This window comes from Stygiolobus sp. CP859M, assembly GCF_037389975.1.
In the GTDB taxonomy this organism is placed as follows: domain Archaea; phylum Thermoproteota; class Thermoprotei_A; order Sulfolobales; family Sulfolobaceae; genus Stygiolobus.
Genome location: NZ_JBBHKS010000022.1, coordinates 1 through 57,671 on the forward strand (window position 1 = coordinate 1; position 57,671 = coordinate 57,671).

The window sequence follows — 57,671 nt, forward strand, 5'->3', positions numbered from 1 at the left end:
AGTAGTCCTTCCACGCGTCTTCGAGTTCTCCCAACGCCTCCAGCAGGTTTGCGTAGTCCAACCCGAACGTCTCGGCAACATTCTTCACGCTGGCCCTACCACCTAGCAGGGTCATGAGGACCAGTGCTAACTCGACCTTCCTGCTCCTCCCGTTCCTCCTGATCACGCCCAGGACTTTGTTCACTGCCTTGACCAACTTCTCCTTAGCTAACTCGATTTGTCCTTTTCCGTTTGACATCTTTTCAGTATGAAGACGTCTAAAATTAAAAACTTCTCGCTAATACCGACTTCTTGGTATTACCTCCCTAAGATTCCCATAACTGCTGTAAGAAAGAAATATCTGTTTTCCTCGGTAAATTAAAGAGTTTTGCACTACCAAAAGACACGTTAGGAGTAGTCTGGCTTTTCACACTCGGTACTGTGGGCTGGCTGATAATTGTAGGAATGGCTGCTATGAATATGAGGACGTATCTTGTTTATCCCGATAACTCGGCAGGAATTGGCCCCACGTACTATTTATCTCTCACGTTACACGGATGGAGTGCAATGTTCGGTGTTGTTCCTGACGCTGCGTTTGCCGTAATAGCGTTTTCCATGTATAAAAGCGGGTTATCAACAGTAAATGCAAAAAGAATTGCGTACTTGTTCTGGGCATCTAACTTAGCTCTAGTCTTCGCGCTTTTAGGTGGTCCTGACATGAGCTGGTATATGTATCCACCTCTTGCAATAGAGGAGAACAGTGTCTTCAAAGCTTTCCTGATATATCAATCCCCAGTCCTAATAGGACTTGCCTACATTGCTTTAGCTATCAACTCCATAGGAGGTACTATAATACCGATTATCCTCCTCGCTGACGCATACGCTACTAAACCTAAGAACCAGAAGCTGAATATATTCGCTGCTTACGGTGTAGCTTTTGCAGCAATAATAGCCTTAACCATGCCAGCTCTAAGTGCTGCAGAGTTATGGTATGCACTGTATTTCTTAGCTGGGATCCCGGTTGACTCATTGCTTTGGCTAATCCTCTTCTGGTTCTACGGTCATCCGGTAGTATATTACGTCCCGTTCCCACTGTTTGGAGCCTTATATTACTATATACCCAAAGCTGCTGGAAGAGAGTTATACAGCGAAAAGTGGGCTAGGATGAACATATACCTACTCGCGATAGGTTCGATGTTGATATGGGTTCACCACCTGCAAACTTTCCCTCTACCAGTCGTCCTGAGGTTATGGGCTAACTTCGCTACCTTGATCCTTGCTGCTGGTTCAGGTTTAACCGTGCTTAATCTAGGTCTTACTGTCCTCCTTTCGAATGGATACAATTACAAAGACCCGATAAGTATGTCGTTCCTGATAGCATTCATAGGATTTATTCTGGGAGGTGTTCAAGCATTACCTCAACCGTTCGACATAGTTAATCCCATAATTCACAATTCATATTTTATAGTAGGACACTTCCATTTAATAATATGGACGCTGATAATTGTAGGTTTTACAGGGGTATTCCTAGATCTCCTGAAATCCAGTAATGTCAATTTTGACTACTCGAAGATAGCTTCTAGATTAATCACAACAGGTATTCTACTCTGGACGGTTCCTTTTATGACGATAGGGTACTTAATGTCTGTGGAAGGATACCTAGGAATGCTCAGGAGAGTTATCGCATATCCAGCAATTTTCGAACCGTTTAACTTAGCTATTTCCCTCTTAGCGGAAATAGGAATACCCGGATTAGTATTAGCTATTTCCTCTGCAATAGGTGATTATATAATGAGAAAAGTAACTGTCGGTACAGATGTTTCTGTTCAGACTTCAACCTCGATTTCAATGAATATAGGAAAAGAGGTGAAAGTGGATGGCTGAGAAGGAAAGAGGGTTAGTAGAGGACATTTTAGATAGGGTCGGTGTTAAAGAGGCTCCGTTTTTTAAGACCCCTGACTATATGTATAATCCTTCCTATTGGTTAGGGGCTATGGTTGCTGGCGCATTTATTTATACAGTTATTACTGGATTGCTCTTACTACTCTACTATCAGCCGTCTTACGCGTATCAGTCTACAATGAACATAATATACCACGTACCGTATGGGCCAGTACTTCTCTTCAGTCACCTTTACGGCTCTTATATAATGATAGTTCTAGCATACATTCACATGTTCAGGAACTTTTACGTAGGGGCTTACAAGAAGCCAAGAGAGTTACAATGGATTACTGGAGTCCTTTTGTTACTCCTAACACTAGGTGCATCATTTTTCGGGTACAGTCTAGTTAGCGATGTGCTCGGAGTAAATGCAGTAGACATAGGAAGTGAGTTGATGGTGGGTACTGGGTTCCCTGGTGCGACCGTAATTGTTAACTGGCTATTTGGACCAGGTGCGTTAGCATCGATTTCAAGTAGTCCCTTAACTAGAGCTGAACTATTCGATAGATTACTTGGTTGGCACATAGTATTAGTCTTCTTAATAGGAGCCTTATTCGGATTCCACTTCATGCTCTCTGAAAGATACGGTATGACTCCGTCTAAGAAAGAGAAGTCTAAGGTTCCCGCTTATTATACAAAGGAGGAATGGAGTAAGTTTAACGAGTGGTGGCCTAGAAACGTAGTGTATATGTTATCAATAGTCCTTACTACATGGGGAGTTATACTCTTCGTGCCTAATTTGTTGGCAAATATAAACGGCTTACCGATAGTTATTAACCCTTACCCTGCACCGCAAGCCGGTACTCCACAAGCATCTGGAGTGCAGCCTTATCCGCCTTGGTTCTTCCTATTCTTGTACAAGTTTGTTGACTTCGAATTACCAAATGGTCAACCCTTAACTCCGGCCATGGTAATTGCAGCCTTAGTGTTCATGTTACTCGTTGTAATGTTACTGCCGTTTTATGAAAACAGCCAGTGGATGTATCTAAGGAATAGGAAGTTCTGGGTCTGGGTAATGACTCTAGCGTGGATATATCTAATAGAACTCAGTATCTGGGGTTATTACCAACCTGGTGTCCCAGCTCCCTTCGATCAACAAGTAGAACTGTTAGGCCCCCCGGCGGTAATAGTAGGACTTGTAGTGTTATTCTGGGGAAGAAGGGATAAAAACGATGTAAGTAAAGGAACTTGGTTCAGCTCTATCAAGTCTCTTAAGATGTCGCCTTTCACCGTGTTAATGGGCTCTGTAGCCGGTTTAGCTTTTACGGGAACTTTAGTAAACTTCTTCGAACAACCAGTTCTAGTGAACCTTATTGCTTTGATCCCACTTGGTATATTCACTTTCATATGGGTCTACAAGCTCGGTAGGGCGATAATAAGGAACGAAAGCACAACAACCTCCATGGGAGGTGGGTATAAGAGGAAAGACATTGCGTTTGTTGGGGTAGTAGTTATTCTAATTGTAGTAGCTATTTTGGCCGGTCTTATGTGGACTCTACCTTCAGTAGGTCCTCAAGCAACATATGCCGGTATGGACTTAGGAGTGATATTAATGCTATTCGGAGGGGCCCTTCAATTATATCATTATATAATATATGTAAAATAAGCTGAGCAGTTGAAAATTGTAAGTTGAGTATTTTTTTCTTAAAATATTGAGAAACAAAGGAGAAATAGGATTGTCTCTTTCTTATCTCAAAAGTAGAATTCTAGATAATGCTCCTTTAAACCACTCTAACTTATCAGGATCTAGGTATTTTATCCTTTCATCATAAGGGAATACGAAAGCTTTTTTGAAAACTCCTTCCTCATATATCAATTCTAAAACTTGATCTTCTACAAGGGATATATTTTCTGATGGTATCATGTTAACAATTAAGACTCTGACACCGTCATTCCACTTCTTTGCATATTCTATAGTTTCGGAAAGTCCAGTCATGTCCGTCAGGAACACATTAACGTTTTCAGTCGTTATATTGTCTTGAAACTTTATTGAATCAGTCTGTGGGTCAATGTTTGTGAGCAAGTCTGAAATAAGTATATTCCAAATAGAGCTATTATATATAATTCGTAACTTATCCTCGTCTATTTCAAGAAAAGAATCAGAATATAGGTACTTGTTTATATTAAAATAGTCCACAATATCGAACTCATCGTCCACAAGAACTCTTACTGTCTGGAAGGGATCTAGCTCTTCTATCAAAAAAGGGATCTCTAATGACTTTAAATAATATGCAGTAAGAACTGTGAACGTTGACTTTCCTATCTTGCTTATGGAACTCAAGAATCGTAATCTCTTTTTCATACAATATGTCTTTATAACTTAATCAAAAATAAGTATTAACTTCAATATAACACAGATTCAGATGTCTTCATATACTTTTCCCTCTTTATCAAAAATTATTCTTTGCCAGAAAAGAAAAATCATAATTGCACTCTTTTTATTAAAATAAAATATTTCATGAAGCTAATTAAACTTTAAATAAAAGGCTAATCTTCTGGTCGTATTAACCCTCTGGACTATGTGTGTTTTAGGAAAAAGTTTTAGTAACTATGTTAAGAGATATCATTGATGGCTAAATCAAAGAAGAGTAAAAAGGAGAGTAAGCTCATATACATACCTTTCATCATATTCGTAGTAATACTAGCTTTTCTAATAATCTTACCTTCCATAAAGCCTCCTACAACCCAGGCAAGCGAATCAATTCCATTCCTACATTTTGTTAAGGTCTCAAATCAGGACTATGCGTCATCAGCGAATATTGTCGATGTTTATTTAGTCTCTTGGGAGGGATGTCCTTACGGAGCTACCCAGTCATGGCCATTGTATCTAGCCTTAAGCCACTACGGTAAAATTAACGTTACCCCAATATGGTCTGATCCAGAACCATTGCCCTCACCTACTGGAGGTGTATCAACACCAATGCAAGTACCGGGCTTATTATTTCAGACTTTTATACCTAATGGAAGTGTACATTTTCATTTCTTCTACATGATAGGAAGGATGTTTACTAACAATGATAGTATTAGCCTGACAAACGGTACTATAGTCCCCTACTCTGGTGATTCCATAGTAACTTTAGAACAACAAGAACTCCAAAAGGATGTACCTAATTGGGTCTATAACTTGATAGCTAAATATGAGCTGAACACGCCATTTGGGCAGTACCCTAATTTAGCTGATGCTGGAAATCCTCCCCATATACCTACAGCAATATTAATAACGGGACCCAACGGCACCTGGATGATAATTGGATATGACCAAACGTTGAACTCGGTAGCTCCTTATTACTTCGCTACTTCGGGTTATACTCCACAAGAACTTTATGGAAATATTTCGAAAGGAGTAATACCTAAGGTTAACGTCACCTCTAACCCTTATGCATATGCTCAGTTAGAAACAACGTCTTACATACAAGAAGAAGCGCAACAAATATTGAACGTAATAAAAGAAGCTATGTAAGGTTGTGTTTTTTAGACCCATTATTTTTACAGTTTTAAAAACAACTGTAGTTGACTAAAAATTCTACAGCAGGAATTCCCTGAACCACCCTTTCGTTATTTTATTCCATAGTTCCACCTTATCCTTTAGCTCACATTCAGTGCATAATAATGGGTCTTGCCCTTTACTTTTATAGTACCAGAAAGATATAGGGTCTACTATGCTTATTGATTCCTTGGTGACGTTCTTTACTAACTGGATGTCATATAATAAGTTCTCGAGTTCAAACACTTCCTTTACGTATTTTGCACCTATACCTTTGGATATCACACTGTTAACGAAGTTGCTCACCAGCTTGTCGAAGGCTGAGTATTCAATGCTAAAGTCCCTTTGGGCGGCTAAAAAAGACGAGAGTAGGTATGCGTTAATAGTAAACTTTCCTTGCTCATGGTAATCCAGTAAGTCGAAGCCTCCTAATCTTACGAATTGCTGGCCGTCGTGGACAAAGTAACCTACATACAGTCCATTCTTTTTATTCTTAGAGTAATCGAGAAATTCAAGGGGTATAGGTTTAAGCCCTCCTTTAGAATTGGAAGTGAAGAATTTACCGCTCCTTTTAGGGATTTTCTTACCCATGAACTCTCCCTCACCAATATCTCCTTGATCTACGAACATGGCTGTAAAGAATGTGAAATCGTCAAGCGACGACAATGGGTTCCCCTTTTGAAGGTCGAACTTAATCGTGCTTAAAACGTAATTTAACGTTTGTAAGTCTGGATTAATAGGCGTTATAGCATCTCCTTTAACGTGTGATAACGACTTCACTATCTTATCCAGTGCTGTAAGGCTTAGGTTTTGCATAACCAGTGAGATCAGTTTCCCGTCACGGCTTAGTAACGGTAAGATATCGAATTCCTCAGGAAGTGTCCTCATCTGCTCTATTAGAAACTTAATGTCCTCCTTCTTGGGTTTGGGTTTCTCACTCTTAACCTCCCTTTGTCTTGACGTCCTTTTCTCTATACAACCTGGGAATGACGCCGAATTTGCGATATTTAACTCGTCTATTTGAGTTTGTAAGTAATCGGAGAGTTGACTTAACAAGCCTAAAACGGCTCGATGTATCGTAGACTTGTCAAAAGTCTCTCTGAGTTTCTTCACGTCTTCATTCTTACAAACATAAGCTAATACCGAAAATTCATCTTCCTTATCTAACATTATGGGAATGTTATTTGGAGTTGTCACCACTACGATTGAACCTGGCTGTGTGTGCTCAAGTAGGTAAGCGAGTAGGTCATAGGCTTTCATTTTACCCTTCTATTCTATGGTGGAATAACAATTAATACGTTTTAGCCAAAGATATTGAGGTTTTGGAAACCCTTGAATATTATGTAACCTAGAACAAATGTCATGGCAATTACCATTACATAGCCCGTTACTGGTTCCTGAGATAAGGGATAAGGAGAAGGCGGAATATTGTAGAAGGGGTAGGATATTACCAAGATAACGGCTAGAGTTGTATCCCCTAACATCCACAAGACCAACAAAAGTAGCTTTTCGATTAACCTCATATTCTTAACACCCATACCGAGTAGTACTCCTCCAAAAAACATTGATAATTCGTCAAGGGCTCTAAACGGAATTTCTGCACCTCCTAAAACAAAGAGTTGAGGAAAATGCCAAAACACCACTAAGAGAGACCCGAGGTAGCCCAATAATGAAGTTCTAAACTTATTACCCCAGTAGTAATACCCGATAAGTGAACCTGCGAACACTAAGGCATAATGTGATGCCATAAATACAAATTCTTCATTAAACATCAAGTCTTCCACTGACGGGTTAATGAATGTCAAAGTTATCACAATAGAGGCTATTAAAGGTCTCTTATCGTTGATCTGTAATTTCTTCATAACTTTATTTTTTGAAACTGTAAATAAAAGGCTTTTTTACTCTGGTTAGAGTAGGATAAGTATGAAAGCTATAACGATAAAGCCTAATATTATAGGAGTAGAAGTGAGAGACGTCGTTGTAAAAGAGACTTTAGGTAGAGGTCAAGCGTTGATCAGAACAGTGATGACGGGGATATGCGGGACTGATAGGGGATTAGTAAGCGGAAAGATCTCATTTGCTTATCCACCTGAAGGTTTCTCGTTTTTAATCTTAGGGCATGAGGGTTTAGGTAGAGTTGAGGAGATAGGAGACGGTGTAACTACATTGAAAAAGGGGGACTATGTAGTACCGGTAGTTAGAAGAGGGTGTGGTCAATGCTTGAACTGTAAAATAGGAAGGCAGGATTTTTGCGAAACGGGAAAGTTTGTCGAGGCTGGAATAAGAGGAAAGCATGGATTCATGAGGGAGTTGTTTGTAGACGACGAGAAGTATCTGGTCAAAGTTCCAGAAGAGGTCAAAGATGTAGCTGTCCTCACGGAGCCCTTGTCTAACGTGGTGAAAGCCACGGAAGAGCTTCTCTTTGTCCAGAGAAGAATGATATGGACTTGCGAAGACTCCACTTTCGAGTGTAGAAACGCCTATATAGTAGGAACCGGTCCAATAGGGACGTTTTTCGCCATGACTTTGAGGACTCTAGGTTTTCAAGTCTATTTGCTTAACAAGAGGGAACCAAGCGAGACGGAAAGATACATCTCGGAGAAAATAGGGGCAGAGTTTTACGACACGAAATTAGGTATCGATAAATTACCCGATGCAGACCTCATAGTAGATACGAGCGGAGTTCCTGAAGCCTTCCTTCCGCTTATGAAAAAGATGAGACATAATTCAGCTCTAATCCTCTTCGGGACTATGGAAGGTGAAAAAGCGGAGATGATGTCAGACCTGGTGACCGAGATCGTGGAAAAGAACATACTGATAATTGGCAGTGTTAACGCCAGTAAAAAGGACTTTCAGGGTGCATTGAATTACCTTTCCATATGGAAGTACCGTTATGGAGATGTTCTGAACCGTATGATAACCAGTAAAGTTGAAGTGGAGGAAGCACCTGAAGTTTTATCTAAAAAAGTAAAGGGAGAAATAAAGACTGTGATTAAATGGTCTTAACGTAGTTTCTTAGAACTCCTATTCCAGTGACCTCTACCTCTATGACGTCTCCTTCTTGTAGGTATTTTTTACCTGAGAACTCAGCTACTCCAGCAGGAGTACCTGTAGTTATTACATCTCCAGGCTCTAGAGTTATTCCCTTGCTCAAGTAGGCTATCATATCCTCTACACTGAAGATCATGTCCCTAGTAGTGCCATCCTGAACTATAGTTCCATTTAACCTCGTTATTATTTTGAGTGAGTAAAAGTCTTTTATTTCGTCCTTTGTAACTATCCATGGTCCTACCGGTAAACCTGTATCGAGGCTTTTTCCCATAACCCAGTTCAGCCCATAAGGGTGTACTTCGGGAAACTGGTAATCCCTAAAACTTACGTCATTAACAACCGTAAAACCGAAAACATAATCCATGGCATCTTCTTTTCTTACGTTCTTAGCCCTCTTTCCTATTACAATACCTATCTCACCTTCATAGTCAGTCCTCTTTAACTCCTTAGGGATCAAAATATGATCCTCAGGACCGATTATAGCATTCGAAAATTTTGTAAAGAAATAAGGAAAGGGTGGAGGGTTCATGAGAGTCTCTGAGGAATGAGACTTAAAATTTACAGCCGGTAGAAACACTTTCTTAGGGGATATGGGTGGTAAGAGTTTTTTAACCTCAGTCTCTTTCAGCGGTAATCTCTCGACTATGTCGAAGGCTTTGATAACGTTATTAATGTTATTGAATACACACTCCATCCCTTCTTTTTCGAATTCGAAGAATTTACCTCCTTTATTGACTACAACTACTTTTCTTCCGTCTTCCAATTGAGCGAAGCCTAATTTCATGTTTATTATAAAGTCGTGATCAAATTAAATTTGTGCTCATCATCAATGACGAGATAGAAGTAAACAAGGATGAGAGAGTAATCCTTTTAGGTAAGAATGGTAGTGGGAAGACAACGCTTATAAAAAGGGCTCTGTGTCTTGGAGAACCAATTAAAGTAACTATTGACGGAGAAGACTTCTGTAAAAAGAGAGATTACTCTTTGCTCTCTGCAGTCTTTCAGGAGCCCTCTACACAGATTCTCGGACTCACTTGTGAAGATGAGTTAAAACTTCAGTCCTTGTTTCATGATGTCGACTTTTCAATCCCGCAGAGGATTATGGGTGAGTATTTTAACGTTAACTTCTATAAGTTGTCGGACGGGTATAAGAAGAGGTTCGTCATCTCTACAGTCCTAGCCTCAAGACCTAAGCACATAATGTTAGACGAGCCCTTTGCTAACCTCGATAAGTACGCAATTCCCTTAGTTAAGGAAGCTATCCCAAAAGGGAGCTTGATCACGGAGCATAGAGTAAAAGAGGTAAGGGACTGGGGTGACAGATTTTATTTACTCACTAAGAAAGGGGTTAAAGAGATAGATAGGGACAAACTCTACGACGAGAGGTTTCTGAAGGAGAACGGGTTGAGAGGCTTTAGCTTACAGACGATCCAAACACCTTTAGGCAAAGTGATATTCGAACAAGATTGGATCAAGGTGAGAGAAGGTGAGGTATTCTGCATAGTAGGTAGAAACGGGATAGGTAAGACTACGATGTTGAAGAGTCTTGTTGGGAAAATCTACTTAGTTTTTCAGAACCCCGACTTGCAGTTCTTTAACCCTACTGTGAGGGATGAAGTTAAAGACGAGAAAGCTCTGAAATTATTTAAATTGGACGAGATTGCGGATAAGAGCCCTTTCCCGTTGAGTTACGGTCAGAAAATGAGGGTCCTGATTGCTTCAGCTTTCGCTTCTCCCTATAAGGTGATCGGTCTTGATGAGCCCAGTGTAGGTATGGATGGCGATGCGCTTATGAGTTTTTATGATATGATCAAGACGTTGAAGGAACAGGGAAGGGGTATAATAATAGCAACTCACGACGAAGATCTTATATCGATATGTGATACGGTGGTAGATTTAGAGGAAAGGCGACGCTTAAAACAAACGTGATAACCCCTAGTAAGATAAAGAGTAAATCTAAGGAAGTTGGTCTTAGGTTTAATCTCCCCCTATATTCTCCGTAGAGTTTTATAGTATAGGCTATGTACAAGTCTTCAGCTACCTTTACCATTTGGACGACTAAGGGCAGAAGGAGCTTAGAAGGTTTGAGACCTATCTTTCTTGCTTTTGCATTAAACACTATCTGAGATACGATCTCGTTAAAGAGAGGAAAATAAGCTAAACCTACTACTAACGGGACCCCTTTCTCTTTCAGTATATTGAGGACTGTGCGGTAGTCTACATACTCCGACATTAGGAAGTACAAGTTTAAGTAAGTAAGTGCCCTTACGGTGAATATGTATAAGTTGAGTTTATGAAATTCCGAGAGAAGGAGAAAGGATAGAAGAGAGATCAAAACCTCGATCAAGACTACATTTCGCTTTCTAAAGAGCAAAGCCAGAGTTACTAATAACGGTAAAATGGAATTGGATAGAGAAGAGGAAAGGGCTACGGTTACCAAGAAGGTGAGTGAGTAAAAGAATGACGCTTTTGTGATCTTTACCAAGTTAGGTCACTCTTAAGGAGTGCGGCCGCCGGGATTTGAACCCGGGACCTCCTACGTCTCCTGCGAGCTCGTGGCAGGCAGGCGTCCTAATCCAGGCTAGACTACGGCCGCACTGTGAGTTATTACTTATACTATCACTTATTAAAAATTTTCTCGTTAGCAATTACATCTGAAGTATAAACTCTGCAGAAAACGTATTGCGTATTCATTATACGTACTTTTATACCACGAGCTAAGGTAAAAGTGTCGTTAGAGAATCGGTTTTCTTTTCATTCCATTGTGGCTGTGTCCTTCTCCCTTAAACCTCTCTTCTTCCCAGACGTTACCTCTTTCATGATATCCTCTTTCCTCCCAGAAGCCGTCCTGATATTCTGATGTAAAGTGAATAGCAGTTAACCATTTAGCACTTTTCCACGCGTAAAGGTGGGGTATAAAGGGACGTGCAGGAAATCCTGACTTTTTATCTAAAGGTTTTCCGTTCATCTTCAACGCTATTATTGTGTCCTCTGACAAAGCGTCCTCAATTGGAACTACAGAAGTGTATCCATCTAATGAGTAGAACATTACCCATTTTGCAGTGTCCTTCACCTTAGCTAAGGATGCTATCGTTTTCATCTTTATCCCTTCCCATTTTACACCAGCTACACTCCATCCAGTAACACAGTGGAAGTCCCTTATGTATTCTGTATCTATCATCTTCAGCAGTTCCTCATAAGTGAACTCCAATTTATTCTCCACTTCTCCTAATATCTTCAGTCTGTAACTCTGTATATCAACTTCTGGAACTCCTAATGCGGCGTAATATATGAATTTTTTAACGTATCTCTGACCAGGTGGAATCTGTTCTTGCACTAGAAAAAGTAAAGCGAGTGACTTAATAAAGTGGTGTTAAAATGATGCTAATACTCTGTATTTAGCCATTGTCTGGGCTTTGGAATAACAATTAAGAAGTTGGTTCACCGAAGTAGACCACCTGAAGTTCTCCTCCACCCTTCTTATACTATTCTCTCTGACCTTATCCCAAAAGTCAACACTTTCTGGTTTGTATATTAAGTTAGGGTTGTTAAGTATACTCGTATCTTTCTTCTCGGTAGCTATTGATAGTAGGAGAGACGTAGTGAGGGCTCTACCTAGCTCCCATATGTTTTCTGGCTCTACTAAAAACCCGGTTCCGTTTTCGCTGTCCCCCCTTATGTCTACTACGGTCTCTCTCAGCCCTCCTACAGCATATGCTACGACCGGTACTCCTAAAGCCATGGCTTCCACGGAGACTAAACCGAACGGCTCCCATCTGGACGGTATCGCGAAGACAGATGCTGCATAGAAGAACAGTTTATAAATATCATTAGGTAAGGACGTAGACACTATAATCCTAATATTTCCTCCTATTTCTGAAGCCTTATTGATTACGTCTTGAAGTAACCCATAATCTCCTGAAGGCAGCCCCAATATGATCAGTTTAGCATTGGGAATTACATTAAGTGTCTCCCTGAATGCTCTTATCAATAAATCTACTCCCTTCTGGTAAACCATCCTTCCCGCAAAGAGCACTAAAGGTCCGTCATCGACTCTGGCATAAGTCCAGTCGTCTTTGATCCCTATCCTGAAGCGATTATTCCAAAGCATATTCCCCGTTACATAATCCTCTGGTATAATCCTCAATCTCTCCAGTTCCTCATAAAGTCTCCTCCTTACGATATTCCTATCCGTGGTGTTGAACCTAGCTTTAGCGTATTCTATCGCCTCGTTTATGTTCCACTCAGTACCGTTGTATGTTACACAGCTCTTATTCTCTATCCAATTCCCTATGAAGTTATAAACGTCGTAAGTTAGGTAACTCTTACTTACGGTCGCTATCATATCCGCTTCATAGGCTCCAAACTTTTCTATGAAACCCGAGGACAGTTCGTCCCATACTTGTCTCGTAGTGTATAGTTCGTGTTTTATTACTTTCCATATGTAATGCGGGCAATTCATCAGACCTGCCCAGTCCTCCGATGCGTAATGCCAAGGAAATCCTACCTTGTTAATTAAATGAATTGTGTACACTAAAGGTACTATAATTCTCCTCGTTTCAAATACTTGTTTTGCCCCTACTCCTGCTAAAACTGAGTGCCAATCATGGACGTGAATAATTGACGGGACGTTTGAGGGTATAGAGAACTCCGAATATTTCATTACACCTCTTGCTAATAGAGCAGCCTTCTCGGTGATGTATGCATAAATGTTCCAATTGTCCATTAAGACCCCGGTATTGTAGTCTAGCCCCTTTACTAGGATCACGTTAAACCCGTCAAGTTTTCCTTCTTCAAATCCCAACTTATAGTGATATCTACTTCCGTCAAGTCCAACTCTGTCTCCTTCTGCGACTAAAGGTAACTCCCTGAGAGAAAGAAACTCCCTTAATTTAGGGTCTAAATGCCTCCCGTGACTGGGCATAATCACCGTTACTCTGTAACCCTTCTCTGCCAAGTTCTTGCTTAGATTATAAACTACTGGACCAAGACCTCCTAAACTAGCCACCTTTGTGAGTTCGGTAGAAATCATCCAAATGCTCTTGATTTCGTCGGACATCCAAAGTGATTCATATCTTCTCATTTAGACCACTCCTTAACATACTTCTCAAATTCCTTGTATTCTGGGTGATTTTTTAATACCTCGTAAAATTGCTTCAAAGTCCACACTTCTTTCCCCCTTTGCCCATTTACGTTAAATATGAAAGGCTCATTATTTATTCCTAGTTTATTCCTCATTTCTTCTTGGAATAATGTTATAGCGTAAAACTCGTTAATGAATGCATCAATAGGTGAATTGAAAGAATTAAAATAGGAGTGAACCTCAGCGGGCCCACCACTGCCTAAGAACATATAGTAATAATGATCACTAGTAGTGAAGTACCTCCACGCCTTGATATAATCACCGCCTAACTCTTTAGCTAACATTTCCGTCCTCCTCACCATCTCGTCAAATGCCCATTGCATAATATTTCCTAACCAACTAGACTCGTCTTTGTTTACGTCTGCCCAAGAGACAGTTTGGTCTAAGGGAATTTCGTCGTACACGTTTCGATAGACTTCCCGCGGTAAAACCATCTTAACGCCGGCTCTCGTCAGCTCTCTGGGTAACCAGCGTAGGAAGTCTAGGATCCCGCTTTCTGTCCAGTGATGCTCACCGAACGTCTCATAGTCTACAAAGATCATCCCCGTATCTCCCTCAGACCAGCTTACCCAGTCTGCAAATTTCTTAGCTGTTAAGGGATATTGATCCCATTTTCTGTTTGAAAATCTAAAGGCAATGTCATCACTTAGTCTGTAGTTCCTCAGAAATAGGGATAGGTTCGTTCCCTTAACCCTATAAACGTGGTTAGGACTTCTCCCTTTCAATAAACTTTCCTTTCCTTCTGTGACTATTGCCTTGAAACCCATCTTCTCCACTTCTTTCGCTATCCTGAAGTTAGTGATCAACTCCGTATTCTCGAAAGTCACCGGGTTTTGGTCAAAGAGTTCTTTTATTAACTCTATGTGCTTTTTCACTTGTTCTCTCCATTCGTCCAAATCTGCCCACAATGACGTGACCGAGTGGTAATAAGTTTGTGAAAGGAACTCGACTTTTCTGGTATAAGAGAGTTGTTGTAGGAGTTCTATTACTTCTCTCCCCCACTTTTCCGCCTGCTCCACGAAAGTGCCAGAGATAGAGTAAAAGAACTTCACGTCGTATCCTTCATTTTCGCCTCTTTCGATTTCCTCAAGGATTATCTTGGTTGCTGGTATGTAACATTTCCTCTTTACCCTCTCAAAGACCTCCTTATTAAGGGAGTCGTCAAAGTACTTCGATAACACTTCACTTCTATACATTGGATTCCAAAGAAAGTCCTTTCTTATCCTGAAAGGTTGGTGTACTTCAAAGCCTATACTGACGTGCCTCATATATATGTTTTATTAATCATTGTATAAAAATTATTAAGTGATGACAATCAGCATAGAAGATGTAAAGGTAATAATCCCGATAGGAGGAGAAGCGACCAGACTCAGACCTTTGACAGTAGAGACATCAAAAGCTGCCGTTAGGCTTCTGAACAGACCTTTAATTGAGTACACTTTACTGGAACTAGCTCGACAAGGGATAAAGGAGATAATTTTCGGTGTTAGGGGATATGTAAACTATCGTTCCTTGTTCGACTTATATAAGGAAGGAATCGGTTTTTCAGCTAGGTATCACATCAAACCTAGAGTCCACTTCAAGTACCAGCCAAGGGTTGATAGTATAGGAAATGCTGATGCCGTGAGGATAAACCTCGAATACTATGATATTCAAGAGCACTTTTTAGTGGTTCAAGGGGATAACTTATTCAAACTTGACATTAAAAAGGTTCTCGAGTTCCATGAGAACAAAAACGCGTTCATGACCATTGTGTTAAAGCCTGTTGAAAACGTGGAGGAGTTCGGAGTTGCTGAACTTGAAAGTGACAATAGAATTAAGAGGTTCGTTGAGAAACCTAAAAAAGAAGAAGCACCAAGCAATTTGGCGAATACTGGCTTATACGTCATTAGTCCTGAAATAAGGAAGGTCTTCAAGAGCGAGGAAGTTCAGGAAATGTATAAGATGGGAAAAATGGACTTTGGTAAGGACATAATACCGTACTTGATAAAGAAGGGATATCCCATTTATGGGTATATCACTAATGACTTATGGTTCGATGTAGGTACTCCCGGAAGGTATTTGGATGCGATGCTGACCTTACTGAAGACACTCGATGCTAAAGACATGCACGGGATTAGAATTGATCCCAATAGAAGGATCTTTGTTCAAGGTACGAGTCCAGACTCGAGGAAGAGAAGACTAGCTATCAAGAGGATGTATAAGAAGGGAGAGCTGAAGCTAGAAGGTAACATACTTATAGGGAGACATTGTCAGATAGGTAAGCACACATATATAGAGGAGTCGAGCATTGATAACTTTACAATCATAGGAGAAGGAGTGAAAATAGTAAAGAGCTCATTGATGGACAGATGCTATATCGGAGATTACGCTATAATTGAGAACTCAATTATAGCAAGACATGTAGAGATAAGGTCGTCAAAATCGAGACCTACAAGAATTATAAACAGCGTAATTGCAGAAGACGTAGTAATAGGAGAGGGAAGTGAAATTGTGAATTCCAAGATTTATCCTCATAAGCTTATTAACGCCGAAAGTAAGTTATACGATACAGTGCTCACATGAGGGCTCTTAGCATAGGCAACGGCAAGATACTAGTGAACTTAGATGAGTTCGGTAGGATCATCGATCTTTACTACCCTTATATAGGAATGGAAAATCACACTAACGGTAAACCCGTAAGGCAATATATATTTACAGATAGACTATACCAAGATGTTGAATGGAAGACGAGCCTTTCTTACCTTGACAACACGAACATAGGTGAGGTTAAAGCCGATACAGACAACAAGTTATCTCTCATCGCCTACGATTTCGCTGACCTATACGAGCCTTTATTTTACCGGATTATTAAAGTATACAACAAGTCAGCTGAACCTGTGAAGGCAAAACTACTTTTTCTCTTTGATTTAGACCTTTACTCAAACCCTTACGGAGACACAGCATTCTATGATCCTGAGACGAATGCAATCATCCATTACAAGTCTAAGAGGTATATAGGAATAAAACTTCTGGGAATCATGAAAGACTTCAACGAGTTCACCGTAGGAAAAAATGACATTTTTGAAGATGTAAATGACGGCAACCTGAAAGGAAAGACTATAGAAAACGGAAACGTTCAGTCAGCATTAGCCTTTTCCTTGTCGCTAAATCCTTTAGGTAGCGAAAAAGCTTACTTAACAATAGCTTTCGATAGGACATTACAAGGTTTAAGAAAACTTCTTAAGAGGGTTACATCGACGGAAATTGAGTCCTCGTTCACAAACTCGTATATGTTCTGGAAAAACTGGTTCAACAAGTTTAAGACAAAAGAGATAGATGAAAAGCTTCGAGATTTATTCCAGATAAGTCTATTGGTAATAAAAAATCACATGGATCAGAACGGCTCAATCATAGCCTCTTCAGATTACAGTTTCGTAGGAGTCTATGGTGATTCTTACACATACTGCTGGCCTAGAGATAGTGCAATAGCTGCTCATGCACTGGACTTAGCTGGTTATGGGGATCTTGCTGTTAAACACTATGCGTTTATTTCAAAACTCATAAGTGAGGATGGATTCTTATTCCATAAATATAATCCAGACAGTACGCTAGCAAGTTCATGGCATCCTTGGTTGATGAATGGTAAGAGGATTTATCCAATTCAAGAAGATGAAACGGCTTTACAAGTTTGGGCTATCGCTAAGCACTACGAATATTATAAAGATATAGACGTGCTAGTCTCGATTTACAAGGATTTTGTTAAACCCGCTGTAAGGTTCATGATGAGATATATTGAAGACGGTTTACCGAAGCCCAGTTTCGATTTATGGGAAGAGAGGTATGGAATTCACATCTACACAGTATCAACTGTATTCGGAGCGCTTAAGTCGGCATCAAGGCTAGTAGCAGACATGGGAGATGAGGTGCTCTCAGGAGATATGATAACTATTGCCAGATATATGAAGGAAGAGGCTCTAAAAAGGATGGTTCATAACGACAGGTTTGTAAGGCGTTTGGACGAATACGGGAACAAGGATCTCACAGTAGATGCAAGCATGTATTCTCCTTTCTTCTTCGAAATGGTAGAGCCAGAACATGTAGTTATGAAAAACACAATAAAGATTATTGAAGACTTACTAACGGTTAACGATGGGATCATAAGGTATGAGAACGACTACTACAGAAGGGAGAAATCTCAGCCTAATCCGTGGATAATAACTACCTTATGGGTGGCAGAGTATTACGTTGAAATAGGGGATATTCAGAGGGCTATGAAGTACGTAAAATGGGTAATGGATAGAGCTTTACCAACCGGTTTGCTTCCAGAGCAAGTTTATCCAGACTCTTTGCAGAGTTCGTCTGTAATGCCTCTAGTGTGGTCTCACTCTGAGTTCATAATTACCTTAGATAAACTAATAACTATTAAATAGTAAATTAAAGTGTGTTACCGCCGGAGGAATGCGAAAGGCGAGAATGGCTCTTATCTCTTAGAACTGGAGGATATTCCTCTTCAACCATTTGCGGTATAAACTCAAGGACTTACCACGGGTATCTAGTAGTACCTTTGAACCAACCCCACAAAAGATATGTGATGTTGTCTAAATTTGAGGATTTTTTGATAACCGATGAGGGCGAATTTCCAATAAGTACCAACCATTACGAAGGAACATATTATCCAGACGGATATAGGTACTTAAAGGAGTTCAAGTGGGGCAGGAATTACGTAAGATGGGTTTACGAAGTGAACAACGTTAGGTTGGAAAAGACTTTAATAGCTCATGGATTTGAAAATGCTATAACTATAGAATACAAGGCGACCGATGGGCGAGTTAAAATTTGTCCTTTAATTACCTATCGCAGCCACCATCTTGTAACTCCTAAATCTACATTCTTTGATGTTCACTTTCAAGGACAAAAGGCTAGGGTAGTAAAAGATGGCATTCCCTTCCTGAACTTCCTATTTGAAAGCGGTATCAACGCGGAGATGACCGGATACTGGTACTATAACTTCTTTTACGTCTTAGACTATGAGAGAGGTTCAAACCACAAGGAAGATCTCTTCAACCCATTCTGCGTAACAAGTAAGGATAACACCTTAATAGTTCACGTATACTATGACAAATATGGTTACGAAAAACTAAAGGAAAATCCCTATGACGTTCTAAAGCTCTTAGCAAGTGCCTCAACTGACTTTCTGGTCAAGGGGAAAGAAGGTTGGGCTATTATTGCAGGTTATCACTGGTTTGACGAGTGGGGTAGGGATACATTCATATCCATGGAGGGGATTTTACTCTTAAACGGATTGTATAAACTTGCTGAGGATATAACTACACGGTATCTGAGCCACTCCGAGAGGGGGATGTTACCAAACCACATAACACCCGAAGGTGAACCCATTTACGTCGGTGTTGATATCAGCTTATGGGCGATAAATACAGTTTACAAAATTTACACCTACAGTGGCGATAAGGAATTTATCAGGAGAATTTATCCTAAACTTCAGGAAATAGTCGAATGGTATTCTAAGGGAAACGGGATAGTTTATGTTAAAGATAACTTATTATTTCACAAAGGAGCGCCGAGAACGTGGATGGACGCAAGTTATAACGGTAGGATAGTTACACCGAGAGAAGGTGCTGCAGTGGAAATAAACGCATTATGGTATAACGCGTTAATGGTCATGGACTTTTTTTCTAAACTTCTAGGAGATAAACAAGATTATTATGTAGAAATGGCCGAAAAAGTTAGAAACGCCTTCAACGAGAAGTTTGTAGCAAGTTGGGGTCTTTACGACTATATTGACCAGTATATGATACCGGATAAGTCCATAAGACCTAACCAACTTTTCGCATTATCATTACCCTTCAACGTTTTACCCCCAGAAATGGGCAAGGTAATGCTTGCTACGATTGAGAATGAACTTCTGAGACCCTACGGGCTCAGCACACTTTCCATGAGAGATCCCAGATACAAGCCCATCTATAGAGGAGATAGGGCTAGTAGGGATGAAGCTTATCATAACGGTCCTATATGGCCTTGGTTGATAGGAGCTTATATAGACGCTAAATTAAAAGTCGAGAGTGATCTGATAAAGGCAAAAATGCTCATCGATATCTTTAGACCCCTACTGGATGTGATTAAGGAGAATAACGGATATATTCCTGAGCTATTCGAGGATATACCTCCGTATCTAGCAGGTGGTTGTATAGCCCAAGCGTGGAGTGTAGCTGAAGTTTACAGAGGGTTTAACAAAGTGATAGGCATTTAGGGTACCTTGCTGACTGAAGGTAAGAATTATAAACGGCAAGTTGGAATAGAAAACCATGATAATAAAAACACTCATGCTTCCAGACCCTCCAATAGTTTCCGTAAGGGATAAACTGGTCGAAGCATTTAAGAAAGTTAACACAAGAGGTATAGGAAGAGTTATAGTAACTAATGAATCAATTGAAGGGATTATATCCACTCGTGATTTACTTACTTTCGTTACGGAAAGGTGTGAAGAAGGTTGTGATAGAGGAGATATATTCGCACTTATTGAAAAACAAGTCGCACAAGTTATGACGCCTAGACCCGTTTACGCTTATGAAGATGATGATGTGATGGATGCATTAACATTAATGGTAGCTAGAAACTTCGGAGCCCTCCCAGTTTTAAATCGAGAGAAAAAAGTATCGGGTATTGTAACAGAAAGGGAACTACTCCTAATTTTCCAAGATTTAGACGAGTTATTTCCAGTGAAAAAGTTCATGACCAAAAAAGTGAGTACTATCTATGAAGACGTCCCGGTGTTTGAAGCTGTAAAATTAATGATCAGGAGAGGGTTCAGGAGATTACCTATAGTTGATGATCAAAATAAAGTTAAGGGTATAATAACCGCGGCGGATGCGCTAAAACTCTTTACTAAAGCTGTGGTTAAGAGTGATCCAGACATGTTCTTCTCAAAGAAAGTCCCACAGGTAGCTACTAAAGATGTTCTAACTATAGACCCAGAGAAATCTATAAATGAAGCCGCAAGTACTATGATCATGAAGAAAGTAGGTTCGCTTCTGGTACTGAAGGAAGATGGCACAGTAGGTGGTATAATTACGGAAAGGGACTTGATAATAGCTTTACATTATCAACTACATATAAGAGGAGAATGATATCTCTTCTGTAACTGATAAACATGGATAAAAAATTACTATGTTATTTCGTAAAATAGTACAATAAAAGTATTGTGAACCAACTTATGCGACCTATGTATAGACAAGTTATTACAATTTAAAATGTTAAACTTACAATGAATGGAATTAAAAATTAATTCTTTGTAACCAATATTTATAATGATGAAGGTGGAAAGAGAAATTAAGATATCACATCCAGTCGATGTCGTGTTGCAGATATTTGCTGACCCAAGCTTCACAATCCCTAGGATATTTCCTAACGTTAATAGAATTAAAGTAGATGGTGAAAAGTTTGAAGCTGAGGGAAAAGTTGCATTATCCTCTTATCATTCAACTGGGAGAGTGTTCCTTGGTTACAATGAAGTGAAGTATGTGTATGATTCTGATAGAGGAGGAGGTGTACTTAAAATAAGTAAAGTTAATGAAAACATGATTAGGATCACGTTAGAGTATGACGGCTCGCTTTTAGCCAGAATAGAATCAATTATAGTTAATTCTAACCTTAACAAGCTGGAAAAGAATATAAACGAGGAGATTAGGTTAGAGAGGATAAAACGTAAAATCTAGTTCCCCTTTCTTATCATATGGAAATAGTTTTCTCTCCGGATGCACCTAAACCGATAGGTCCTTACTCTCAAGCAGTAAAAGTAGGAAATACAGTATATGTCTCTGGACAAATTCCAGTAGATCCCAAATCTGGAGAAGTTGTTAAAGGAGGGATTAAGGAACAAACAAGAGTTGTACTCGAAAACCTGAAGGCTGTCCTAAAGGCTGCAGGATTTGAGTTAAGCGATGTTGTAATGAGTTTCGTGTACTTAAAAGACATGAACATGTTCTCAGACTTCAATTCCGTCTATGCGGAATACTTTAAGGAAAAACCACCTGCTAGAATTACAGTAGAAGTATCAAGGTTACCAAAAGATGTTTTAATAGAAATAGCTGTTATAGGCTCGAAAGGTTAGTTAAGAAAAAATCTTTTTCATTAGTCTTTCTACGTGGGGGCACCCGTATGGGCTTCCGTGCGTACCGTGCTCAACGCATGTCGCTGATATAGGTTTACCTTCGAATAATAATAGAGATGCTTCATCGTCCTCTATTATCTTATAGAATGCCCCCTCAAAGACTACTCTATATGCAACTTCTGCCATGTTTATATTCACCTTTGTTGTCTTCTTTTTAATCTCTATTACTATCAAAAGTAAAATATAAGCTTTTCTATGCATAAGCTTTGGGATTTTTAATTTAAGATTTTCATTGCATAAAGATAAGACAAAAAGATTTTCACTTAATATTATGATTATTTCATTTAAATACGTGATTAGGAAGGTTATTTACAGTCTGCATAGTAATTAGGGTATACGAATCCGTGAGGTTTTCAATATTTGCGGTTCTTCCCCTAACTAAGGTTAGAAGTAAGTTAACTAACCAAACCACTGTAGCTACATCGGCTATGACGGCACCGATAGACGCCACTAATTCGGCTGGTATAAATGTATGCGATAGAGGGAATATTACAATATTTACAAAAAATAACTTGTAGAAATAGACATGAGTAAACAAATAAAAGACGAGTCTAATCACTTAGACCAAGCTGACTCTTTAAAAGAATGGGGCTTAATAATACTGACATAATACCAAGGGTTCTTATTTAAATGGTATTATTTGTAGGCATATTAAATACATTAACGCGATAATCAGTTAATCATGTTCATACTTTTCACAAAGGATGGAGAATATTACCTCTATTTAGATGGTACTTTGAGAAAGACCCAAGAGAGACCTAAACTAAGAGGGGACTTGATCGGCTATGTTATCAGGTACGAGAACGGTAAAGTTAAGCTAACCTCTACTCCAGTTTACGACTCCTCAAAACTCGACGGTCTGAAAGAGGCGGTGCTTGTAGATCGTATAAAAGAATTTAATGGATATATCTTCCAAACTCCCGATTCTGTAATCCTACACTTCGGGGAGATCAGAGGTAATGCGGTTGAAAATATTCCTTACTTATTAGTTCACGGAGTACCCATACCTAAAGGAGACGTGAAAACCCTGATGAATTACATGGACACTAGTTATGAACTAACCAAGTACATGCTCAGGGAACACAATAACCCTGAAGTAGTAAGGGCTGCGGTAATCGCATTATCCCGCTTAAACAAGTGCAATGAGGCCATACAGCTTTACAATACTTTGACCTCGAAGTTCCCAGAGGAATCTTTAGCAGTAGCTGAGTGCTACGAGAAGGTAGGGGAAGAATTAGAAGCCCTGAAAATCTACTCCTTCTTCTCGGAGAACAAATATAGGGAACTAGAGAAGAAGTTAAGGGAGAGAGCTAACAGCTTAATAGACGAATTTGACAGAACCGGTAACGTTAAAGTGTTATTTGAAGCCTTGAAGGTAATACCGACTTACGATGCTCCAGCTCTTAAACTGGGCTGGTACTTCTTATCCAAGAAAAACTATAAGGAAGCTGTGAAGTATTTCGAAGAAGCAGTCAAGCTAAGAAGGGACTTCAGTAACTTGTTGGCTTTAGCTAACGCTTATGTTAAGAACCAACAGTTCGAACAAGCATTGAAAGTGATCGAGGAAGCTGAGAAGCTAAGGAGGAACTCGTCCACGGCTTATCTGAAGGGCTTAGCCTATGAGGCACTTAATTCCCCTTCAAATGCTATGAAGGAGTTCTTGTTTGCTTGTAAAGAGGGATTCGTTGAAGCTTGTAGTAAAGTAAAACCTTATATGCTCTACACACCTAGGGACGAGTTCGACCCGAACAGTTGGATAGGGTATGTCCTTTACGGTTACAAAGTAGAAAAGGTAATAGGTACTGGAGGAATGGGTTACGTTCTCATGGTGGAAAAGGGGATGAGAAAATTTGCTATGAAAGTGGTAAAGAAAGAGTTCCGTTATGACGAGTTACTTTATGAAGTAGCTAAAATGCAAGAGATATCTAAGGGCTCGACTAATTTAGTAAGGATATTTGCAAGTTTTGTAGATGAGAATTTTACAGACTACTACTCATCTCCACCGGCGATAGTTATGGAGTATATGGAAGGAGGGGATCTGAGGGAGATTTTAGTAAATTCGGAGTTTTCAACACTAAGGCATTCAAGTAAGTGGAGTCAAATAGTTGCCGTGATCTTTTCGAAAATAGCTGATGCCGTAATCCACATTAATAAAAACGGGTACGTGCATTGCGACATAAAACCATCTAACGTTCTGTTCACTTCAAGACTTCCTAAATACGGGGATGAAGCGCTTGATGTGTTAACTACAGGTAGAGTTGAGCCGAAACTTTCTGATCTCGGGTCGGCAGTGAAATTGGGTCTACCGGTCATTCACTACACACCGTACTATGCTCACCCAATGCAAAGGTTTGGAGGAAAGGCTGAATATAACTTTGACGTGTACTCATTTACTGTCTCACTTTACGTAGCGTTGACAAATAACTTCCCCTTCCCAGAGTGGTTGGAAAGGGAGATAGAGGAAGCAGTGACTGATCCATCTAAAAGAGAAATTGCTCTAAAAGACTTCTACAGCCTAGAACCCAGGTTGGATTACATACCCGAGGAGTTTCGTGATATAATTGAAAAAGGCCTTAAGGGAGAACTCTCTATGGAGATGATAAGTAGAGAATTAAAGTACATAGTACGTTATAACTATGGTATAGACCTACAAAGTAGTAATACCACCAGCACTACCGAAATATGACATGAGGACGGCATTCCTTTTCTTAACATAGTTGAAAAGTTTTGGCTATTTTCTTAATCTTTTGTTAAACTTATATTAATTAAAAATTTCGATTATTGTAATTTTATTAATATAAAGCTATATAATTTCCTAAATCAAATATAATATTACGGTGAATTGGATGGAAAGTCTCGACAAACAATTGTTGAACAATAAGGATTTCCGGAGTAGTCGTTTATTTGATTAACGTATTCTTATATGCATCGTTCTAATCGCATAAAGAGCTTAGGTTTTACTAAGGCTGACTCCCTCCTCGCCATAAAGGCGATAGTTCTCCTTATCGATTCTCTCTTACATCTATTATTTGAGGTGCAATCGAGAGGGTCAGCGACTCCCTCCCATTAAGATTTATGATTGCTATAACGTCACGGTCATTTTCATTACTATGATTACACTTAAACCAACGATAATCAACTTCCATCAGCTTTTTCCGCATTTAAGACATGAAATAGAAAAGTACTTTAGGATTGACGTAGTGTATTACAAAACCATGTGCTTCTTTGCCTGCCATTCAATTCAATACTACAAACGACGATATTACAGATGTAAACCCGAATCGATGAGGGGGAAACCTTGCCCTTCCAGGGCGGAGAGGAAGTCAGATCAAATACAGCTTATTCCTAAACTCCTTAGGTAGTTTATCAACGTTCTTAATGAGATTCATTAACCTTTCCAACTTTATATCGTTTGCCCGAGCCTTATAACTTCCTCAGCAACCCACCCTACTAACCTTCCTAGCAGCATCCTTCAGGTGAAAGAAGTGAATCCTTGAGAGTATAATCAAGTATTTGTCGTAACGTCGTTGAGCTTTTCCTCATATTTTTTTAAAACTTCCTCGATTTCTTTTTCAGCACTCTGGTAAATTTCTATTATCTTATCTAACTTCTCAGATAACATCGTCCCTCCAGCTCCCTTTCCTCCTTTTTTGGTTTCAATTCCACCCAGAAGTCCTTCTATTTTCTTTATATACTCCCAAGCAAATTTATACGACACATTTACGTTTTTAGCTGCCTCAGCAATACTTCCGGTGCTCTTAATGTTCTCTAGGAGTTTAACCCCACCCTTACCCAAAATCGGTTTACCGTCATCCGTTTCTATCCAGATCTTGAACTTAATCTTCATAAGTCTAAGCCTTCAGGGTATATTAGTTTTATGATATTATCAATTTTTTGCTTAACATCCTCTAAATCCTCCCCTACAACGTTAACATGCCCCATCTTTCTCCTCTTCTTGACTTCACTCTTACCGTACCAATATACCTTTCCAAATTTCAACACCTCGTAAGGAACATTGTCGGTCCCAAGGATGTTAACCATTCCACCATAAGAAAGTAGTGTTGTGTCTCCTAAGTCTATTTCACCTATAGCCCTTATGTGCTGTTCGAATTGAGATACGAAGGCAGCATCAAGTGTGTAATGACCCGTATTGTGGACTCTAGGTGCGAACTCATTAATTAGTATTTCTCCTTTTCTTACAAAGAACTCAATGCCCATAGTCCCTACGTACTCCAGTGAGTCTGCTAATCTCTTTGCGATATCCTTAAAACGATCATCGTTGAATGGTCCGTAATTATAAACTAAAATACCTTTCTCGTTGTAGTTAAAAGTAGGAGGGTAAGCCTTGAAATTTCCCTTCTTATCTCTAACCGCTATTATTGATGCCTCATAGTCATAATCCACAAACTCTTCAACTACAAATTTACATTTCATATCTTTTATGAATGAGTATTTTTCCACGTCACCCTTTATGAAATACTGACCCTTTCCGTCGTACCCTCCTCTACTCTGTTTAAGAACACCCACGTTATTGAACTGGTCTTTAAGTATCCTTAACGCCTCTTCCCCATCTTCAGCCACGTAAAATTTGGGGGTCGGTAAGTTATGCTCCTTATAATACGTCTTCTCCTTCCACCTTTCTCTTTTCAGCTCAACAGCGTTTATATTAGGGAAGAGCTTATCCTTTTCTTTGGCGTATTCCAGAGCTTCCTCTTTTACGTGCTCGAACTCAAAAGTCACTACGTCAACCTGGTTGATCATCTCCTTGTATTCTTCAGGCTTGAAACACCTATCTGCCACTCTGCAAGCTGGGGCATTAGGTTCATCCATCACGTAGAAAGTGAAAGGGTACTTCCTCCCTTCTAAGATCATCATCCAACCTAGTTGCCCTCCTCCTAGAATTGCGATCTTCCTTTTATTCAAGTCTTGTATTAAGGACTTCATTTCTCATGTCCTCCATGAACTTCTTTACTTTTTCAGCTATATCCGGGTACTTAATACCTAAAATCCTTAAGGCGAGTAATGCGGCGTTTTTAGTTCCACCTATAGCTACCGTAGCCACCGGTACACCGTAGGGCATCTGGACTATCGATAGTAGGGAGTCTAACCCATTGAGGTTTTTAGACGGAATTGGTACTCCGATCACCGGTAAATGAGTTAACGATGCAGTCATACCTGGGAGATGTGCTGCCCCGCCAGCCCCCGCTATTATAATTTCAATACCTCGCTTCTCTGCGGTTTTAGCGAATTCTACCATGAACTCTGGAGTTCTATGAGCAGAGACTACTCTTACCTCGGTTTCTACTCCGAAATTCCTGAGAATTTCAACGGCTTCTTTCATGTATTCCCAATCAGATTTGCTCCCCATAATGACGGCTACTTTTGGCATGGTTATACTTTATCAAGAGGAAATTTAAGCTAAAATGTTAATTGAAAAAATTTATTTATGTTCATGCAAATACTAACTTTGAATGAACGAAATAACGCTATTACGCAGGGCTGAAGAGCTTATTCTAATGCTTTCCAAAAACGATTTCTTGGAGAGCTTAGGCTTTCAAATAGAAGATAGTGAGACATTTGAGACTTCAGTTCTTAGTGTGAAGATAAAGGGTAAAATAATAAAGAAGATTGAGGAAAACTCAGTGTCAATTCTCCTTCACACAAAACTGGGGTCTTGCAAAATCGACGTAATAGTTATTCCACTTGACGAGTACTCTAGCAGAATTAAAGTTAACGTAAGCGGTTGGGGCTTTGTAGGCAAAATTATGAAGAACAAAGTTATAAATAATTTGATCAACTTCGTGATCAAGGCTGAATTTGAGCCTACCAGTATGATACAGAAGAAGCTAAAACTTAAGCTTTATACGAACTATAAGGGGTTTTTAAAGCTCCTTGAAACACTGCCTAAGGATGATTCTGTGTACTACTTTCTAGTGATTAATAAGTCTTATATAGTGGAAATAGTTAACGGAATACCTCTATATGGAGAGGAGATCAAAAAGAACTGTGAAGATGTGTGTTATATAGAACTGTATGAGTTTAAGCCAACTACTATTTAACTCTTTCTGTCACAATAATATAACTGTATGGATGTTCACTCAGAAGAAGAATTATTTAAAGTTATCAGAGGCGCTTATGAAGAGGGGCTTAAAATCCAAGTTTTAGGTAACGGCAAACACGGAAAAAAAGAGGGTGTAAACGAGTATGTCTACACTAGAAAGATGGACTGGTTTGAAATTAAAAACGGAGTTGTGGAGGCTTTAGCGGGAGCTGATGTAAACGCGATCAGAAAAGAGGCTAGCGAAGAAGGCTTACTTTTACCAACACTATATGACGGGACCGTAGGCGGATTACTTGCTACAAATTTTGCCTCACCACTTTCTACAGCTTACGGTAAGCCGATAGATTTTACTAATTGGGTAAGAGTGCTTACTCCTTATGGAGGTATTAAGTGGAAGATGTTAGTTGGTTCCAAAGGGATTGTGGGGGCAATTTCTAGAGCCGAACTTAAACTCTACCCCAAGCCCTCAAAGATCTTAACTTACGAGAAGGAGGAAGTAGTCAATAGAGACATAGAAAAACTAATGAGCCTTTCACCCCTAGTATTACTGGTAGACTATCAGGGAGGGAAATTTAGAGTTCACGCTTCATATGCTAAAGAGATCATGCTAAAGGGCTATTCAGTTGACGAGGGCGTTCCTCTAGTTGAGGTAAATGACGAGAGGAAAGAAGTTATAGTCGAAGGGGACGACTTCGAGAGTTTCAAAAAGGTTGTAGAAGTATCACAGCCTCTATACGCTTACTGGATATGGAAGAGCGGAATTTTCGTATTGGTAAATGCGGACACAGATATGTTAAAAGAGTCTAATATAAAGTATTACACTAAGGATCAACCGAAAGAGGTTCACGTTAAACTTAAGAGGTTGTTAGACGCTAGGGGTATCTTTGCTTAGGGGTCTTAATGACTAGACACTTCATAATAGATTGTGATACTGCAGAAGACGACATAATGTCATTATTCGCCTTGATTAAAAACGGAATATCAGTTGAGGCTTTAACGATCGTAGAGGGTAACATCTCTTACGAACAAGAAATAAATAACGCGTTATGGGCGTTAGAGTTCATCGGAAAAGACGTTAAGGTCTACCCCGGAAGTGACAGACCGTTAGTCAAACCATTCAGGAGTGTTGAGGAAGTCCACGGAAAGGGTGGTATAGGGGATGAAATAGTCAGGCCCAGTAAGTTTAAGCCGGAGAGCAAGAAAGCGATGGACGCAATAGTAGAATTAGCCGACAGATACGCCGGGGAGTTAGAGTTCCTAGCTATCTCCCCTTTAACAAACTTAGCATTAGCCTATTTGAAAGATAGGAGTATAGTTGATAAGATCAAGAAAGTTTGGGTGATGGGAGGTACCGCGTGGGGAAGAGGTAATATAACGCCGGTTGCTGAGTACAACATATGGGTCGACCCGGATGCAGCTAAGATAATATTCAATGCGGGTTTCGACATTACTATGGTGCCTTGGGACGTCATTGTAAACTACCCCATTGACGACGGGTTGTGGAATAAGATAAAGGACATGAACACAAAGATGAGCCAGTTTTACATCAAGATCTACTCCCACTATAGAGAGTACTCGATGAAGAATGAGAAGATAGGTGGCACTCCTCACCCGGACTTAATAACCACCAGTATTGCTATAGACAGAGGTATTATTAAGAAATCGGATAAACATTACGTAGATATAGAGAACTGTGACTGTCTGACTAGGGGGATGACGGTTATCGACTACTTAGATCTGTGGAAGAGAAAGGCGAATACCGAGGTAGTTTATGAGATCCACTTCGGCAGATTTCTCGACCTACTTTTCGACCTTCTAAAGTGGTTTTAACAAATTTAGTTAAGTTTAGATTTTTTAAAGAAAGGTTCAGCTGGATGTGATGAAAGTTAATAAACAACTTGAAAGCTTAGTTGATAACTGTTTTTAGCCTCGATACGAAGAGTAACACATGGACTTTGAAAACCTGAGGGACAAACTAAAATCTTTTTATTTATCTTCTGGAGGGTTTTTCTTGGACGGTTATGATCTCTCAGTGATATCCTATGCCCTACTTTTCATCGTTAAGGAAATGTCCTTAACCCCTTTGCAAGAGGGTTTAGTCACCGCTTCTTCCTTAATGGGTATGGGAATTGGTGCTGTACTGTTTGGATACCTGTCCGACAAATTAGGAAGGAAAAAGTTATTTGGACTCGACCTCTTCTTCTTTACTGTGTTTGCTATCCTTTCGGCTTTCTCCACTAATATGTTGGAACTGTTCGTCTTTAGGTTCCTTCTCGGTATCGGTATAGGTGGGGATTACCCTATAAGTAGTACTATTGTCTCTGAGTTCTCTCCCTCAAAGAGTAGAGGAAAGTACCTCATGGGTTCAGTGGCCATGTATTGGTTAGGGACTCTGTTTTCGGCTATAGCAAACTTGATCTTTCTCGGCACCGGAGATTACTTCTGGCGTTATTCCTTTGCTTTAGGTGGGATATTAGCTATCCCAATAATCCTAGGTAGGATATCCCTTTCTGAATCCCCGAGATGGCTTATTTCCAAGGGGCTCATAAATGAGGAGGGTCTACCTACGCAAGAGGAAGAAAACAAAGGACTTACAACGAAAGACTTAGTGAGGGGAAAAATAGGCATAATACTACTATCCCTTTCAGTCATTTGGTTCTTATTCGACGTGGCGTCTTACGGAATTGGACTATACTACCCTTCGCTACTACATCAGTTCGCATTTTCTTCTAAGGTAGAGACTCTTTACGCGACAATGCTAATTTCGGTAGGGGCTATAATAGGATACGCAATAGCCGTAGCAATTATCGATGAAATAGGAAGAAGATTTACATTATTTGCAGGATTGGGTTCTATGAGTGTTTTGCTGGTCTTAGGCGGTCTGACTAAGATATCTGGAGTCATTCTCTTACCTTACTTCATGGTATTCGTTGCAATGGAGCAATGGGCTGGAGCTGTAACGTTGTTTTACCCAGCTGAGATCTTCCCGACCTCTGTAAGGTCAACCGCACAAGGAATTACTACCGCTGTAAGTAGGGTAGGTGCAGTACTGGGGGTCTTCGTGTTTCCCTCAATGGTTAAGTCTTTAGGACTTGCAGGTTCCCTTTTACTTTTTGGCACCACATCACTTCTCGCGTTACTCATAAGCATTACTACTGTAAAGGAGACTAAGAAGAAGAAGTTAGAAGAGGTGAGTTTAGGAAAAGCCACTAAAGTTAGCAATCGAACTTAGCACACACAGAAATTTCCATCTCTCTCACGAGGTCTCTCAAGATGATGTAGTTCTTGTAGAGTTCTTCCAGCCCTTGTTCTGTTATGCCAAAGATAATGTCGCCATTCCCTATGTACGCTTTCTTTACTATGAATCCTTTTTTTTCGAGCTCTTGTAGAGACTTGGCTATCCTCCTTCTTCTGGCTCCCAAATACTGCTCAATCTCCCTAATACTCATCTCGTCCTCGGATAACATCGTGAGGATAGCTAGTTCAAGTATGTCCATATATGATAGACTTAGAGCTGAAGTATTTAAATCGCTTTTTAGAATTATCAAGTACGTAAAGTTACACAGCGCGAGTATCGGCCTATTTACAGACCTCTTTCTATTCAAACCGTTCAACCAGTTAACTAATTATAGTTTTAGTTCCCTACCCGTTAAGAAAAGGAATAATGCTAAAGTAAGGGACACTCCAGAAGAAATGAAGATAGATAATACTGGAGAAAAGGAAATGGCACTCGCTATGAACCCCATCAACCATCCTATCTGTTGTAGGGAATTGATCGAGGCATAAGTTTCGGGGCTTCTGTCATCAACTTCCTCTAACGCACTGGGGATAATAGCCTCCCATGAACCGAAAAGTACGGAAAAGAACGGAGACACTAACATAAGTGGTAAGAAAGAAAATATGGCTAGATAGACCGATAGAAAAGGTCTTCTAATGTAAGACGAGATAAAAGTGAGAAACATCCCAAAGATTTCCGCTAAGGTAGCTAAAACTCCTACGAAAAAGTCGTTAAGGTTGTATATGGTCTTAATCTCCAGATATACGTAAGGGAAAACTAGGGAGATAGGGAAAATGACTAGGATTGGGATAAGTGATTTTCTACTAAACGTTATCTTACCTCTGGGTAAGACCTTCTCTTCTAGGAATAAGATTGGAACAGAAGAGACCCAGTTAAACACTCCTGCAACGAGAAATACAAGCCTTATTCCGAAATAATCAGCTAAAAACCCACCTATCACGGGGGTAAACAATGAAGGTAAAATGGAAAACCCCCAGACTCTCGTTATTACACCCTTACCGCAGGAGCTCATGTAGGAGTAGAAGTTCGGTAGCGAGAGGAATGTGGTATAAGATATTATAAAGCCGATAGCCAACTCAGTGAAGTCCTTAGCAAGAGCTACTATCAGATAACCGAAACCGGATATGAACATGCCTAACCACATGGTTTTTACTACTCCTAAACTCCTAGAAGTCTTAGCCCCGAGCACCGGCATCGTTATTGCAAAGAGAGTGAAAAGTACATATAGTAAACTAACGTATTGGCTGGGTATGAACGATGTTGTATATATTGAAATAAACGGGTAACTGAAATAATAGGAAATTCCCCAGAAGACCCAACTCAGCATTATTAGCCCTACTTTCTTCATCCTCCTATTCTTCACTTTGAAGGTAAAAGCTTTTTATGAGTGTTTAAACAATTTATACTGATCCATATGGGTGAAAAACTGTCAGAACAGTTACAACAACTCGGCGAGAAGAATCTAGAAGAGAAAGCAGATTATAATATGAGATATTATCAATATTTATACAAAAAGAGCGTTGAAGACCCAGCAGGATTCTGGGGAGAGTTGGCTAAAGAATTAATAGACTGGTTTGAACCTTGGCAAAAGACGTTCGTCCAAGAAGAAGGGTTACTGACCAAGTGGTTCGTAGGTGGTAAACTTAATGCTTCTTATAATGCAGTAGATAGGCACTTGAACTCTCATAGAAAGTACAAGGCTGCTATAATATGGGAAAGCGGCAGAGGAGAGAAGAAAATAGTTACATATCAAGACCTTTATTACGAAGTGAACAAGTGGGCTAACGCATTGAGACAGTTGGGGGTACAGAAGGGTGATAGAGTAACGATATACATGCCCTTAACGCCAGAGGGTGTAATTGCGAAGTTGGCTGTAGCCAGGTTAGGGGCAATTCACAGCGTAGTATTTGCCGGCTTTGGAGCACAAGCATTAGCTGACAGAATTCAAGACGCCGGAGCCAAAGTAGTTGTTACAGCCGACGCTTATTATAGGAGGGGTAAAATTGTTGAGTTAAAGAAGACTGTAGATGAAGCACTACAGATACTTGGAAATAACAGTCCCGTTCAAAGAGTCCTTGTATATAAGAGAACGGGGACTGAGATCCCGTTTAACGAGAAGAGGGATGTCTACTTTGACGAAGTCGGTAAGTTCAAGCCTATAGAGCCTGAACCGGTAGAAGCTACTCACCCCTTATTTATCTTGTACACCTCTGGGACTACGGGTAAGCCTAAAGGAATCGTTCACAGTACCGGAGGTTATCTGGTTGGTACTGCAACAATGCTCTTATGGAGCTACGGCTTAAGTCAGGATAACGATGTATTGTTCAATACCTCTGACATAGGTTGGATTGTAGGTCACTCTTACATAACTTACTCACCCCTAGTTATGGGTAGGACAATCGTCATTTATGAAGATGCTCCAGATTATCCGTACCCAGACAAGTGGGCTGAGATAATAGAGAAGTATAGAGCCACTACATTCGGTACTTCAGCAACGGCTATAAGGTCGTTCATGAAGTACGGTGAGGACTACGTAAAACAACACGACATGTCTTCACTGAGGGTTATCGTCACTAACGGAGAGCCCCTTAACTACGCCCCGTGGAAGTGGGGACTAGAAGTCGTAGGAGGAGGAAAAGTATTCATGTCCCACCAGTGGTGGCAAACAGAGACCGGAGGTCCCAATATCGGTTACATACCCGGTGTAGTCTACTTGCCGATGAAATCAGGACCTGCAGTAGGTTTTGCTTTGCCCGGAAATAAGGTTCAAGTACTTAATGAAGAGGGCAAGCCAACCGCCCCGAGAGAGAGAGGATACCTCGTAATGTTACCGCCGTTCCCGCCTATGATGATGATAGGAATGTGGAACGATCCGAATAACGAGAGGTTAAAGAAGACTTACTTCAACAAGTTCCCAGGGATTTATTATCCTGGAGACTATGCAATGATAGACGAGGACGGTTACATATGGGTAATGGGAAGAGCAGATGAGACAATAAAGGTAGCTGCTCACAGAATAGGAGCGGGAGAAGTTGAATCGATTGTGACAGCCCATCCGGCAGTGGCAGAAGCAGCAGCTGTAGGAATTCCAGATCCAGTAAAAGGTGAGGCAGTACACTTATTCGTAGTGTTAAAGTCAGGATATTCAGCGTCCCCCGAGCTAGCAAAGGATATTCAGAATCACGTAAGGAAGTACATGGGAGCAATTGTTACGCCTGAGGTTCACTTCGTGGACAAGCTACCTAAGACAAGATCAGGGAAAGTAATGAGAAGAGTAATTAAGGCTGTAATGATGGGACAAAGTGCAGGAGATATATCAACTCTTGAAGACGAGGCATCTATGGAAGATATAAAAAAGGCAGTAGAAGAGTTTAAAAAATCGCTAAAAAATGAATAATAAGTTTTTATCTGAATTATTTATTTTATACATATAAAAAACAACTTATGACTTTGTTTTTAAAACATAGTATAACTCTATTACTATTAAATGACTACATAAGGAACCGTAACGTTGTTAGATAGTATCAGATCAGCCCAGAGACCTGAGGATGCGTGTCCGAAAACAGGGCATGCTAACCAATAATACCCTGCTAGTATAGTATCTATAATTCCAACTGTTGACTCTCCACAGACACTAGGTTTAACTTGTATAATATCTTTCCATCTTGTGATAACTAAGGATAAGTAGGTATCATGGTATGGTTAAGTACTAATGCTATGCTATGTTGAGTTGATTCATAATTTGTATACTCAATTAATATGGTCCAATTAGCTGGTATGTATATTTTCATATTCCCGTCAGATATCCCATTATAATTAAAGAGTGTAGAATTAGAAAATGTTACTAGTTTAATTTTATATAATATCATTTATTAATAAAAAATTAAATAGACTAGAATAGCTTAGAAATAAATTAAATTCATATAATAATTAGTCTTATCAACAAAATAGAACTATAATGTATATAATGTAGTATTCATTATCGGAAGGATACAAAATATTACATAATGAAATCTACTATATACTCTATCTAACCAAATTTAATAAAAAGAGGGGAAGAGTGGACACTAAACACACAACTACCCACACATAAAATCCTGCAATAGATGGTATTATTAATTCATTCATTCCAAGACCTATTTGTATTGCGTTTATAACAGCCAGTGAAAGAGAGGAATTACCACTCTTTACAATATCAACAACTAAGGAATAAATTACCGAAATACTCATCTCATTAAAAAATCCCATAATGAATAATCCCACCTCGTAGTATGGTGTATACAAGGAGATTACTGGTATTACACCAAGTACCCCAGTTATTACGATCCACTTTATTTTGTCTCTTCTTTCTATTAACGCAGATAGAGCTCCTCCGATTACTGAGGAGAGAAGTAGGATCGACGATATTGATCCAGTTATTATTGCAGATCTACCTAGTACGTAAAATGAGAATGAAGGAAAATACTCGCTCACTACATAATAGGAACCCCATATACCTGATGTAGCTAAAGCAATGATAGCTACCCTAACGTCTTTTATGACCTTAAAATTCGGCCTAATATTAGGATATGGAGCAAACCAGTTTACAATACCCATTAGAGCTGTTAATGAACCTAAAAATATAGAAGCAAGTTTGAAACCTAGTATAAAGTCGACGAAACCCCAGTTTAACCCTAATATACCCCCAACTGCAAACATAGCGTTATAAAGACCGAGGGCAGTTGTAACTCTTCCTTCATTTAAAACTGCTAATGTACCCCCAGCGGACGAGAAAAAGAACGATGCTCCAAAACCGGTAAAAGCGTATAAAATTAATACTGTGTATGGTTCTTTAAATAAACCGATGAGGAAATCTGATACTCCCATAATTATAAGACCTAATGTATAAGTTCTTTTCATACCAAGCTTTGTAGAAATAATTGCGGCAGGGACTTGCATTATAGCAGCTGAAGCAAAGAAGGACAAGGGAATTAAGCTCACAAAGTAATGAGGTGCATGTATACTTCCGATTAAATACGGTAAATAGGGGGAAAGGAAGAACCAACTTGTCCCATAGACTGCCCTCGCGAGAAGTATTGGAACGCCTCTCAATTTCCATTAATGCTTGATTATGTGTTTAAAACATTATCTCTGTATTCGGAAAATTTTTAAAATAAATGAACCGTAATCTATCTCGTGTTTATTAGAGGAAATAGAAAATTCCTCAAAGCTCTAGCGTTGGCATTTATTTTCACTTCGTTATTTTCACTCACGTTAGCTTCTTCACAAATTGTCCTTACCGTAGAAATAGGGGCTAATGATTACGGTTACGAGTTTCCAACGATGCAAATAAATGGAATTAACTCTACAGTGACTTACTACTGTGTAAATGTAACTTCTCAAGTTCCTTCGACACAAGAGAACGTATACCTTATCGTAAACAACACTCCTATATTAGTCCAAAACGTGTTCTAGTATTATGGACCCTACGGGGACCAACAATGGTTGTCGAGCATTTATTACAATGGTATATATCACATGAAAAGCTTTAGTTTTCCTTCAAAGAGTAAGAAGTACGTACTAACTACCGTTTGGAAGTACAACGGTAGTGGACTCCTCGTAACGTTTACTATATCTAATGGAACTTTCTCACACCAACAAGTATGTTATCTTCCGGGTACCTACGGCGGAGTACCGTCTGTCCCTTCGGGAATATGACTCTTCTACAGTAATATTTAGTACTACTCAGAGTTAATTAGTAAAATTTCTGGAAACAGTAGTCTAGTTCCTCAAGTGTACGCTAGTCATGGTACATTTAATCCTACAACCGACAGTGAAATGATAATCACGACAATTAGTCCCAATACTTTAGGGCTCTATTCTAAGAAATTCATTTAGACACCCACCTGCTGAATCTTATTGAAAGATAGTAAAAAACCACTGTTTCTACGACTAAAACAGTAAAGCTTTGGACCACTAAGCTAGTTTTTACAAGTCCCGTAAAGTTCTGTATTAAAATGGACGCTAAAGTAGTAGGTAAAGGATATATCAACTCGAAGATCACGCGAGGAAGTAAGTAATATGGATAATATACTGGAGGTAAGATGGTCAATAAAGTTCCGGCTATCGCTCCGATCCCCCAAGAGTAACGAACGTGGGAGATCAAACTCCCTATGAAAAAGCCTATTGCCGAAGTATTTAGCAAAAGTATCAACAACGTTATAAACACAAGTAAGAAATTGAAGGGATTTAAAAGGTGATAGATAGTAGCCAAAGCCACATATGTTAAAATACCTGGAGATGAGTAGATGAGATTCGAGAAAGTCAAGGCCAGGATGTAATCACCTGCACTTATCTCAGTAGCTACAAGAAGGTCTTGTATTTTAAGCTCTAGTCTTAGAAAAGCGAAATCGGCAATGAACGCAAGACCATTAGATGCAATGACCGTTATAAGCCCTCCATCAACAGCGAACTTTACAAATTCTCCTTTCGTTATCATGTAAATTAAGAAGAGTTCCGCCAAAGGCACTGTTAAGTAGGAGAATACGTAAACCATGCCCCTTACTAAGGGAGCCACACCATAAAACCTAGCAAAGGCTAAAATGAACTTAATCTTCAAGGGTCTCACCGGAGTATATTATAAAGAGGTCTTCAAGTGTTATGGGTTTCACAATGTATTTACCTAGATATTTAACAGCTTCTTCTCTGTCCACATAAGATATCCTGAGCTTACCGACCAGCAGGTCTCCTATACCCTCAACTCTCACCTTATTTTCGAATTTCGACAAAAGCTCTTTAACACTACCCTTGGCGATCAGCTTACCTTTGTGAAGTAATACTACTTCGTCCGACAGCTCTTCTGCCTCCTCCATATAATGAGTTGTTAGGACTAATTTCACGTCACTCTCTTTCAGTACTGACCATACTTCTGTCCTTGAATAGGGGTCTAGACCTACTGTGGGTTCGTCAAGTAAGATAACTTCAGCACTTGAAGCCAAAGCCATAGCGACAAATATCTTCCTCTTCATCCCGCCAGAGAGCAAATCCGAAGGTTTGTCTTTAACTTCCCAGAGACCAATTTCCTTTAAAGTCTTTCTAGTTAGCTGGGAAGCTTCGGACAAAGAAAACCCCCTTGCCGTAAGATACATTAGTAAGTGTTCGAATGGAGTAGCGAATCCCACTGGGTGAGACTCCTGAGGAATTGATGCGATTATTTTCCTTACTTTCTTAGCGTCCTTCACCACGTCATATCCCTCTATAAGGGCTGTACCTTCTGTGGGTAAGAGTTGAGTGGATAGAATTCTGGTAAGGGTAGTTTTACCTGCTCCGTTCCTGCCCAATATGGAAATGCTCTTAGCATTCGTACTAAAGGACACATGGTCTAAAGCCGTTGTACCGTCGTTATATCGCTTCGTCAGGTTAACAGTTTCTAACACGGGGTGATCATAATTATTTGACCTAAAAACTATAACTATTTCTCCCTATGGTAAAGATCAAATTTAATATTTGATTTTTTTAATAGTATATATAGTCATGGAAGAAGAAAAAATAGTATTCCCTGATGGTAGAAGCGTTGAGATACATGAATTCTTAGCATTTATGTATGGCTTATCCTCAAGTGACGTAAGCGTCTTGCACTTATTGATGGTTAAGGGGAAAAAAATGACCGCTGATGAGATTTCCGAAGAATTAGATGTAACTAAGGCTTCTATCAATAAGTCGTTGAACAACCTCCTTGACAAGGGCTTGATAATGAGGGAAAAGGAGGAGAGTGAGGATAAAAAGAAGGGTAGACCGGGTTATCTTTACTGGGTTGATAAAAACAAATTATATGAAAAATTAGAAAAAGATCTTGAAAAACTTGCGACTGAAGTGAGGCAAGGATTAGAACAACATTTACAATAAAACGCTACCTATATAACAAAATCTCTTTTACTGTTGCTTTTTCTCTTCTGGTGATTTCTGTTCTTCCTTCTTTTGCTCCTTACCGGATTCCTTCTTCCCTTCTTCCCTCTTTACCTTCTTTATTCTTTCGGTCTTAATATCAATCTTTATTTTAATCTTTTCACCGCTACACTCTCTTATCAGTAACCCGTCTTTTTGGTCATAATCCCCGCATTTTACTTTCTCTTTAGAAACTAGTTCCTTCACGAACTCTTTAGCGTTCTTCAAGTGCCTGAACTTCTTCTCTATTTTCTCCTCTTTATCGCCCTTAGTAATTTGCACTGTGAGGTGATATTTTACTACTTTCATACTCTTACCTATTAGCCTTAACTATAAAAATCTGATTCACGTAGATCAACTTAATGCTCATAGTCCCAGATGTTACTAAAAGTGAAATAGTCTATCTAATCATAGCCTTTCTTTTAGGGCTTTTAATCGGGTTTTTAATAAAGAACATCCTAAAAATAGGGATAATCCTTTTAGCTATAATAATCTTACTTATAGTAATAGGTGTAGTCTCACCTAACACGGTCTTATCGTTTATAAAGACCTCAGTTACAACGATTACACCAGAGGCAGAGAGATACGCTACTGAGGCGCTAACTTACCTTCCCTACAACTCCATCTTCTTCATTATAGGATTCGTTGTAGGACTATTAAAAGGGTAGAAAAATATATTGCTGTAACTAGACAAATAAAAATGATAACTTTTTCAATTATGTCCTAATTACACTTTTGTAAATCATTTGAACTCTTTTTGCGGGATTAGGGTGAGTAGACAAAATGTCTGAGAACGGGGAAGGTTTCTCATTTAGCCACTCCTCGACCAGTATAGATGGATCGGTTTCCTTTACTTTTACGGGAGATGCAGTAACAATGATCCCGGTGAAAGGGTCTAACCTAACGTTCTGCATATATATTTCTATTTTAGCTAAAGCATTTGCTAGATTTATCGCATCCTTTCCGAATAATTGAACTGCGTGAAAGTCCGCATAACTTTCTCTCAGCCTGTTAAACCACAGTACGAAAAGTTGGAGTGTTAATGTTATAATAAACAGAGCTCCCCCAACGGCGAGCATAACAATTCCAAATAATAAGTCTGTCTCATCTACAGCAAATATTAAGCTGATCCAGCCTAAATTGAGGAGTAGATTACTTACGAAGCCCAAGACTGAAGGTATCAAGCCTATAGCCATACCTATTTCCACGTCATTATGCTTAATGTGTCCTACCTCGTGTCCGATCACAGCAGCAAGTTCCTCCTCGCTTAGTATGTTAAGCAGAGGGCTAGTTATTCCTATTCTCTTCCCTGTTACATAGTTCCCGTAGGCAAAGGCGTTAGGATAAGGTGCGTTTACGATGAATACCCGAGGGGGTTTGATCCCAGATGCTATTGCGATCCTCTTCACCATTTCGTAAACTCTCCCATAATAAGGATCATCTTCTGTAATCTCAAAAGAGTTCCTGGCGACCAAGTAAGGTGAAATCAACCACTGAATTAACCAGAATAAACCTAAAAACGGTATAACGGCAATTACGGGGAAGTTAAGCAATTGTAAGAGAATGTAAGTTACGATCGCTTCCGAGATTATCGTCAAGCCAAGTGATAGGTATATTTTAAACCTTAGCTCAGGTAAAGTGTCCATTTGAGGTTAGTGATCCTTTGAAAGAAAAATAGTTTATCGCTTAAAATACGGGGAGTGAGACGTTAAGGTTTTCTTCTACCCACGTAGTGTTTATGTAGTGCGGAGCCTTCCCTATTAGTATATCGTGCAATAATACAGATCCATAAGGTGACAATACACCAGGTTCGTCTAGAAGGTCTACCGCAAGTCCGGATATCAAGTAAACTTTACCATCATGAACAGCTGAAGTGTCATTATAATATTCTTCAATTAATTGTATAGTATAGGTGTAGTTGTAAACAGTTTGTGCTATTATCACTTGCGGGTTCACAACAAGTATCTTGGAAGCCGTTACAAGCGGGTAACCGGATTCGTTTGCAAAAACGTTGTTACCTCCAGCCAAGACCAGAAGATTATTTATAAACACGTTACCTCCAACTGTGTAAGCTTCACCGTTGGGACATATCCAGTCTAAATACGCCACGTTTACTGAAGGAGTATAGTTAATCATGTGTGAGTTCATCCAATTAACTACCTCTTTGCCAACTTGAACCTCGTTAAATTGTTGGGCAATATTAAGGATGTTTTCCTCGATTTGTACAAGGGATAAAGCGAAATCGTTGTTTGTAATGAGTAAATTCAATCCTGCTTTTTCCATATCTGGTATGTAGTGTGAGTCTAGCCCATACTCAACAACTACTACGTTGGGGTGAAGGAGTAAAAGACCCGATACGTTAGGAGGGCTGATAGTTTGGAACACAGTCACGTTAGATGGTATCAGCGACGTTTCGTTCAAGTAGTGTAAAAGCTCGAAGGAATATTCGTCTAAGCCAACTATATACTTACCGAGTCCTAACGAAACTAGGATCTGAGTATCTGAGGGGGCTAGACTAACGATTCTCAGGGACTTTTCTGAAGTTGTCACGATGGGCTGGGATATATTGGAGGAAGTACTTGTTCTATTGCTATAATATTGAGTATAAATCAGAATTGAAAATATTACTATTACCACTAGAATTATTCCGATTAAGATTGAGCTTCTCATAAGTATGGATAGGTTATCCAATACATATAAATTTTATCATGCTTCAGTGTATTAATGTAGATCGTTCTCGAACGTGGTGAAATTCCGACTCATACGTAATTTCTTTCAGAACACCATTAGTGTTTCTACACCTTACAAGAATAGTGTGCAAACTGTGACTACTTTTTAACCCTAGTCAAGTAGCTCTCCTCTAGTAAGCGTTAAAGTTTCCAATTTCAACTTGGTTTAGTTTGCGAGGATAATACTTTCAGGAATACAAGGGTTTGTATACTTTCCTATTACGTAAGATTTTTGCCGACTGTTGTTCTAAACAGAGTTTATTAACTGTTAACCGGATCTTCTTCTCTAAGGGTTCTTCCATTGTTATTTAAGAAGAGTTCTCCTCGATACTTTGTTTACCCATAAATACGTTGGACGTTAGGCTAAGATGTACCCTTAGCTTTAACCTATAGTGGAAAAGTTTATTATATGGATAGGCTGTCCAATTCTTGTGAATAAAAGTATTCTGAAGTATTTCTTATTTCTCTCTATTATACCGTCTTTCATTTTGGCTCTTATCGTAGGACAAGTCATAATTCCAATTAACGATTTAATTCACCCGAATGGTGTATATTCGATCATACTTTACAGAATCAGACTACCTACGATAATAACCGCTATGGTAGTAGGTATAACACTGTCATTGAGCGGAGCCATTATGCAACACCTATTGAGGAATCCTATTGTCGACCCTTATATATCAGGGACAGCGTCTGGAGGAGCTTTAGGTGCGATAATCTCGTATTTCTTGTTAAACTCCTTTATAATGCCCTTCCTCCAGCCTCTGTTCGCTTTTGTTTTTTCTCTCCTCTCGACCAGTTTAACAATCATAATAGGAAAAAGAGGAGGGATTTATGGTTTAGTGATAGGGGGCGTTATAGTCTCTTATATCTTCACTTCAGTTTACACGATATTGTTTACGGTCCTTGAGTATAAGGATCCTACTATACCCCCTTTGCTGTTCTGGCTCTTAGGAGAGATTAGTATTGTTGGGTGGGATCAGGTTATCCCCCTGATATTAATTTCAGCTATTCTTGTAATACTATCGTTAATTCACTCAAAAGCTATCGACTTAGTAGCAATAAGTGACGAGTTGAGCTATGCTCACGGCATTAACCCCCAAAGGTTCAGAGTCTTCTGGCTAACCTTCATAAGTTTCGTGGTATCTTACGAGATATCCTTGGTAGGAGTCATTGGTTTCTTGGGAATCCTTGTCCCTCATCTGGTGAGAAGGGTCATTGGAGGAAATATGAGGGATCTTACAGTGTACTCTTCTGTCATTGGTGCTTCCCTTATGTTAATAAGTAACGTATTATCCCATGGTCTCTTCGGGACTATTATCCCAGTAACTCCGATAATTGCCCTAATGTCCTCCCCGGTTCTGGTTTCGCTCATGGTGAGGATAAATGATGGTCAAAGGGTTGAGAGTTAAGTTCGGTAATAAGGTCGTCATAGATAACGTAACTTTCGAGCTTAAGGAAGGGGTGACGCTTCTTTTAGGACCTAACGGATCAGGTAAGACCACCTTACTCAGGACTATAATAGGTATGGTTAAATCGAACGAAGGGGAGGTTTCAGTAGACTTAGAAAAACTATCCTATTCCCCTTCCGAGTTCTTTTCTCCTTCCATGAAAGTCTGGGAAGTCCTAACAGCAGGGAGAAAGAGAGGAAATTACGAGAGATATGTTAAACTATTAGGGTTGGATAAGTTCATGCAAAGGGATTTCTCCACGTTAAGCAGTGGAGAGAAGAGGTTAGTGTTAATAGCTAAAGCACTTGGTGAGGGAAATTTAGTCATAATGGACGAACCCTTCTCTAACGTGGACTTTGCTAACAAATTCAAGATAATAGCTATAATGAGCCAGCTGAAGAACGAAAAGCTATTCCTTATTACAGCTCACGAGCTGGATGTTATAAACTACGTCGATAGAGTGATCCTTCTGAAGAACGGAAGGATTATCTACGAGGGAGAGCCGAAAGGCCTCTCGGATGAGTTACTGTCCTTTGCGTATAATTATAAAGTAAAGAGAGTTGACGTAAACGGAAAATTCTTTTTCACTCCGGAATTTTAATACCTCAATCTATCATTATAAATTATACGGATTCTAACACTGGTATACTAAGTTATACACTTACGTTTAACACTGTTAATTGAAACTGACTTTCGGTATTATACCCAAATTCTATTAAAAATAGATGCGAAATTTCAACTATGAGAAAGATTACCACACCATGCGAAGATGCATTTAAGAGTGTAGTTCCGGTATTAAGGTTAGCAATTGCTAAAAGACTCATAGAGAAAGGAGTGCCTGTAGTTAAAGCATCAAAGGAGGTAGGTATTTCAGCAACCACTTATGAAAAGCAGATAAAGATGAAAGGAGAGCAAGTCCAGAAGGTAAACAGCGATGAAGAGGTAAGTGATATGCTGGACTCCTTAGTTGGAAGAATTTTAAGTGGACAAACCGTCGAGAGCACTTCTTTCTGTATTTTATGTTCGAGGTCTAGGAGGATCTTCAATCTTCCTCCGTGTCCGAACCTTTAAATAAGAAAGAAACGGAAACTATTACTATTCCCGCTACTAAACTTATTATGAAAAAAGTCAAGGATAGAGAATAGACCACATAAATCGGGGAATCATTTATGAGTACAAATCCTACAAGCACTCCTTGCGTGTAATTATTCTTCAATAGTAATTGCGAATCGTAAAAACCCTCTCCGAAAACATAATATGTCCCGTTACTATACGTTGTGTTTATTATTTGAATGTTTACGGGGATCACTCGCAACGGCTCAGACACATTATCTTTGTATTCAAACACAAAACTGGAGTAACTAATACTAAGAGTGTAATTTCCCTCCGCTTTAATGGGTATAACACCCTTTTGGTACGAGCTCTTTGATAGGGTTAAATGCAGATATAAGAATACCAAACTTACTATAATAAAAACTAGACCGATTACTAGAAAGCTCTTTTTCACAGCGATATTTTATTATGGAGAAGAGACTATAACTTTAATCCTACTATCTTAGTGTTAAAACGCTCTATAAAACGGCATTTATTCCGGCTCAATAATCGTTAATTTGGAGGCTGGTGGGAAAACCTACCTAGCTTTGGCTTTTTGCATCTCCTTAACAGTCCTCATGATTACAGAAACGGGGGGTTAAGGGGGCGGAAAGCCTCGCCAGCGGAGATGGATAACCCCCTTATATTTAAATATTTCTTTTTCTAATGCTTTGTGGGCTACTTCAGAATTATACAAAAAATTAATAAATAATTACGAGTATTACCCATGGTAAAGAGTGAGTACAAGAGGGATTGGCACAAGTACGACGAGAACGTTATAATGAGATATACCCTTATGTTTCCCTTCTACGTCTTCGAACACTGGTTTACTTGAAGAGGAGAATAGATATGCAAAGAAAACCTACAAGGCACCAAAGGAGTTCAACGAATTCCTAGCATTCCTCCACTTGTTCTTACCTTATAGGGCTATTGAAGGAGTATTGAGAGCACTAGAGAGACTGAAAATCATCCCAACAAGCCTAGACTACTCAACAGTGAGGAAAGAGTAAGAAACATGAACATAAAATTCGAGTTAAATGACCAACTTGAAGTAATAGCAGACGCGACGAGAATAAGCACAAACAAGGGAGGACAATACTATAGCAAAATGGGGTAAAACCAAGGACTCAAAATTCCTCAAGATCGAAATAGTAATGGATAAAGACCAATTCAACATAATAAACGCCGAAGTAACCAGCAACGAGGTTGAGACTGCAGTCAAGACAGTTAAGGATTTACAAGATAAGGGAAAAAAGGTCAAGAAGTTTTATGGAAAGCTTATGATGCTAATGAGGTTTACAAGACCGGGGTTGAGGTCGTTGTCCCACCTAGGAAGAACGCTTCTACTAGGCGCGGCCATCCTGCTAGGCTGTAAGGGAGTTCAAGAGGTTATAATCGTTGGAGGGAGGAGAAGGGTTATGGTGTTAGGTGGAGGATTGAGTCCCTATTCTCAGCTGTACTTTTGGGGAATCTGTTAGGGCTACAAGGCACTACATGCTGACGCCTCTAACAAACCTATGGGGATAACGAGTCTAGCGCGTCTCCCACGTCGAAGTCCTTGGCATTAACTTCCTTACCCCTAGGAATCCTAAAACTCTTCTTGACAACTCCCTTGTAAACACCGTCCCTTATAACATGATAACAAATGCTTGCAAGCTTTCCGGCAAGAGCACAAGTAGCTTGAGTAACACTCTTCCCCCTAGTGATAAGCCTCTCATAATACCCTTTAAAAGGCTCAAGACCCCTAGCAACCTTGGCAACCAAGTAGAGAGCTCTAGGCAAATACTTATTACCCCTAATCATACCGGAGTGAGACTCGCTATCACCACTCTGCTTAGTTTTGGGTGCAAAGCCTGCATAAGCCCTAGCAGCCTTAGAACTGGAAAAACGGGAAACATCACCGAACTCAGCGTAAATAGTTGTAGCACTAATTAAACCAATCCCGGGGATCTTACTCAACTCAATTACTGGTTTTGGAATTTTGGAATTTATCATATTCTCAACTTCCTTAATCATTTTCTCCAAGTTTTTTAATAGTTCAACTAATTGTTTTAACGCTAGTTTTTCCGCGTCGTTTAAGTTTCTCCCTAGTTTTTCTTTTAGTTCTTCCTTCTCTTCTTTGCTTAGTTCTTCCCCCTTTACTAGCTTTTCAAGTAGTTTTCTTCCTTTCTTGTCGAATGGTTGTATTTTATATCCCGCGAATTCTAACATTTTCCTTATCTCGTTCTTTACTTGTGTTGTCTTCTCTACTAGGCTTTCTCTGTATCTCGTTAGTTCTCTTAGTTCCATTATTTCTCCTGTTGGTATGATCCCTTGATTACTCTGGTCATGTGTGCTACTAGTAACCTTTGTGCGTCGAGTTTGTCTGTCTTTTTCCCTAGTATTTCTGTTAGGTGTAGTGGGTTTATTACTGTTACTTTGTATCCTTTTTCCGTTAGTTTTTCGTGTAGGTAGAAGTAATATATTCCGGTTGCCTCTATTATTCCTTCCTTATATTCTCCTAGGAATTTAATTAGTTCTTCTATTCCCTCGTTGTCGTAGTTGAATTCCTTTACCTCCTTGACGTATACTGCTGATTTTTCTTGTTCTATTACTAGTTCTCCCTTTGCTGCTGTTAGTTTGCTTTGTGAAATATCGATTGCGAAGGCCTTGTTTGTAACTTTTAATTCCATGGTTGAATTTTATTCGTTTCTCGAGATATTTTTTGTTCTCATAATACTTTGTTTTCTTTGCATAGTGTTAAGTGTTTCAGCCCCTAGAGTATTTTGTTACAACCTCCTACTCGGGGTTTTTATCCCCTCTTGTTAGATCGTTCTAGGGGCTTCACAGCTAGCCTCGTGGATGGGGTTTTATCCCCATGTTCTCTATGAGCTTATGTTGTTTTTCTCCTTACTTGTTTATTTCCTTTTCTCTTGTAATACTTGGTTTTATTCATTCTCTTGTTTTGCGTGGATTGCCCGTAGGAGTTTTTTAGGACAAGTGATTGAGGCTAAGCTCAAGTTCTGGGCTTATGCATGGATGGTCCACTTGGCTAATTCTTTAGTTGGTGGAGCTCCGGGTATTAAGGTGTGAGCTCGCGAATGACGTTGAAATATTAACTACTGAAAAATCCTCAGTGTATCGTATCATGTTTATGAAATAAATTGAAGAGATCCACAAAGCAGATCTACTGTGAAGGGTGTGGGTTTTCCCGCTCGCCGGTGATAACTTGATGTCCAGTTGCTTTGCATCTTCAATCATCTTTCTTGTTATTTTTACTCTTCGCCAGTCGTCTCTGGTTATTTTATGCTTCTTAATGAACCTTTCAACATCCAAAAAACATCACTTGTTAATATTCCTCAGAAACATTAACTTTTCAGGTGCTTTTAACACCCAAAACAGCTGTTTTCAGCCTTCAGACATTTGCGATGGTTCTGCGTGCAGAAAAACGCCAAAATTCGCCTTTGAGAACCATATAGTGTAAAATGCTTTCACATTTGAAGAGCCGAGGGGATTCGCCATTAGCGGAGATCCACGAGAACGAGATCCTCACATCGTCTGCTAGCCGCTCTTTTAGCTTCTCACAACTCGGTCTGGGTGAAATCCACGTTCCCTGGCTCCCATCATAGTACGAGCAGAACAATTGATATGTATTCACGGCTTCCCCCTCTGATAGTGAAATCTCAAGATCGATCCCCGCCGAGGATTTCCCAAGATCGTGCAGATAGTTGCGCAGCTCGGTCTCTTGAATACCCCCTTCTAGGCCGACCGCCGCTCTCAGGAGGCACAGCGCCCTGATCATGTTCGTCTTCCCGGAGCCGTTCGGGCCGACGATCAGCGTCCTCCTCCCCAGCTCGATCCAGCCCGAGTCCTCGTAGGTCAGGAGGTTGCGGATCCTCAGCCTACTTATTATTTGCGGCACGTATGAAGAGGGATGCACGCGCTGAAAAGGTTTGTCGCGGAGGGCGCTTGAGGCATCCGCGCCATCCATATCCGCCGCCTGCAATCTGGCGCTCCGCCTTGCGGCGGTCTCCATGGATCCCCACGGATACCAGATCGCCGTGTGCGGCGGCAGACAACGAGAAATATGAGATATCACCGGAATAAGCCTAAAGTATGGCTGAACGTGGTAGTAAGTCCGAGTGCTGTGATAAATCCGGATGCGGCGATACCTATCAGCTGATCCGCGGCCTGAACATGGTGCTCGTGGGCATAGTTGCCTCATACTTTCTCGAGGTTATGAGGGCGTCAGAGGGCGCGGCCCCCATCTACGTCCTGAAGGGTCCGGGCAGCCCCTACTTCACGAGCACCCTCGGAGCCTCGGTGGTCATCGTGGGTTCCGTGGTGCTCATCCCGATGTTCTGGGACAAGTACTTTCCCATGCTTCGCGACGGCAACTCCTGCAAGCTGCCGCTGGAGGTCATATATTCATTTGTGGGCCTGCTCCTCCCATTGTCCGCCCTATTGGTCGTGATGGGCCCATTCGAGTGGCACGGCGCCCTCGGGCTCAGGGCGCGCTACGTAGCAGCTATATACATATCCGCGGCCCTGCCGACCGTTGCGTTGAGGCTTCACCCGGAAAGGCAGCAATGCCCGAAGGCCCTGCCGCCGCGCGGGCGGTGAAGGGCCACCGGATGGAAGCCTCGCGGTCGGGGGCCGCGAGCCTAATAATCGCGGACGTGCCATCCTGGGCATGCACGTGACCAAGCTGGGGCTCGAGAACTTCCTGTCGTTCGATGAGGGTGAGCTGGAGCTCGGCGACCTCACGATATTGGTAAGGCCCAACGGGGCCGTTCCAATAGAGTGATTTTAAATCCATAATAATAATAATAAAATAAAAAAAAAGATTTATGCGTTCACCGATTCCACAGATTCGCCAAAGACGTCGGATACTGGCCGTTTGCTATTGCCTTTGGTTTCTCTATCTTAACTACGTTGACCATCGTATCGAAATACACTGTCTGGTAGCTGATCGGATCCGTTAGCGGCACGCCGACGTTGTACTTGTCAGGCAGCATCAAAGGATTTGCTTGCAGGCCCCTTCTACGCCTCGGGTCAGCCTTTATCGTCACGCCGTCTATCACCGCATCCGAGGCTCCCCATCCCCAGTGCATGTAGTCTATTACCACGCTCACCACCCCAGGGCGTACGGCCGGTGTTATCAGCACAGGCCCCTCGATGTACATCTTCCCGAGCGGCCCCAGGTCGAGCTCGCCCGACGTGAGTGATGGACTTTCCAATCTAACGAAGTCACCATTCTTGAGACCGAGGCTCTTGGCGTCCTCCGGGTTCATGACCACGTAGGGATACGGCAGGAGCGATAACTGGGACCAGTACTCCACTATGGTGCGCTTGGCGATGAATACCGGCTTGAAGGTATGTAGACGGTACGTGTAGCCCGTCTGATCAATCGGAGTGCCGTCCGCGTATGTCGGCGGGTAGTACTTCGGAATTCCGGAGTAGTATTGGCCGGTCACGCTGTCCTTGGTCATGGCGAGGGCCTCGTTGAATACGTTCCACAGCCCTGGGTATCTAGCTGCCTTTATGTACTCTCCCTCATACGACTTGCTCAGCGGCGCTGCGCGTCCGCCCCTGTTGAGCACGTACACTACCTTGGGCCACCAGGGACCCACGGCCTCCTGCCACTTCTGTGGGTCGAACATGCTCGGCGGCAGATGCCTACGCGCTTTGATGAACAGCTCCATCTCCTCGTCGTCCGCATCGGGCACCTCATCGCCGGGCGCGCTCCCAGCGGCCACGTTGGCCACTTCCTTGAGGTGGAAGTGCTCCGGCCTCGTGAAGGGAACGCCAGGGCCGAATCCATCAGGCCCGAACCCGGGCAGGTTCATCTTCTCCGCGATGGCCAGCAGCACGGCCTCCATGCTTATCGGCATCTGCTCGCCGTAGACCGTGACCGTCTCGGTCATGGGAGGGGCGGCCGGCTGCCTCACGACGGCGAACTTGCTTACCGAGCTCATGCCCTGAGGCGACGGAGACTCCACCATCCACTGCTCTAGGTATGTCACGTCAGGGAAGATGTAGTCTGCGAATACTGATGTGTCCCCTATGGTCGTGTCTATCGCTATTATGAGCGGGATCGTGTCGAGGTCGAGGAGTGCTTTTATTTGCTCTTGGTTCGCAGGAATTAGGTTGGCCGCATTGTTGGCGTACAAGATGGCGATCTTGATGGGATAGGGATATTTGGCTTTGGCGGCGGGCAGAATTTCCTGGTAGCCGCCTACAAGCGTGGGGCTGGCCCAACCGAACGGGAACCACGAACGCTTAGCGGGGTAGCCTTGCTCCTTGTTCAGGGTCGTCATCTCATACAGGTAGCCGGCCCTCATGATGCTGACCCCGAAGGGCGTCAGCCCGTTCGGGACCTTCATGACGTCGAACGCGCGGCCGGATGCCGTCGGCCAGCCCGCGGCCCCTACGGTCAGTCCGCCCTTGAAGTCGGGGTTGCCTATCAGCACGTTGAGGAGCTGTATGGCCATACCCGCGTAGGTTCCGTTGTAGTGGGCTATCGGTCCTCTGTACACGTCCACGGCAGCCTTATGGCCGTGGCTCGTGAACTCCCTCGCCACGTCCTCCACATCGGCGGGGTTCACCCCGGCCAGCTGGCACCACTCATCGAAGCTCTTGGAAGATGCCTCCTCCCAAAGTAACTGGAAGGCGGACTTGACCCTTATCCCGTTTATGGTTGTGTCCACGAACAAATCGCCTACAACGGGGTTCTCGGCGTCGTAGGGGTTGAACGCCACAGGTTGTCCGTTGACCATGGCCACGAAGTAGTCGTATGGGTTGGCCCCGCTCGGCACCTGAAGCCCCAGATCCGCGGCGCGCACGAATCTGCTGGCCCTCCCGTCGGGCTCTATCTTCACGAGCCACGTGGCGTTGGTCCAGTCCAGGGAGCCGTTCTGCTGGGCCGCGGCCTTGTTTGCCGCGCTGAGGAACACGGCGTCGTAGCGCTTGTTCTCAATTATCCACCTTATCATCGCCATCGCGAGGGGCAGATCCCCTCCCGGCTTCACCGGGATCCACTTCCAGGCCTTCGCGGCCGCCTTGCTGTACCTCGGATCGATCACCGCCAGCTTCAGGCGCCCGGTGACCAGGCCTTCGGTTATCAGCTCCGTGACATTGACCGGACCGAAGCTCGCCTCGAACGGGCTGGTGCCCCAGGCTATGACGAACTCGGCGTCGGCGTAGTCGGGCTTAGCGGTGGCCGGCCCTGGGAGCCATCCGTGGATGGGCTGCCCGGGGCCGATGCCGGTCTTGTCCCACCCGACGTATTGGGCCGTAACCAGCTTGACGGACACGTGGTGCGCTATCTCGCAGACCGAAAGGTGATCCAAGACGTTGACGGAGCCCAGGGAGTACTTGGTGAACCTAATTGCGAGGTCGTACCTGCTGCCCTCGATGCGGCTGGCGAAGAATATGAACTGGTTGTTCTTGGGGCCCAGGTCCGGATGGTCGGGATCGATGAGGACGTCGAGGTGATCCTTGTACTTGGCCTTGAACTCTTCCACGGTCATCTGCCCCATCATTATCTTCTCCACGTCTGCCGCCATCGAGGCTGCGAGCTGGGGGTCCCTCAGCTTTATCACGTCCTTGAGCCCCTCGACGTACCTGTTCTCCTCGCCCGGCACATCCTTGAATAGATAGCCGCCGTTCACTATTTCCTCTATTGCCTGCTCGAACGGGATGGAGATCCACTTATTGGAGCCCCTGGGACCTGCGCGCTTCAGAACCTTCACAACCCTATAGGGGTCGGCGTAGTCCTGAATACCGGCCTGGCCCTTGGGGCAGACTTTGCCGTCAATGAGCACCGCGTTCGTGGGGGAGGTTTCGTACGGGAGCCAAGGATACATGTTCGTCGGTATGTAGGGATTCCCGTCGATCTTGACTGGATACCCCTTCCCGTTCTCATATTGGATCTTCACCTTTATACCGCAGTTGTTATGGCACATGAAGCAGGCAGAGTAAATTACGTTCTCCGGGTGCGCGAGCTGGTATACATTATAGTCGTTGTAGAAGACATGGGATCCCGAGCGTTCGCTGGTCGAGCCGTTGGGCGGGACCGGAGGGGATTCCTCCGCGGAGAGCAGCGATGAGAACACCGCCGCGCCGCCGAGCAGCGCGGCCGACTTCAGGAATTCCCTCCTCCCCTCGTCCGTCCCCGCCCTTTCCCTCCTGGTCTCGTTCCCGCTCATTGCACCCACGCTCCATCGGCCATCGGCGCTTCTTCCTCCTCCATCAGGGGCTCGGTAAGGCCTATGTAGTAAACTTTCGGCTCGGTGCCGAGTTCCTCCTTAAGCCTGGACACGCCCTGCTCGCGAAGCAGCTTCGAGACGAGGCTGTCCGGGTCGTTGAGATCGCCGAAGTAGGTCGCCCTGCCGATGCAGGTCGTGACGCACGCCGGCAACATCCCGGACTCGAGCCTGTGAATGCAGAAGTGGCACTTGCGCGTGTTGAACTTCGGCGACTTCCTGCTGTCCACCGGACGATCCCATTTGTCAACGCCGTACTCGAACGACGTCCAAATATCGTAGTACTCGATCGCGGGCGTCCCGTCAGTGTAGTTAAGGCCCCAGTCGAAGGTCCTGGCCTGGTAGGGGCAGGTGGTGATGCAGTATCTACAGCCTATGCATACATCGTAATCGATCGCGATTACGCCATCGGGCCTCTTGAACGTGGCACCCACGGGGCAGACTTTGACGCATGGCGGGTTTTCGCACTGCATACAGGGCCTCGGAAGGAAGGTCGCCGACAGGTTCGGATAGTCGCCGTGCACGGCCACCACAACCGGCCTGTACACGACTCCGGGGGGCTCCTTGTTCTCGACTTTGCACGCCACGGTGCACGCAGAGCAACCCACGCACTTGCGCGTGTCGATGACCATCCCCCACTTACGCTGGTTCGCGGGCTTGGCGAGGGCGCGCTTCAGATCCTCCATCATCTGATAAATTGGGTTCTGCTCATCGTACCCGGGCGGAACCTGTATCGTCGGCTGGCCCGGCAACCACGTGTACGGCTGCGACCAGCTCTCGTCCTCGGAATTCGTCTCCGCGACGGCCACCTGCGCGGCCTGCGCAACTAGCGGGGAAACCTCGACGACCCCTTCGTTGGCGGTCTTCACCAGTTTATTCTCTTCCACGAAGTTGGGTCTCTCCGCCCCCTCCCTGCGAGCCAGGTCTTCTATTATCCCGGTGCTGACCGCTATCAGCCTCTCGCGCTCCCTGGCTATGAGGGCCCTCGCCGCCTGCCTGCTGTACGCCAGCGCAGATGATGCCGCCTTGGTCAGGGCACCCCACTTGGTGGAAAGGGCCACTAAGAATCCGGCCGCCGCCAAGCTGACGGACCTCAGAAACCCCCTCCTCTCCATCAGCTTAGGCTCGCCCGCATCACCGCTGATGGGACCCATCGATCCCCCGCGCCCCTGCTCAGGCATCGTGGGAGCCGCTGCCCGCGGCACGAGCGGCAGGATGCGATAGCCGAGATACAGTAACCCGATGCCGAATGCCACCATGAACATGACCACTTCCCATTCGTGGATGCTCGGGGTGTACGTGTCAATGAGCCTGGGATCGATGTAGGCGGACTGCAGTCCCGGAATTTCCGGTACACTGTATGCCGGGATGACCTCAACGAGGCGGACCGCGAAATAGAAGATACCTGCGAACGCGCCGCCGATGCCTACGAGTACGGGCCTATCCCTGAACCGGCTGCTGAGGAGGATCCCGGGGACGATGAACCCCAGCAGGACCTCGAAGATCCAGAAGACATACCAGTACTGCCCGAACAGGACCTCGTTCGTAATGGCCGTGCCGGTGGGGTCTGTTCCGTACCAGATGGGAACTACGAGGTCGGAGACTATGAGCACGGCGTTCCCGATGAGGAGCCAGTAGACGATCCTCCCCAGATACGCGATCATCTCCCTGAACTCCTCATCCTTCCTCGGCCATAGGGCCATGAGGATTACTATGAAGAGTGCCGCCCCGGAATACAGCGCTCCGGCTACAAATACTATCGGAAATAGTGGACCGGTCCACCAGGGCTTGGAGAAGTACACGGTGCCCAATAGAGCTCCAACTCCGCCGTGGAACAGCAGCGCGATGATGAGGCCAAACGCCCCCAAATATAGGAAGGACCTGCGAATCAACCTCGCGCTCCTCTCCAGGCTCTCCGGAGAGCCGGCTCTCGGGTGCAGCAATCTGGATATCAATTTCTTTATACGAGCGCTTCCGCCGAGCGAGTCGAAGCGGCCCTCTATCAAGTCGAGGCGGAACGATAGCAGGAGCTCCACTATGAGGAGCACGAAGTATATAACGTATACCGTCACTACGTCGGCCATCACTGAGTGGTATTGGGGCCGAGTGAGCACCTCGATCGCGCGTTCTGGGTGCCCGAGATCGAGGACTATCGTGAAAATGGCCATGATCAACAGTACGAGGGCGCTGTAAAGGGATAGCTTCACCGTGGGCTCCAGCTTTTTCGTACCCAATACGTTCACGATCACGGAGATCAAGAACGCGCCAGCGGAGGCACCTATGAAATACATGTATGTCGGGACGTACAGCCCCCATACCACGTAACTCGTCGCGTTGGTCAAGTCCACTGGTGAGGTCAGTTCCTCGTACACCGCTATGGCGCCGACGATGAAGGCGACAGACCACATTGCGAACAATCCGACCTTCAGGGAACTGACGCCGCGATGGAGCCGCGACGTCCTTTGCCCTTTGCTATTTTCAGAATTCAACATTCTCACACCCCTCTATAAAGTAATATATTTGAAATGATAATTTTAAACTTATCGGAACTGACGCCGCGATGGAGCCGCGACGTCCTTTGCCCTTTGCTATTTTCAGAATTCAACATTCTCACACCCCTCTATAAAATGATATTTCAAGGAAACAAGTGACTTGCTTACCGTCTAACCCCTACTATTTAGCGCCCAAAGTAACGCTTTTTGTTTAAACGCCGTTCTCTTTGTTTCATCATCATTACCCCTAAAACTTTTCAACAGATACTTTAACAAATATCTAATAGCCCTTTGTCATTAGTGATACGTTTTACATTAATTTGAGTTCCCAATCCATAATGATTTTCCCAAAGTTCACGTATCCACTCTACATGAACAAAATCAACACCAAACAGCATGATGTGCAGATGTGGATTACCCGATTTCTGAAACTCTACGACCCTTACATAGCTTATGAAGTTAGGATATCGCTTTCTTATGGCTGTAACGATTTTGTTCCATCCTTCTATCATACTTGTGTATGCTTGATGCAAACTTGAGAATCTGTTAGGGTTCAACGTCAACGTAAGGAAGATGCCTTCCGTATAGCCTATCTTCTTCCATTTCCGCGCGATTCTCTTAGCATATTCATCATCAAAGCGTGTTTTATAAGGCAGATACTTTATCTTTTGATGTTCATGGTTTATCAAAACAAGCGTCTTATTCGTAACATCCTCCATATACCTTTTAGCATGCGCCTCTACTTCATCAGCGCTTCCCCACGGTTTATCATAACCAAATATACTTGGTCTACGCACAACACGATTGGCTTCTAAAAACAACGGGTGCTTTTTAGCGTAAGATTTATCAGGCGCCCCACATATTATATTTCGCTCATCATCGAGGTCCATATGTGGGGATAATTATCCCCCCACATATATCGTTTTCGAAATTAAACTCATACACGGGTAAAAGTAAACTGAAATTGAACAAATTGAAGTAAAAGTAAAGTAAAAGTAAACTGTTTACTTTTCTCACGCAGTTTACTTTTCCGCTCTTCATCGAAAACCGGAAAACCTAAGGAAGACCTAAAGAAAAATTCCGCACTCACATGATGTGTGAAAAACACACGGCTTAACACAAGCAATCCTTTAAAGCTAATCATAATCGGAAATAAAACAGACACGAAACAAAAACAAAAACCAACCCAAAAACAAATCAGGTATCAAAACCAAAATAAACCAAAAACTCAAAATACGGAAAAACCCACACATTCCCTCGGAAAAACACCCAAAAAAGTCCAAAACTCCCTGTTTTCAGTTTGAGTCGGTCTATTGGATACTGAAATTAAACTTATTTTGCGCATATTTGTTTGCTATTTTACACATTTGCACAATCAAGCGCTATTGTACGAGGACTGCTAATCACGGCAATTTATTGCGTGCATCTTGTTCCTCAATTCTAGTGATGATAATTCCATGTTAAACCTGCCAAACTGCCAACACGGCGGCTAGATGAATGATTTTGAAGAAACTTAAGACTGATTAGGGTTAACTAGAATATAGTTTTATTGAATCTTTATGTATACAGCAAGATTCATATTGAGCCGTTGACGCTGGACCGAGTCGGCAGGTTGAGTGTTATATTGAGAGCAACGATGTGATTAGGTGTATACATATGTATACTTATAGACACAGTTGCCCCGCGCCGAATCGGACTAGGCGCGCGATTCACCTACATGTGGAATTCTCCTCCCGGGACGGTAGACCCAAAATCATATTAGAAAAAATATTTCTGGTAGGATAATATCTAATCCGTGAAAGATAAAGAAATTTATAAGAGTGTAAAGAATTGAAGAAAGGGTTTAAGGTGAGGGAGACATAGTATTACCAAGTGAGATAGGAAGATGGTGATACCCGGTCTCCCTCACCCAAATAACATTCAACAAATAGGATATAAATTACTTTCCATGCTTTAAGGGAAAGGAGATGAAGTAGCAAAAAACCCTCATCTCTGCTTGTTTGTGGAACGATTCAGTAGAGAACAAGTCCGGAGCGTATGACGTATCCCCACAGACCGTGAGAAATTACATAGAGAAACAAGGGACGGAAGAGATTGAAAAACTATTGGAAAATGCTAGGAAAATATCATTAGAAGTACTGAAAGGGGTAAAAGAGATAGATCTATTTTCAATAGACTTACAACAAAGACGTGGTACGGGAAACCGGTGAAAGGACTTGGGAGCTCTGAAAAAGGAAGCTCTTGGAACTACGCAACTACCAAGTAGGGAGAGTACTTTTACTTGCCTGCAAGTGAGCGGTATGACTAAGGAAGAGATAGTGAAAAACCTCGTGGAGCAAGTTGTCGCAATGGGGTTCAAGATAAGGTTGATAACTCTTGATGCTGGTTTCTACACTGTCGACGTGCTCAACTTCATTTCACAGTTTAATTACATAGTTGCCGTCCCAGTTGGGGATGTGAAGGTGTTTGAAGAGTTTGACGGGGGACTACATGACTAATAGTAAGAGGCATAGGAGGGATGAGCAAGTTAAGTTCAGACTTCTCGTGTATACCAAGGAGAAGGTTAGGAGAAAGAAGAAGAGGCTTGTTTATTTTGCTAGGGCTACTAACC

The 57,671-nt window shown here is 42.0% G+C and carries 53 protein-coding genes, 1 tRNA gene and 6 pseudogenes (1 of these 60 running past the window's edge); 29 read left to right on the forward strand and 31 right to left on the reverse strand.

The annotated features are described in order from the left end of the window. Positions 1–238 (reverse strand): annotated as a pseudogene (locus WIW72_RS10250) (IS701 family transposase); the annotation flags it as partial. Positions 239–336: 98 nt separating this feature from the next. On the opposite strand from WIW72_RS10250, the gene WIW72_RS10255 reads away from it, so the two are divergent. Both WIW72_RS10255 and soxC read left to right on the forward strand, forming a co-directional pair. Continuing rightward, positions 337–1,863 (forward strand): cbb3-type cytochrome c oxidase subunit I, encoded by a 1,527-nt coding sequence (locus tag WIW72_RS10255; RefSeq protein WP_337699429.1) that lies wholly within the window; start codon positions 337–339, stop codon positions 1,861–1,863. After that, entirely contained in the window at positions 1,856–3,526 is a 1,671-nt protein-coding gene (gene soxC / locus WIW72_RS10260) for a proton pump complex cytochrome B SoxC (protein ID WP_337699226.1), read from the forward strand. Before WIW72_RS10255 ends, soxC begins: the two co-directional genes overlap by 8 nt. An 81-nt stretch (positions 3,527–3,607) precedes the next feature. On the opposite strand, the gene WIW72_RS10265 is transcribed toward soxC, so the two are convergent. Then, on the reverse strand, positions 3,608–4,222 hold the full coding sequence (locus tag WIW72_RS10265; RefSeq protein ID WP_337699224.1) for a hypothetical protein: 615 nt from the start codon (positions 4,220–4,222) through the stop codon (positions 3,608–3,610). A gap of 267 nt (positions 4,223–4,489) precedes the next feature. Between WIW72_RS10265 and WIW72_RS10270 the strand changes: the two genes are divergently transcribed. Beyond that, positions 4,490–5,380, forward strand: coding sequence for a DUF929 domain-containing protein (locus WIW72_RS10270; RefSeq protein WP_337699222.1), 891 nt, complete (start codon positions 4,490–4,492; stop codon positions 5,378–5,380). Positions 5,381–5,443: 63 nt separating this feature from the next. On the opposite strand, the gene WIW72_RS10275 is transcribed toward WIW72_RS10270, so the two are convergent. Next, entirely contained in the window at positions 5,444–6,664 is a 1,221-nt protein-coding gene (locus tag WIW72_RS10275) for a hypothetical protein (RefSeq protein ID WP_337721433.1), read from the reverse strand. A gap of 41 nt (positions 6,665–6,705) precedes the next feature. Further along, complete coding sequence (locus WIW72_RS10280) at positions 6,706–7,266, reverse strand: DUF1404 domain-containing protein (RefSeq protein WP_337699220.1); 561 nt, start codon at positions 7,264–7,266, stop codon at positions 6,706–6,708. Between the two features lie 61 nt (positions 7,267–7,327). On the opposite strand from WIW72_RS10280, the gene WIW72_RS10285 reads away from it, so the two are divergent. Continuing rightward, entirely contained in the window at positions 7,328–8,410 is a 1,083-nt protein-coding gene (locus WIW72_RS10285) for a glucose 1-dehydrogenase (RefSeq protein ID WP_337699218.1), read from the forward strand. On the opposite strand, the gene WIW72_RS10290 is transcribed toward WIW72_RS10285, so the two are convergent. Then, entirely contained in the window at positions 8,397–9,239 is an 843-nt protein-coding gene (locus WIW72_RS10290; RefSeq protein WP_337721434.1) for a fumarylacetoacetate hydrolase family protein, read from the reverse strand. The two genes, WIW72_RS10285 and WIW72_RS10290, sit on opposite strands and share 14 nt — an antisense overlap. 32 nt (positions 9,240–9,271) lie before the next feature. Here WIW72_RS10290 and WIW72_RS10295 point away from each other — a divergent pair, with 32 nt between their 5' ends. Next, complete coding sequence (locus tag WIW72_RS10295; RefSeq protein WP_337721435.1) at positions 9,272–10,384, forward strand: ABC transporter ATP-binding protein; 1,113 nt, start codon at positions 9,272–9,274, stop codon at positions 10,382–10,384. Here the strand turns inward: WIW72_RS10295 and WIW72_RS10300 are convergent. The 5 genes from WIW72_RS10300 to WIW72_RS10320 all read right to left on the reverse strand — a co-directional run bounded on the left by WIW72_RS10300 (position 10,323) and on the right by WIW72_RS10320 (position 14,866). Then, on the reverse strand, positions 10,323–10,940 hold the full coding sequence (locus WIW72_RS10300) for a hypothetical protein (RefSeq protein WP_337721436.1): 618 nt from the start codon (positions 10,938–10,940) through the stop codon (positions 10,323–10,325). The genes WIW72_RS10295 and WIW72_RS10300 overlap by 62 nt on opposite strands. A 20-nt stretch (positions 10,941–10,960) precedes the next feature. Further along, positions 10,961–11,051: transfer RNA gene (locus WIW72_RS10305), tRNA-Gly, on the reverse strand. A gap of 138 nt (positions 11,052–11,189) precedes the next feature. Further along, positions 11,190–11,792 carry a sulfite oxidase-like oxidoreductase gene (locus tag WIW72_RS10310; protein ID WP_337721437.1) on the reverse strand — a complete coding sequence of 201 codons (603 nt, stop codon included), beginning with the start codon at positions 11,790–11,792 and terminating at the stop codon, positions 11,190–11,192. A gap of 36 nt (positions 11,793–11,828) precedes the next feature. Continuing rightward, positions 11,829–13,538 carry a glycogen/starch synthase gene (locus WIW72_RS10315; protein ID WP_337721438.1) on the reverse strand — a complete coding sequence of 570 codons (1,710 nt, stop codon included), beginning with the start codon at positions 13,536–13,538 and terminating at the stop codon, positions 11,829–11,831. After that, positions 13,535–14,866, reverse strand: a complete 1,332-nt coding sequence (locus WIW72_RS10320; protein WP_337721439.1) for a glycoside hydrolase family 57 protein — start codon at positions 14,864–14,866, stop codon at positions 13,535–13,537. The genes WIW72_RS10315 and WIW72_RS10320 overlap by 4 nt, the downstream gene beginning before the upstream one ends. A gap of 40 nt (positions 14,867–14,906) precedes the next feature. On the opposite strand from WIW72_RS10320, the gene WIW72_RS10325 reads away from it, so the two are divergent. From WIW72_RS10325 to WIW72_RS10350, 6 genes are all read left to right on the forward strand, one after another. Beyond that, positions 14,907–16,163, forward strand: a complete 1,257-nt coding sequence (locus WIW72_RS10325) for an NDP-sugar synthase (RefSeq protein ID WP_337721440.1) — start codon at positions 14,907–14,909, stop codon at positions 16,161–16,163. Continuing rightward, positions 16,160–18,010 carry a glycoside hydrolase family 15 protein gene (locus WIW72_RS10330; RefSeq protein WP_337699201.1) on the forward strand — a complete coding sequence of 617 codons (1,851 nt, stop codon included), beginning with the start codon at positions 16,160–16,162 and terminating at the stop codon, positions 18,008–18,010. The genes WIW72_RS10325 and WIW72_RS10330 overlap by 4 nt, the downstream gene beginning before the upstream one ends. A gap of 11 nt (positions 18,011–18,021) precedes the next feature. Then, positions 18,022–19,848, forward strand: coding sequence for an amylo-alpha-1,6-glucosidase (locus tag WIW72_RS10335; RefSeq protein WP_337699199.1), 1,827 nt, complete (start codon positions 18,022–18,024; stop codon positions 19,846–19,848). Between the two features lie 55 nt (positions 19,849–19,903). Continuing rightward, the gene (locus WIW72_RS10340) at positions 19,904–20,725 is read left to right on the forward strand and encodes a CBS domain-containing protein (protein WP_337699197.1); all 822 of its coding nucleotides are present in this window, start codon (positions 19,904–19,906) and stop codon (positions 20,723–20,725) included. A gap of 183 nt (positions 20,726–20,908) precedes the next feature. Next, complete coding sequence (locus WIW72_RS10345) at positions 20,909–21,313, forward strand: STK_08120 family protein (RefSeq protein ID WP_337699195.1); 405 nt, start codon at positions 20,909–20,911, stop codon at positions 21,311–21,313. Between the two features lie 17 nt (positions 21,314–21,330). Then, the gene (locus tag WIW72_RS10350) at positions 21,331–21,708 is read left to right on the forward strand and encodes a RidA family protein (protein ID WP_337699193.1); all 378 of its coding nucleotides are present in this window, start codon (positions 21,331–21,333) and stop codon (positions 21,706–21,708) included. On the opposite strand, the gene WIW72_RS10355 is transcribed toward WIW72_RS10350, so the two are convergent. After that, complete coding sequence (locus WIW72_RS10355; RefSeq protein WP_337699427.1) at positions 21,709–21,894, reverse strand: hypothetical protein; 186 nt, start codon at positions 21,892–21,894, stop codon at positions 21,709–21,711. It abuts the gene before it with no gap. 218 nt (positions 21,895–22,112) lie between these two features. On the opposite strand from WIW72_RS10355, the gene WIW72_RS10360 reads away from it, so the two are divergent. Both WIW72_RS10360 and WIW72_RS10365 read left to right on the forward strand, forming a co-directional pair. Then, complete coding sequence (locus tag WIW72_RS10360) at positions 22,113–22,286, forward strand: hypothetical protein (RefSeq protein WP_337699192.1); 174 nt, start codon at positions 22,113–22,115, stop codon at positions 22,284–22,286. Positions 22,287–22,450: 164 nt separating this feature from the next. Further along, positions 22,451–24,454 (forward strand): protein kinase domain-containing protein, encoded by a 2,004-nt coding sequence (locus WIW72_RS10365; RefSeq protein WP_337699190.1) that lies wholly within the window; start codon positions 22,451–22,453, stop codon positions 24,452–24,454. 316 nt (positions 24,455–24,770) lie between these two features. On the opposite strand, the pseudogene WIW72_RS10370 reads toward WIW72_RS10365, so the two are convergent. The 4 genes and pseudogenes from WIW72_RS10370 to purE form a co-directional block, all read right to left on the reverse strand. Beyond that, positions 24,771–25,184: pseudogene (locus WIW72_RS10370) on the reverse strand (zinc ribbon domain-containing protein); the annotation flags it as partial. Between the two features lie 89 nt (positions 25,185–25,273). Continuing rightward, on the reverse strand, positions 25,274–25,615 hold the full coding sequence (locus WIW72_RS10375) for a winged helix-turn-helix domain-containing protein (RefSeq protein WP_337699188.1): 342 nt from the start codon (positions 25,613–25,615) through the stop codon (positions 25,274–25,276). Then, positions 25,612–26,712: a 5-(carboxyamino)imidazole ribonucleotide synthase gene (locus WIW72_RS10380; RefSeq protein WP_337699186.1), complete on the reverse strand. Its 1,101-nt coding sequence runs from the start codon at positions 26,710–26,712 to the stop codon at positions 25,612–25,614. The genes WIW72_RS10375 and WIW72_RS10380 overlap by 4 nt, the downstream gene beginning before the upstream one ends. Then, positions 26,684–27,157 (reverse strand): 5-(carboxyamino)imidazole ribonucleotide mutase, encoded by a 474-nt coding sequence (gene purE / locus WIW72_RS10385; RefSeq protein ID WP_337699184.1) that lies wholly within the window; start codon positions 27,155–27,157, stop codon positions 26,684–26,686. Before purE ends, WIW72_RS10380 begins: the two co-directional genes overlap by 29 nt. A gap of 82 nt (positions 27,158–27,239) precedes the next feature. On the opposite strand from purE, the gene WIW72_RS10390 reads away from it, so the two are divergent. The 4 genes from WIW72_RS10390 (at position 27,240) to WIW72_RS10405 (ending at position 31,061) form a co-directional block, all read left to right on the forward strand. Then, a complete protein-coding gene (locus WIW72_RS10390; protein WP_337699182.1) occupies positions 27,240–27,827 on the forward strand; it encodes a hypothetical protein in 588 nt (195 codons plus the stop codon). 27 nt (positions 27,828–27,854) lie between these two features. Next, positions 27,855–28,721, forward strand: a complete 867-nt coding sequence (locus WIW72_RS10395; protein ID WP_337699179.1) for an FAD-binding protein — start codon at positions 27,855–27,857, stop codon at positions 28,719–28,721. An 8-nt stretch (positions 28,722–28,729) separates the two neighbouring features. After that, positions 28,730–29,659, forward strand: coding sequence for a nucleoside hydrolase (locus WIW72_RS10400; protein ID WP_337699177.1), 930 nt, complete (start codon positions 28,730–28,732; stop codon positions 29,657–29,659). A gap of 118 nt (positions 29,660–29,777) precedes the next feature. Then, on the forward strand, positions 29,778–31,061 hold the full coding sequence (locus WIW72_RS10405; protein WP_337699175.1) for an MFS transporter: 1,284 nt from the start codon (positions 29,778–29,780) through the stop codon (positions 31,059–31,061). Here WIW72_RS10405 and WIW72_RS10410 read toward each other — a convergent pair. Then, complete coding sequence (locus WIW72_RS10410; RefSeq protein WP_337699173.1) at positions 31,045–31,326, reverse strand: transcriptional regulator; 282 nt, start codon at positions 31,324–31,326, stop codon at positions 31,045–31,047. The two genes, WIW72_RS10405 and WIW72_RS10410, sit on opposite strands and share 17 nt — an antisense overlap. Positions 31,327–31,455: 129 nt before the next feature. After that, positions 31,456–32,475, reverse strand: coding sequence for an MFS transporter (locus WIW72_RS10415; RefSeq protein ID WP_337699171.1), 1,020 nt, complete (start codon positions 32,473–32,475; stop codon positions 31,456–31,458). A gap of 66 nt (positions 32,476–32,541) precedes the next feature. Here WIW72_RS10415 and acs point away from each other — a divergent pair, with 66 nt between their 5' ends. Then, positions 32,542–34,524: an acetate--CoA ligase gene (gene acs / locus WIW72_RS10420; protein ID WP_337699169.1), complete on the forward strand. Its 1,983-nt coding sequence runs from the start codon at positions 32,542–32,544 to the stop codon at positions 34,522–34,524. 86 nt (positions 34,525–34,610) lie between these two features. On the opposite strand, the gene WIW72_RS13280 is transcribed toward acs, so the two are convergent. The 3 genes from WIW72_RS13280 to WIW72_RS10425 form a co-directional block, all read right to left on the reverse strand. Next, the gene (locus WIW72_RS13280) at positions 34,611–34,799 is read right to left on the reverse strand and encodes a sulfocyanin-like copper-binding protein (protein WP_443295017.1); all 189 of its coding nucleotides are present in this window, start codon (positions 34,797–34,799) and stop codon (positions 34,611–34,613) included. 2 nt (positions 34,800–34,801) lie between these two features. After that, positions 34,802–34,996 (reverse strand): sulfocyanin-like copper-binding protein, encoded by a 195-nt coding sequence (locus WIW72_RS13285; RefSeq protein ID WP_443294987.1) that lies wholly within the window; start codon positions 34,994–34,996, stop codon positions 34,802–34,804. A gap of 157 nt (positions 34,997–35,153) precedes the next feature. Continuing rightward, complete coding sequence (locus tag WIW72_RS10425; protein WP_337699167.1) at positions 35,154–36,218, reverse strand: MFS transporter; 1,065 nt, start codon at positions 36,216–36,218, stop codon at positions 35,154–35,156. Between the two features lie 84 nt (positions 36,219–36,302). Between WIW72_RS10425 and WIW72_RS10430 the strand changes: the two genes are divergently transcribed. Continuing rightward, a complete protein-coding gene (locus WIW72_RS10430) occupies positions 36,303–36,581 on the forward strand; it encodes a hypothetical protein (protein WP_337699165.1) in 279 nt (92 codons plus the stop codon). Positions 36,582–36,644: 63 nt separating this feature from the next. Beyond that, positions 36,645–36,824, forward strand: coding sequence for a hypothetical protein (locus WIW72_RS10435; RefSeq protein ID WP_337699163.1), 180 nt, complete (start codon positions 36,645–36,647; stop codon positions 36,822–36,824). A 172-nt stretch (positions 36,825–36,996) separates the two neighbouring features. Here the strand turns inward: WIW72_RS10435 and WIW72_RS10440 are convergent, their stop codons facing one another. Both WIW72_RS10440 and WIW72_RS10445 read right to left on the reverse strand, forming a co-directional pair. Then, positions 36,997–37,734 (reverse strand): ABC transporter permease, encoded by a 738-nt coding sequence (locus WIW72_RS10440; protein ID WP_337699161.1) that lies wholly within the window; start codon positions 37,732–37,734, stop codon positions 36,997–36,999. Then, on the reverse strand, positions 37,715–38,542 hold the full coding sequence (locus WIW72_RS10445) for an ABC transporter ATP-binding protein (protein ID WP_337699159.1): 828 nt from the start codon (positions 38,540–38,542) through the stop codon (positions 37,715–37,717). The genes WIW72_RS10440 and WIW72_RS10445 overlap by 20 nt, the downstream gene beginning before the upstream one ends. 97 nt (positions 38,543–38,639) lie before the next feature. Between WIW72_RS10445 and WIW72_RS10450 the strand changes: the two genes are divergently transcribed. Beyond that, on the forward strand, positions 38,640–39,011 hold the full coding sequence (locus tag WIW72_RS10450; protein ID WP_337699157.1) for a helix-turn-helix domain-containing protein: 372 nt from the start codon (positions 38,640–38,642) through the stop codon (positions 39,009–39,011). Positions 39,012–39,038: 27 nt separating this feature from the next. Here the strand turns inward: WIW72_RS10450 and WIW72_RS10455 are convergent, their stop codons facing one another. Continuing rightward, positions 39,039–39,359, reverse strand: coding sequence for a hypothetical protein (locus WIW72_RS10455; protein ID WP_337699154.1), 321 nt, complete (start codon positions 39,357–39,359; stop codon positions 39,039–39,041). A 53-nt stretch (positions 39,360–39,412) separates the two neighbouring features. Here WIW72_RS10455 and WIW72_RS10460 point away from each other — a divergent pair, with 53 nt between their 5' ends. Further along, the gene (locus WIW72_RS10460) at positions 39,413–39,718 is read left to right on the forward strand and encodes a hypothetical protein (RefSeq protein ID WP_443294991.1); all 306 of its coding nucleotides are present in this window, start codon (positions 39,413–39,415) and stop codon (positions 39,716–39,718) included. A gap of 48 nt (positions 39,719–39,766) precedes the next feature. On the opposite strand, the gene WIW72_RS10465 is transcribed toward WIW72_RS10460, so the two are convergent. Further along, complete coding sequence (locus tag WIW72_RS10465) at positions 39,767–40,696, reverse strand: zinc metalloprotease HtpX (protein WP_337699152.1); 930 nt, start codon at positions 40,694–40,696, stop codon at positions 39,767–39,769. 40 nt (positions 40,697–40,736) lie between these two features. Further along, the gene (locus tag WIW72_RS10470; RefSeq protein WP_337699150.1) at positions 40,737–41,720 is read right to left on the reverse strand and encodes an ABC transporter substrate-binding protein; all 984 of its coding nucleotides are present in this window, start codon (positions 41,718–41,720) and stop codon (positions 40,737–40,739) included. A 490-nt stretch (positions 41,721–42,210) separates the two neighbouring features. Here WIW72_RS10470 and WIW72_RS10475 point away from each other — a divergent pair, with 490 nt between their 5' ends. The 3 genes from WIW72_RS10475 to WIW72_RS10485 all read left to right on the forward strand — a co-directional run bounded on the left by WIW72_RS10475 (position 42,211) and on the right by WIW72_RS10485 (position 44,301). Continuing rightward, entirely contained in the window at positions 42,211–43,191 is a 981-nt protein-coding gene (locus tag WIW72_RS10475; protein ID WP_337699148.1) for a FecCD family ABC transporter permease, read from the forward strand. Further along, complete coding sequence (locus WIW72_RS10480; protein ID WP_337699146.1) at positions 43,166–43,831, forward strand: metal ABC transporter ATP-binding protein; 666 nt, start codon at positions 43,166–43,168, stop codon at positions 43,829–43,831. Before WIW72_RS10475 ends, WIW72_RS10480 begins: the two co-directional genes overlap by 26 nt. A 140-nt stretch (positions 43,832–43,971) precedes the next feature. Further along, on the forward strand, positions 43,972–44,301 hold the full coding sequence (locus tag WIW72_RS10485; protein WP_337699144.1) for a transcriptional regulator: 330 nt from the start codon (positions 43,972–43,974) through the stop codon (positions 44,299–44,301). Here the strand turns inward: WIW72_RS10485 and WIW72_RS10490 are convergent. Beyond that, a complete protein-coding gene (locus WIW72_RS10490) occupies positions 44,273–44,737 on the reverse strand; it encodes a hypothetical protein (RefSeq protein ID WP_337699142.1) in 465 nt (154 codons plus the stop codon). The genes WIW72_RS10485 and WIW72_RS10490 overlap by 29 nt on opposite strands. 312 nt (positions 44,738–45,049) lie before the next feature. On the opposite strand from WIW72_RS10490, the pseudogene WIW72_RS10495 reads away from it, so the two are divergent. Beyond that, a pseudogene (locus tag WIW72_RS10495) lies at positions 45,050–45,849 on the forward strand (transposase). Here the strand turns inward: WIW72_RS10495 and WIW72_RS10500 are convergent. Continuing rightward, positions 45,838–46,994, reverse strand: a pseudogene (locus tag WIW72_RS10500) (IS110 family transposase). The pseudogenes WIW72_RS10495 and WIW72_RS10500 sit on opposite strands and share 12 nt — an antisense overlap. A 292-nt stretch (positions 46,995–47,286) precedes the next feature. Here WIW72_RS10500 and WIW72_RS10505 point away from each other — a divergent pair. Further along, positions 47,287–47,394: pseudogene (locus WIW72_RS10505) on the forward strand (IS5/IS1182 family transposase); the annotation flags it as partial. Between the two features lie 322 nt (positions 47,395–47,716). On the opposite strand, the gene WIW72_RS10510 reads toward WIW72_RS10505, so the two are convergent. Further along, positions 47,717–48,307 carry an AAA family ATPase gene (locus tag WIW72_RS10510; RefSeq protein WP_337702656.1) on the reverse strand — a complete coding sequence of 197 codons (591 nt, stop codon included), beginning with the start codon at positions 48,305–48,307 and terminating at the stop codon, positions 47,717–47,719. Between the two features lie 110 nt (positions 48,308–48,417). On the opposite strand from WIW72_RS10510, the gene WIW72_RS10515 reads away from it, so the two are divergent. Then, the gene (locus WIW72_RS10515; protein WP_337702658.1) at positions 48,418–48,924 is read left to right on the forward strand and encodes a hypothetical protein; all 507 of its coding nucleotides are present in this window, start codon (positions 48,418–48,420) and stop codon (positions 48,922–48,924) included. Between the two features lie 233 nt (positions 48,925–49,157). Here WIW72_RS10515 and WIW72_RS10520 read toward each other — a convergent pair whose 3' ends face one another. The 3 genes from WIW72_RS10520 to WIW72_RS10530 form a co-directional block, all read right to left on the reverse strand. Beyond that, positions 49,158–52,511: a molybdopterin-dependent oxidoreductase gene (locus WIW72_RS10520; protein WP_337721441.1), complete on the reverse strand. Its 3,354-nt coding sequence runs from the start codon at positions 52,509–52,511 to the stop codon at positions 49,158–49,160. After that, positions 52,508–54,976 carry an NrfD/PsrC family molybdoenzyme membrane anchor subunit gene (gene nrfD / locus WIW72_RS10525; protein WP_337702662.1) on the reverse strand — a complete coding sequence of 823 codons (2,469 nt, stop codon included), beginning with the start codon at positions 54,974–54,976 and terminating at the stop codon, positions 52,508–52,510. Before nrfD ends, WIW72_RS10520 begins: the two co-directional genes overlap by 4 nt. 353 nt (positions 54,977–55,329) lie before the next feature. Beyond that, on the reverse strand, positions 55,330–55,950 hold the full coding sequence (locus WIW72_RS10530; RefSeq protein WP_337702664.1) for a rolling circle replication-associated protein: 621 nt from the start codon (positions 55,948–55,950) through the stop codon (positions 55,330–55,332). A 995-nt stretch (positions 55,951–56,945) separates the two neighbouring features. Between WIW72_RS10530 and WIW72_RS10535 the strand changes: the two are divergent. After that, positions 56,946–57,671 (forward strand): annotated as a pseudogene (locus WIW72_RS10535) (ISH3 family transposase); it runs 297 nt beyond the window's last position.

Coding starts and splice junctions, on each gene's coding strand:
- WIW72_RS10320 (WP_337721439.1), bottom strand. CDS start 14,866: ATGAGGCACGTCAGTATAGGCTTTGAAGTACACCAACCTTTCAGGATA.
- WIW72_RS10375 (WP_337699188.1), bottom strand. CDS start 25,615: ATGAAGATTAAGTTCAAGATCTGGATAGAAACGGATGACGGTAAACCG.
- WIW72_RS10330 (WP_337699201.1), top strand. CDS start 16,160: ATGAGGGCTCTTAGCATAGGCAACGGCAAGATACTAGTGAACTTAGAT.
- WIW72_RS10380 (WP_337699186.1), bottom strand. CDS start 26,712: ATGAAGTCCTTAATACAAGACTTGAATAAAAGGAAGATCGCAATTCTA.
- WIW72_RS10270 (WP_337699222.1), top strand. CDS start 4,490: ATGGCTAAATCAAAGAAGAGTAAAAAGGAGAGTAAGCTCATATACATA.
- WIW72_RS10400 (WP_337699177.1), top strand. CDS start 28,730: ATGACTAGACACTTCATAATAGATTGTGATACTGCAGAAGACGACATA.
- WIW72_RS10415 (WP_337699171.1), bottom strand. CDS start 32,475: ATGAAGAAAGTAGGGCTAATAATGCTGAGTTGGGTCTTCTGGGGAATT.
- WIW72_RS10345 (WP_337699195.1), top strand. CDS start 20,909: ATGAAGGTGGAAAGAGAAATTAAGATATCACATCCAGTCGATGTCGTG.
- WIW72_RS13285 (WP_443294987.1), bottom strand. CDS start 34,996: ATGATATTATATAAAATTAAACTAGTAACATTTTCTAATTCTACACTC.
- purE (WP_337699184.1), bottom strand. CDS start 27,157: ATGCCAAAAGTAGCCGTCATTATGGGGAGCAAATCTGATTGGGAATAC.
- WIW72_RS10520 (WP_337721441.1), bottom strand. CDS start 52,511: ATGAGCGGGAACGAGACCAGGAGGGAAAGGGCGGGGACGGACGAGGGG.
- WIW72_RS10530 (WP_337702664.1), bottom strand. CDS start 55,950: ATGGACCTCGATGATGAGCGAAATATAATATGTGGGGCGCCTGATAAA.
- WIW72_RS10390 (WP_337699182.1), top strand. CDS start 27,240: ATGAACGAAATAACGCTATTACGCAGGGCTGAAGAGCTTATTCTAATG.
- WIW72_RS10290 (WP_337721434.1), bottom strand. CDS start 9,239: ATGAAATTAGGCTTCGCTCAATTGGAAGACGGAAGAAAAGTAGTTGTA.
- WIW72_RS10410 (WP_337699173.1), bottom strand. CDS start 31,326: ATGGACATACTTGAACTAGCTATCCTCACGATGTTATCCGAGGACGAG.
- WIW72_RS10395 (WP_337699179.1), top strand. CDS start 27,855: ATGGATGTTCACTCAGAAGAAGAATTATTTAAAGTTATCAGAGGCGCT.
- WIW72_RS10455 (WP_337699154.1), bottom strand. CDS start 39,359: ATGAAAGTAGTAAAATATCACCTCACAGTGCAAATTACTAAGGGCGAT.
- nrfD (WP_337702662.1), bottom strand. CDS start 54,976: ATGTGGTCTGTCGCCTTCATCGTCGGCGCCATAGCGGTGTACGAGGAA.
- WIW72_RS10325 (WP_337721440.1), top strand. CDS start 14,907: ATGACAATCAGCATAGAAGATGTAAAGGTAATAATCCCGATAGGAGGA.
- WIW72_RS10280 (WP_337699220.1), bottom strand. CDS start 7,266: ATGAAGAAATTACAGATCAACGATAAGAGACCTTTAATAGCCTCTATT.
- WIW72_RS10470 (WP_337699150.1), bottom strand. CDS start 41,720: ATGAGAAGCTCAATCTTAATCGGAATAATTCTAGTGGTAATAGTAATA.
- WIW72_RS10485 (WP_337699144.1), top strand. CDS start 43,972: ATGAGAAAGATTACCACACCATGCGAAGATGCATTTAAGAGTGTAGTT.
- WIW72_RS10480 (WP_337699146.1), top strand. CDS start 43,166: ATGATGGTCAAAGGGTTGAGAGTTAAGTTCGGTAATAAGGTCGTCATA.
- WIW72_RS10315 (WP_337721438.1), bottom strand. CDS start 13,538: ATGAGAAGATATGAATCACTTTGGATGTCCGACGAAATCAAGAGCATT.
- acs (WP_337699169.1), top strand. CDS start 32,542: ATGGGTGAAAAACTGTCAGAACAGTTACAACAACTCGGCGAGAAGAAT.
- WIW72_RS10350 (WP_337699193.1), top strand. CDS start 21,331: ATGGAAATAGTTTTCTCTCCGGATGCACCTAAACCGATAGGTCCTTAC.
- WIW72_RS10355 (WP_337699427.1), bottom strand. CDS start 21,894: ATGGCAGAAGTTGCATATAGAGTAGTCTTTGAGGGGGCATTCTATAAG.
- WIW72_RS10405 (WP_337699175.1), top strand. CDS start 29,778: ATGGACTTTGAAAACCTGAGGGACAAACTAAAATCTTTTTATTTATCT.
- WIW72_RS10450 (WP_337699157.1), top strand. CDS start 38,640: ATGGAAGAAGAAAAAATAGTATTCCCTGATGGTAGAAGCGTTGAGATA.
- WIW72_RS10265 (WP_337699224.1), bottom strand. CDS start 4,222: ATGAAAAAGAGATTACGATTCTTGAGTTCCATAAGCAAGATAGGAAAG.
- WIW72_RS10515 (WP_337702658.1), top strand. CDS start 48,418: ATGGCTGAACGTGGTAGTAAGTCCGAGTGCTGTGATAAATCCGGATGC.
- WIW72_RS10365 (WP_337699190.1), top strand. CDS start 22,451: ATGTTCATACTTTTCACAAAGGATGGAGAATATTACCTCTATTTAGAT.
- WIW72_RS10340 (WP_337699197.1), top strand. CDS start 19,904: ATGATAATAAAAACACTCATGCTTCCAGACCCTCCAATAGTTTCCGTA.
- soxC (WP_337699226.1), top strand. CDS start 1,856: ATGGCTGAGAAGGAAAGAGGGTTAGTAGAGGACATTTTAGATAGGGTC.
- WIW72_RS10460 (WP_443294991.1), top strand. CDS start 39,413: ATGCTCATAGTCCCAGATGTTACTAAAAGTGAAATAGTCTATCTAATC.
- WIW72_RS10435 (WP_337699163.1), top strand. CDS start 36,645: ATGAAAAGCTTTAGTTTTCCTTCAAAGAGTAAGAAGTACGTACTAACT.
- WIW72_RS10465 (WP_337699152.1), bottom strand. CDS start 40,696: ATGGACACTTTACCTGAGCTAAGGTTTAAAATATACCTATCACTTGGC.
- WIW72_RS10275 (WP_337721433.1), bottom strand. CDS start 6,664: ATGAAAGCCTATGACCTACTCGCTTACCTACTTGAGCACACACAGCCA.
- WIW72_RS10285 (WP_337699218.1), top strand. CDS start 7,328: ATGAAAGCTATAACGATAAAGCCTAATATTATAGGAGTAGAAGTGAGA.